The 41,708-nt window shown below is 75.9% G+C and carries 37 protein-coding genes; 17 read left to right on the top strand and 20 right to left on the bottom strand.

Going from position 1 to position 41,708, the window contains the following annotated elements:
* Together ACR80Q_RS16270 and ACR80Q_RS16265 are read left to right on the top strand one after the other, a co-directional pair.
* Window positions 1-712: hypothetical protein (locus ACR80Q_RS16270; RefSeq protein WP_435378699.1), on the top strand; the 712-nt coding region annotated here is incomplete at its 5' end.
* A gap of 109 nt (window positions 713-821) precedes the next feature.
* Complete coding sequence (locus ACR80Q_RS16265) at window positions 822-1,826, top strand: sugar phosphate isomerase/epimerase family protein (RefSeq protein ID WP_435378698.1); 1,005 nt, start codon at window positions 822-824, stop codon at window positions 1,824-1,826.
* Window positions 1,827-1,919: 93 nt separating this feature from the next.
* Here ACR80Q_RS16265 and ACR80Q_RS16260 read toward each other — a convergent pair whose 3' ends face one another.
* Together ACR80Q_RS16260 and ACR80Q_RS16255 are read right to left on the bottom strand one after the other, a co-directional pair.
* Window positions 1,920-3,806: a DEAD/DEAH box helicase gene (locus ACR80Q_RS16260; protein WP_435378697.1), complete on the bottom strand. Its 1,887-nt coding sequence runs from the start codon at window positions 3,804-3,806 to the stop codon at window positions 1,920-1,922.
* 4 nt (window positions 3,807-3,810) lie between these two features.
* Window positions 3,811-5,517, bottom strand: a complete 1,707-nt coding sequence (locus tag ACR80Q_RS16255; RefSeq protein WP_435378696.1) for a class I adenylate-forming enzyme family protein — start codon at window positions 5,515-5,517, stop codon at window positions 3,811-3,813.
* A gap of 70 nt (window positions 5,518-5,587) precedes the next feature.
* Here ACR80Q_RS16255 and ACR80Q_RS16250 point away from each other — a divergent pair, with 70 nt between their 5' ends.
* Window positions 5,588-7,063 (top strand): putative bifunctional diguanylate cyclase/phosphodiesterase, encoded by a 1,476-nt coding sequence (locus ACR80Q_RS16250; RefSeq protein ID WP_435378695.1) that lies wholly within the window; start codon window positions 5,588-5,590, stop codon window positions 7,061-7,063.
* A gap of 10 nt (window positions 7,064-7,073) precedes the next feature.
* Window positions 7,074-7,937 carry a PPK2 family polyphosphate kinase gene (locus tag ACR80Q_RS16245; RefSeq protein ID WP_435378694.1) on the top strand — a complete coding sequence of 288 codons (864 nt, stop codon included), beginning with the start codon at window positions 7,074-7,076 and terminating at the stop codon, window positions 7,935-7,937.
* Between the two features lie 177 nt (window positions 7,938-8,114).
* Here the strand turns inward: ACR80Q_RS16245 and ACR80Q_RS16240 are convergent, their stop codons facing one another.
* The gene (locus ACR80Q_RS16240; RefSeq protein ID WP_435378693.1) at window positions 8,115-8,819 is read right to left on the bottom strand and encodes a fasciclin domain-containing protein; all 705 of its coding nucleotides are present in this window, start codon (window positions 8,817-8,819) and stop codon (window positions 8,115-8,117) included.
* Window positions 8,820-8,968: 149 nt separating this feature from the next.
* Window positions 8,969-10,549 (bottom strand): molybdopterin-dependent oxidoreductase, encoded by a 1,581-nt coding sequence (locus ACR80Q_RS16235; protein WP_435378692.1) that lies wholly within the window; start codon window positions 10,547-10,549, stop codon window positions 8,969-8,971.
* 69 nt (window positions 10,550-10,618) lie between these two features.
* Here ACR80Q_RS16235 and ACR80Q_RS16230 point away from each other — a divergent pair, with 69 nt between their 5' ends.
* The 4 genes from ACR80Q_RS16230 to ACR80Q_RS16215 all read left to right on the top strand — a co-directional run bounded on the left by ACR80Q_RS16230 (window position 10,619) and on the right by ACR80Q_RS16215 (window position 16,453).
* The gene (locus tag ACR80Q_RS16230; protein WP_435378691.1) at window positions 10,619-11,596 is read left to right on the top strand and encodes a 2-hydroxyacid dehydrogenase; all 978 of its coding nucleotides are present in this window, start codon (window positions 10,619-10,621) and stop codon (window positions 11,594-11,596) included.
* A 45-nt stretch (window positions 11,597-11,641) separates the two neighbouring features.
* Window positions 11,642-14,608, top strand: coding sequence for a bifunctional diguanylate cyclase/phosphodiesterase (locus ACR80Q_RS16225; protein WP_435378690.1), 2,967 nt, complete (start codon window positions 11,642-11,644; stop codon window positions 14,606-14,608).
* A 185-nt stretch (window positions 14,609-14,793) separates the two neighbouring features.
* Complete coding sequence (gene sigK, locus ACR80Q_RS16220) at window positions 14,794-15,537, top strand: ECF RNA polymerase sigma factor SigK (RefSeq protein ID WP_435378689.1); 744 nt, start codon at window positions 14,794-14,796, stop codon at window positions 15,535-15,537.
* A 109-nt stretch (window positions 15,538-15,646) separates the two neighbouring features.
* A complete protein-coding gene (locus ACR80Q_RS16215; RefSeq protein WP_435378688.1) occupies window positions 15,647-16,453 on the top strand; it encodes an anti-sigma factor in 807 nt (268 codons plus the stop codon).
* Here the strand turns inward: ACR80Q_RS16215 and ACR80Q_RS16210 are convergent.
* Entirely contained in the window at window positions 16,383-17,627 is a 1,245-nt protein-coding gene (locus tag ACR80Q_RS16210; protein ID WP_435378687.1) for a hypothetical protein, read from the bottom strand. The two genes, ACR80Q_RS16215 and ACR80Q_RS16210, sit on opposite strands and share 71 nt — an antisense overlap.
* Entirely contained in the window at window positions 17,624-17,956 is a 333-nt protein-coding gene (locus ACR80Q_RS16205; RefSeq protein ID WP_435378686.1) for a hypothetical protein, read from the bottom strand. Before ACR80Q_RS16205 ends, ACR80Q_RS16210 begins: the two co-directional genes overlap by 4 nt.
* A 157-nt stretch (window positions 17,957-18,113) precedes the next feature.
* Between ACR80Q_RS16205 and ACR80Q_RS16200 the strand changes: the two genes are divergently transcribed.
* Window positions 18,114-19,358 (top strand): ROK family transcriptional regulator, encoded by a 1,245-nt coding sequence (locus tag ACR80Q_RS16200; protein WP_435378685.1) that lies wholly within the window; start codon window positions 18,114-18,116, stop codon window positions 19,356-19,358.
* Window positions 19,359-19,400: 42 nt separating this feature from the next.
* Here ACR80Q_RS16200 and ACR80Q_RS16195 read toward each other — a convergent pair whose 3' ends face one another.
* From ACR80Q_RS16195 to ACR80Q_RS16180, 4 genes are all read right to left on the bottom strand, one after another.
* The gene (locus ACR80Q_RS16195; RefSeq protein ID WP_435378684.1) at window positions 19,401-19,718 is read right to left on the bottom strand and encodes a hypothetical protein; all 318 of its coding nucleotides are present in this window, start codon (window positions 19,716-19,718) and stop codon (window positions 19,401-19,403) included.
* A 68-nt stretch (window positions 19,719-19,786) separates the two neighbouring features.
* On the bottom strand, window positions 19,787-20,899 hold the full coding sequence (locus ACR80Q_RS16190) for an NAD(P)/FAD-dependent oxidoreductase (protein ID WP_435378683.1): 1,113 nt from the start codon (window positions 20,897-20,899) through the stop codon (window positions 19,787-19,789).
* The gene (locus tag ACR80Q_RS16185; RefSeq protein ID WP_435378682.1) at window positions 20,896-21,450 is read right to left on the bottom strand and encodes an isoprenylcysteine carboxyl methyltransferase family protein; all 555 of its coding nucleotides are present in this window, start codon (window positions 21,448-21,450) and stop codon (window positions 20,896-20,898) included. The genes ACR80Q_RS16190 and ACR80Q_RS16185 overlap by 4 nt, the downstream gene beginning before the upstream one ends.
* A 4-nt stretch (window positions 21,451-21,454) precedes the next feature.
* Window positions 21,455-22,546: a type III polyketide synthase gene (locus ACR80Q_RS16180; RefSeq protein WP_435378681.1), complete on the bottom strand. Its 1,092-nt coding sequence runs from the start codon at window positions 22,544-22,546 to the stop codon at window positions 21,455-21,457.
* Between the two features lie 62 nt (window positions 22,547-22,608).
* Between ACR80Q_RS16180 and ACR80Q_RS16175 the strand changes: the two genes are divergently transcribed.
* From ACR80Q_RS16175 to ACR80Q_RS16165, 3 genes are all read left to right on the top strand, one after another.
* Window positions 22,609-23,469: a UbiA family prenyltransferase gene (locus ACR80Q_RS16175; RefSeq protein WP_435378680.1), complete on the top strand. Its 861-nt coding sequence runs from the start codon at window positions 22,609-22,611 to the stop codon at window positions 23,467-23,469.
* Window positions 23,470-23,541: 72 nt separating this feature from the next.
* Window positions 23,542-25,125: a diguanylate cyclase domain-containing protein gene (locus ACR80Q_RS16170; protein ID WP_435378679.1), complete on the top strand. Its 1,584-nt coding sequence runs from the start codon at window positions 23,542-23,544 to the stop codon at window positions 25,123-25,125.
* A gap of 54 nt (window positions 25,126-25,179) precedes the next feature.
* Window positions 25,180-26,073, top strand: coding sequence for a DNA-3-methyladenine glycosylase family protein (locus ACR80Q_RS16165; protein ID WP_435378678.1), 894 nt, complete (start codon window positions 25,180-25,182; stop codon window positions 26,071-26,073).
* Between the two features lie 31 nt (window positions 26,074-26,104).
* Here ACR80Q_RS16165 and ACR80Q_RS16160 read toward each other — a convergent pair whose 3' ends face one another.
* A complete protein-coding gene (locus ACR80Q_RS16160; protein WP_435378677.1) occupies window positions 26,105-26,833 on the bottom strand; it encodes a GPP34 family phosphoprotein in 729 nt (242 codons plus the stop codon).
* A 97-nt stretch (window positions 26,834-26,930) separates the two neighbouring features.
* The gene (locus ACR80Q_RS16155) at window positions 26,931-27,206 is read right to left on the bottom strand and encodes a hypothetical protein (protein WP_435378676.1); all 276 of its coding nucleotides are present in this window, start codon (window positions 27,204-27,206) and stop codon (window positions 26,931-26,933) included.
* A 154-nt stretch (window positions 27,207-27,360) separates the two neighbouring features.
* Between ACR80Q_RS16155 and ACR80Q_RS16150 the strand changes: the two genes are divergently transcribed.
* Window positions 27,361-28,257 carry a LysR family transcriptional regulator gene (locus ACR80Q_RS16150; RefSeq protein WP_435378675.1) on the top strand — a complete coding sequence of 299 codons (897 nt, stop codon included), beginning with the start codon at window positions 27,361-27,363 and terminating at the stop codon, window positions 28,255-28,257.
* Window positions 28,258-28,328: 71 nt separating this feature from the next.
* The gene (locus tag ACR80Q_RS16145; RefSeq protein ID WP_435378674.1) at window positions 28,329-28,979 is read left to right on the top strand and encodes a uracil-DNA glycosylase family protein; all 651 of its coding nucleotides are present in this window, start codon (window positions 28,329-28,331) and stop codon (window positions 28,977-28,979) included.
* A gap of 24 nt (window positions 28,980-29,003) precedes the next feature.
* Here ACR80Q_RS16145 and ACR80Q_RS16140 read toward each other — a convergent pair whose 3' ends face one another.
* Complete coding sequence (locus tag ACR80Q_RS16140) at window positions 29,004-29,771, bottom strand: SDR family NAD(P)-dependent oxidoreductase (protein WP_435378673.1); 768 nt, start codon at window positions 29,769-29,771, stop codon at window positions 29,004-29,006.
* A 144-nt stretch (window positions 29,772-29,915) separates the two neighbouring features.
* Between ACR80Q_RS16140 and ACR80Q_RS16135 the strand changes: the two genes are divergently transcribed.
* Window positions 29,916-30,947, top strand: coding sequence for a DNA polymerase IV (locus tag ACR80Q_RS16135; protein WP_435378672.1), 1,032 nt, complete (start codon window positions 29,916-29,918; stop codon window positions 30,945-30,947).
* A 41-nt stretch (window positions 30,948-30,988) separates the two neighbouring features.
* Here the strand turns inward: ACR80Q_RS16135 and ACR80Q_RS16130 are convergent, their stop codons facing one another.
* The 5 genes from ACR80Q_RS16130 to amaB form a co-directional block, all read right to left on the bottom strand.
* A complete protein-coding gene (locus ACR80Q_RS16130) occupies window positions 30,989-31,642 on the bottom strand; it encodes a TetR family transcriptional regulator (protein ID WP_435378671.1) in 654 nt (217 codons plus the stop codon).
* Between the two features lie 298 nt (window positions 31,643-31,940).
* Entirely contained in the window at window positions 31,941-33,497 is a 1,557-nt protein-coding gene (locus ACR80Q_RS16125; RefSeq protein WP_435378670.1) for an ATP-dependent DNA ligase, read from the bottom strand.
* Window positions 33,498-33,507: 10 nt separating this feature from the next.
* The gene (locus ACR80Q_RS16120) at window positions 33,508-34,320 is read right to left on the bottom strand and encodes an LmeA family phospholipid-binding protein (protein WP_435378669.1); all 813 of its coding nucleotides are present in this window, start codon (window positions 34,318-34,320) and stop codon (window positions 33,508-33,510) included.
* Between the two features lie 4 nt (window positions 34,321-34,324).
* Window positions 34,325-34,795, bottom strand: coding sequence for a type II toxin-antitoxin system PemK/MazF family toxin (locus tag ACR80Q_RS16115; protein WP_435378668.1), 471 nt, complete (start codon window positions 34,793-34,795; stop codon window positions 34,325-34,327).
* A complete protein-coding gene (amaB, locus tag ACR80Q_RS16110) occupies window positions 34,792-36,324 on the bottom strand; it encodes an L-piperidine-6-carboxylate dehydrogenase (protein ID WP_435378667.1) in 1,533 nt (510 codons plus the stop codon). Before amaB ends, ACR80Q_RS16115 begins: the two co-directional genes overlap by 4 nt.
* 66 nt (window positions 36,325-36,390) lie before the next feature.
* Between amaB and ACR80Q_RS16105 the strand changes: the two genes are divergently transcribed.
* Entirely contained in the window at window positions 36,391-36,936 is a 546-nt protein-coding gene (locus ACR80Q_RS16105) for an ASCH domain-containing protein (RefSeq protein WP_435378666.1), read from the top strand.
* A 51-nt stretch (window positions 36,937-36,987) separates the two neighbouring features.
* Here the strand turns inward: ACR80Q_RS16105 and hglS are convergent, their stop codons facing one another.
* Both hglS and ACR80Q_RS16095 read right to left on the bottom strand, forming a co-directional pair.
* Complete coding sequence (hglS, locus tag ACR80Q_RS16100) at window positions 36,988-38,352, bottom strand: 2-oxoadipate dioxygenase/decarboxylase (RefSeq protein ID WP_435378665.1); 1,365 nt, start codon at window positions 38,350-38,352, stop codon at window positions 36,988-36,990.
* Window positions 38,349-40,139, bottom strand: a complete 1,791-nt coding sequence (locus tag ACR80Q_RS16095) for a SpoIIE family protein phosphatase (RefSeq protein WP_435378664.1) — start codon at window positions 40,137-40,139, stop codon at window positions 38,349-38,351. The genes hglS and ACR80Q_RS16095 overlap by 4 nt, the downstream gene beginning before the upstream one ends.
* Window positions 40,140-40,229: 90 nt before the next feature.
* Here ACR80Q_RS16095 and ACR80Q_RS16090 point away from each other — a divergent pair, with 90 nt between their 5' ends.
* Window positions 40,230-41,450, top strand: coding sequence for a pyridoxal phosphate-dependent aminotransferase (locus ACR80Q_RS16090; protein ID WP_435378663.1), 1,221 nt, complete (start codon window positions 40,230-40,232; stop codon window positions 41,448-41,450).
* Window positions 41,451-41,708: the final 258 nt, after the last annotated feature.

Raw genomic sequence — 41,708 nt, 5'->3', positions numbered from 1 at the left:
GGGCACCGACCCCGCGGCCGGTCGAGGCCGTCGCTGGGTGCTGCTCGTGGTGGGTGTCGTGGTCGGCGTCCAGCTGGGGCTGCTGGCCGGGTTCCTGCTGCCGTCCTCGGACGAGGCAGAACCCACCGGGCCCGGCGTGGTCGGCGCGGACGGCACGCCCCTGGACCCCGACGACCCCCTGGCCGAACGCGTCGCCGAGCTGCAGGCCGAGGAGGCCGCGAGGGACGCCGAGGCCGTCGTCGTGCTCACCGAGCAGACCGAGGACGTCCTGGACGTCCTGTCCCCGGTGGTCGTCGCCGCAGGCGAGCACGCCCCCGGGTCCCCGCCGCCCGCGGCCGAGACCGTCGAAGAGTGGCGCAGCGCCGTCACCCTCGCGCAGGAGACCTTCGGCGACGCACCCAGCGGTGGCACCGACGTCAACGTCGCCCGCGCGGCCCTGGTGGCCTCGCTGGGCAACCTGGAGACCATGGTCGGCGCCTACGACCTCGTCGCCGACGCCGTGCCGGCCGACGGTGCCGGCCTGGTCGACGTGGACGGGGCACTGGAGGTCGCGGCGTCCGCCCGCCGTTCCGCCGCCCTGGCGTGGTCGGTGGGCGCGACCCAGCTCGACGCCGTCAACGTCGCCGCCGACCGCGGCCACGTCCACCTGTACCTGCCGCCCGTGCCCGACAGCGGTGCCCTCACCGCCGACCCGGAGCCGGTGTCGCCGTGAGCGCGACCCCGCCCGCCACCCACCTCCGCGTGCGATGCCCTCGGGCGCGCAACGGATGCACCAGGACCGAGACAGCACCGAACCGACACCGATCGAGGAGTCTCCTGAGATGACACGTCCCGTCACCCTGTTCACCGGCCAGTGGGCCGACCTGCCGCTGGAGGAGGTGGCGCGCCTCGCGGGGGAGTGGGGCTACGACGGCCTCGAGCTCGCCTGCTGGGGCGACCACCTGGACCCCTCGCGCTGGGACGACGACGCCTACGTCCAGGGCAAGCTCGACCTGCTCGAGCGTCACGGCCTCAAGGTGTGGGCGATCTCCAACCACCTCAAGGGCCAGGCCGTCTGCGACGACCCGATCGACCAGCGCCACAAGGACATGCTGCCGGCCGCCATCTGGGGCGACGGCGAGCCCGAGGGCGTCCGCCAGCGCGCCGCGGAGGAGATGAAGAACACCGCCCGCCTGGCCGCGAAGCTCGGCGTGGACACCGTGATCGGCTTCACCGGCTCGAGCATCTGGAAGTACGTCGCGATGTTCCCGCCGGTCAGCCAGGAGCTGATCGACGCCGGGTACCAGGACTTCGCGGACCGCTGGAACCCGATCCTCGACGTGTTCGACGAGGTCGGCGTCCGCTTCGCCCACGAGGTCCACCCGAGCGAGATCGCCTACGACTACTGGACCACCCACGCGACGCTGGAGGCCATCGGCCACCGCGAGGCGTTCGGGCTGAACTGGGACCCCAGCCACTTCGTCTGGCAGGACCTGGACCCGGTCGGGTTCATCTGGGACTTCAAGGACCGGATCTACCACGTGGACTGCAAGGACACCCGCAAGCGGATGGGCAACGGCCGCAACGGCCGCCTCGGCAGCCACCTGCCCTGGGCCGACGGCCGCCGCGGCTGGGACTTCGTGTCCACCGGCCACGGCGACGTGCCGTGGGAGGACTCGTTCCGGATGCTCAACCAGATCGGCTACGACGGCCCGATCAGCGTGGAGTGGGAGGACGCCGGCATGGACCGCCTGGTCGGCGCGGAGGAGGCGCTGGCCTTCGTCCGCCGCCTGGCCTTCGACGCCCCCGACGCCGCCTTCGACGCGGCCTTCGCCACCAAGGACTGACGCCCGGCCCGCCCCGACCCCGCCTCGTCGAGATCGCGACGGCGCGGGGTCAGGGCGGCGGAGGACCGCGCAGCAGCGCGGCCTCGACGTTCCTCAGTAGCGGGGCGGGGCCTTGCGGGCGGGGCGGGGGCGACGCTCGCGGTCGGCGCCGGCGCCGGCCTCCTCGCCCCCGGTGGCGAAGCCGCGGTCCCGGCGGACCTGGACCTTGCGACCCTTCACCCGGGTCTGCTGCAGGGCGTGGATGACGTCGGTGGCCGCCTCGTCGGGCACGTCCACCAGCGAGAACCGCTCGGTGATGACGATGGGGCCGATGTCCTTGCCGCTCAGCTCGGACTCGTTGGCGATGGCACCCACCAGGTCCTGCGGACGCATGCCACCCACCCGGCCCGAGCTGACGAACAGCCGGGTGCGGCCGGGGCCGGGGCCCGCGTCGCGCGCGCCGTCACGCGGGGGACCGGAGCGACCGCCGCCGTCGGCCCCGCCGCCGTAGCCACCGCCCGTGCCACCGCCGTAGCCGCCACCGGGCGGGCGCCCGCCCTCGCGGCCGCCGCCGGACCCGGCCCGGACCAGGGGGATGTCCTGCTCGTCGACCGCGCCCGTCCTGGCCTGGTGGGCCAGGGCGATCGCGGCCAGCATGATCGTCTCCCGGTCGGTGCCGGCGGGGGCCTCGGCCAGCACCAGCCCCTCGACGGACGCGAAGTCGGCCAGGTCGTCCCGGCCCATCGCCTCGCGCAGCGCCTCCACGGTGCTCTCGAGCCGGATGGCCCGCAGGTCGGCGACGCTGGGCAGCGGCTCGATCGAGATCTTCCGGCCCGTGATGCGCTCCACCGACTGCAGCAGCCGCTGCTCCCGGGGGCCGGCCAGCGTGATGGCGACGCCCTCCCGGTCGCCGCGGCCGACCCGGCCGATGCGGTGCACGTAGGACTCCGCCGCGGACGGCACGTCGAAGTTGACGACGTGGGTCAGGTGGTCGATGTCCAGGCCGCGCGCGGCCACGTCGGTGGCCACGAGAAGCTCGGCCGCCTGCGAGCGGAGCCGGTTCATCACCCGGTCGCGCTGGTCCTGGGTCATGCCGCCGTGCAGCGCCTCGGCGCGGTAGCCACGACCGGACAGCGTCTCGGTGAGGGTCTCGACCTCGGCGCGGGTGCGGCAGAACACGATGGTCGCCACCGGCTGCTCGACGTCCAGCACCCGGCCCAGGGCCGCGGTCTTGTGGGCACGGTCCACCAGGTAGGCGACCTGACGGACCTGCGGCGCCTCACCGGCCACCTGCTGGGCGCGGGCGATGGTGATGCGGACGGGGTCGACCAGGTGCTTGCGGGTGATGGAGTCCAGGCGCCGCGGCATGGTCGCGGAGAACAGGACCGTCTGCCGGTCGGTGCCGCAGGCGTCGAGGATCGTCTCGAGCTCCTCGGCGAAGCCCATGTCGAGCATCTCGTCGGCCTCGTCCAGGACGACGACCTCGACGCCGGCCAGCTTGAGGCTGCGGCGCTGGATCAGGTCGACGGCCCGGCCGGGGGTGGCCACGACCACGTCGACGCCGCGCTCCAGCTCGCGGACCTGCCGGATGACCGGCTGGCCGCCGTACACCGGCAGCGTGCGCACGCCGAGCTGCTTGCCGTACTTGTGCAGCGCTTCGGACACCTGCATGCAGAGCTCGCGCGTCGGCACCAGGATCAGCCCGGCCGGGGCGCCGGAGCGGCTGCCGGTGCGGCCACCCTCACGGATCCGCTGCAGCAGGGGCAGCGCGAACGCGGCCGTCTTGCCGGTGCCGGTGGCGGCCTGCCCCAGCAGGTCGGTGCCGGTGAGCAGGTGGGGGATGGCCTCGGACTGGATCGGGGTGGGCTCCTCGTAGCCGAGGGCCTCGAGGGCGTCGAGCAGCTCGTCGCGCAGGCCGAGCTCGGCGAAACCGGTCGCCGCGGGGATGGTGTCGGTGGGGCCGTCCGGCGTGCCGGTGGAGCCGTCTTCAGAGGTCGTCACGGCCCTAGTGTCCCGCGACTCGGGGGTCCGGGGGAACGGCGAGCCGCGCGCGCAGGTCGAGCTTGTCGGTCTTGCCCGTCCCGCCGCGGGGCAGCGCGTCCACCCAGCGCAACGCGCTGGGCACCGCCGCGGTCCCCAGCCGCTCCCTCACCCAGGCCCTGACCTGGGCGTCCGTGGGTCGCTCGTGGCCCTCGGCGAGGACGAGGAACACCGCGACCGTCTCGCCGCTGCGGGGGTCCGGCGCCGCCACGCAGGCCGCCTCGGCCAGCGCCGGGTGCTCGTCGAGGACCCGTTCGACCTCGGCGGAGTACACCTTGGTGCCCGCCCGGTTGACCAAGTCCTTGACCCGGTCCAGGAGCCGCAGCACCGGGCCGTCGGGCCCACCGGGCTCCAGCACGCCGACGTCGCCGGTCCGCAGCGCACCGGCGACGACGGCGGCCGTCGTGGCGTCGGGGTCACCGGCGTACCCGGTCGTCACCAGCGCCGAGCGCAGCCACACCTCGCCGGGCTCGCCGTCGGGCCGTAGCGCCTGCTGCGCGTCGCGGACCTCGACCTCGACGACCTCCAGCGCCCGGCCCGCGGTGCCGGCGTGGGTCCACAGGTCCGCCCCGCGCAGCACGGTGGCGGGGGAGTGGGTCTCCGACAGCCCGTACACGTTGAGCAGCTCGGTGCCCGGCAGCCGCTGCGCCAGGCCGTCACGCAGGGCGTCGGGGAACGGGGACCCCCCGGCCCCGGCCAGGCGCAGCCGGGGCAGGGCCGCGGCGCGCAGTCCCGGCTCCCGCAGCGCCAGCAGCCACCAGGACGGGACCGCGTAGGCCCACGCCACGTCGAACGCCGCCAGCTGCTCGACCCAGGTCCGCGGGCTGCCGGTGGGCAGCATCACCAGCCGGACCCCGGACAGCAGGGCCGGGATCACGTGGGCGTGCATGGCGCTGATGTAGCCCAGGGAGAACAGCACGCCCGACGACTCGCCCGGCTGCAGCCGCAGCAGGCGGTCGTAGGCGATCCCGGAGCTCACGCTCGCGCCGTGCACCACCTGGCTGGCCTTGGGGTGCCCGGTCGAGCCCGACGTGTGGACGACCTGGTAGGCGGTCGTCGCCGGGACCGGGGCGCGGGTGGCGCGCCAGCGGGCCCAGGCCCCGGGCCCGCCGCCCGCGGCGTCGTCGGCCCCGGCCCCGGCCCCGGCCCCGGTCCCGGCCCCGGTCGCGGCCCGACGGCCGGGCGACCCGACCGACCGCAGGTCCGCGAGGCCGTCGGCGGCGCGCGCCGCCTGCTCGGCGTGCGCGTCGTCGTGCAGCAGCAGCCGGCAGCCGGAGTGCTCGAGCTGGTAGCGCCACTGGGGGACGGCGAGGCGGGACGACAGCCCGACGGCCACGGCGCCGGCGGCCGCGCAGGCCAGCAGGGCGACGAGGTGGTCGCCGGAGTTGCCGGCCGCGATGCCGACCCCGTCACCGGGTCGCAGACCCTCCGCCTGCCACCGCCGGGCCGTGGCGGCGACGTCGTCGGCCAGCTCGGTGGTGGTCCGGCTCGCGCCGGTGGCCGCGTCGAGGACGGCGACCGCGCTCGGGTGCCGGTGCACAGCGAGGTCGAGCACGTCGAGGACGTCGTGGGGGCGCGGGTCGCCGTAGGACAGGACGTCGCCGCCCAGCCACGGTCGCCGCACCACCGTGAGCCGGTCCCGGTCGTAGCCCAGGTGCTCCCCGCTGCTCATCGGGTGATCGTGGCACCCGGCCGGGCGAACGTGCTCACGGGTGGGTCAAGCCGGCGGCTCCCCTGCCGACATGACCTGGGTGGACAGGCACGTGTCCCGCACCGGGACAGGTGCGGCCGAGCGGGCCCCGGACCTCCCGCGTGCGGGGATGGACCTGGGTGGGCTCGTCGTGCGCCCGCGCGAGCCGCAGCGCCGGGCCGACACCGACGCCCTGACGGGGCTGCCCGGTCGCCGGTCGCTCGAGCAGGCCATGGCCGACACCCTGCTGCGGGCCAGGCCCGACAAGCACGGCGTCGGTCTGGTGGTGTGCGGCGTGGACCGGTTCAGCACCATCAACTACCGGCTGGGTCGCGACGGCGGGGACGAGGTGCTGCGGCAGACCGCCCGGCGGATCTCCGCCGCGGTCACGGGGCGTGGCGTCGTGCACCGGCTGGGCGGCGACGAGTTCGCCGTGCTGATCCCCGAGCTGCGGCACCCGGGCGACCTGCGGGCCGTGGCGGCCACCATGCTGCGCGAGGCCCGGCGGCCGTTGACGGTGGCCTGCACCCGGGCGGCGCTGCTCGACCGGGGGCCGGCGGTCCCGGTCGGGGGTGGTGGCCCCGCCGAGCCGCTGGAGCAGGAGACGGTCGCGGCCACGCTCAGCATCGGGGTGGCGTCGGTCGGCTGGGACGGGGCCAGCCGTGACCTGATGCGGGAGGCCGACCTGGCCCTGCACCGCGCCAAGGACAACGGTCGCGACCGGGTGGTCGTGTTCGACGAGAGGATCCGAGCCGGCGCCGACGCCGCGGTGGAGTCCGAACGACGGCTGCGTCGCGCGCTCGCCGAGGGCAGGCTGCGGCTGTACCTGCAGCCCGTGGTCGACCTCGGCACCGGTGAGCAGGTGAGCAGCGAGGGCCTGATGCGCCTGGTGGACGGACGCGGCAGCGTGCGGCTGCCCGGCAGCTTCATGGACGTGGCGGAGGACCGGGGGCTGGTCTCGGAGATCGACCGGTGGGGGATCGCCCGGGCCACGGAGCTGCTGGCGCTCGACGCCGCCCCGGCGATCGCGGTCAACCTGTCGGCCCGCAGCTTCGACCGGATCGACGTCGCCGGCCGGGTGGCCGCGGCGCTGGAGGAGCGCGGCCTGGACCCGGCCCGGCTGCACCTGGAGGTCACCGAGAGCAGCCTCGCGCTGTCGCAGTCGGCCGCCGTGGCCGCCCTCACCTCGCTGCGGGAGTACGGCTGCCACGTGTCAATCGACGACTTCGGGACGGGGTACTCCTCCTTGGCGTACCTGTCGACCTACCCCGCGGACGCGCTCAAGATCGACCGGGGCTTCGTCGCGGGTCTGGGGCGCACGTCGCGGGAGGACGCCGTCGTGCAGGCCGTCATCACGCTGGGCCACGCGCACGGCATGACCGTGGTGGCCGAGGGCGTCGAACGTCAGGAGCAGGCGCGGATGCTCCTGCAGATGGGCTGCGACCAGGCCCAGGGCTGGTACTTCGGTCGGCCGCAGGACCCCGCCGCCGGTCGGGTGCTGCCGCCGCCGGGGACGCCCACGGCCTAGGCTGCGGGCGATGACGACGTCGTCCGACCTGCACGAGGCCCTCCGCGTCCCGCCCGGCACCCGACCGGACCTGGCGGGCCTGGATCCCCGCGCCACCCCCTGCTTCGACGGCGGCAAGGCCGACGGCAGGTCGGCCCTGTCCGACCGGGCCGAGGACCTGCGCGAGCTGCAGGAACGGCTGTACGCCGAGGCCCGGGCGGGGACGGGGCAGCGGGCCGTGCTGCTCGTCCTGCAGGGGATGGACACCTCGGGCAAGGGTGGCATCGTCCGCCACGTGGTCGGGGAGGTCGGGGCCCAGGGGGCCACCGTCACCGGGTTCGGCGTGCCCACCGAGGCCGAGCGGGGACAGCACTACCTGCAGCGCATCCGCGAGGCGCTGCCCCGGCCCGGGATGATCGGGGTGTTCGACCGGTCCCACTACGAGGACGTGGTGGTCGTGCGGGTGGAGGAGCTCGTCACCCCCGAGGTCTGGACGCCGCGCTTCGCCGAGATCGTCGACTTCGAGGCGGAGGTCGCCGCCGCCGGGACCAGCGTGGTCAAGGTGTTCCTGCACATCGGTCACGACGAGCAGGGCGAGCGGCTCTCGGAGCGGCTCGACCGCCCCGAGAAGCACTGGAAGTACGACCCGGCCGACGTGGACGCCCGGCTGCGCTGGGACGACTACCAGCACGCCTGGGCGGACGCGATCGAGCGCACCGGTACCGACGAGGCGCCCTGGTTCGTCGTCCCCGCCGACCGCAAGTGGTACGCGCGCTGGGCGGTGGCTCACCTGCTCCTGGGGACCCTGCAGGAGCTGGACCCGAGCTGGCCGACGGCGGACTTCGACGTGGCGCACGAGCGGGCCCGGCTGGTGGCCACGAGCCGGGACGACTGAGGGTCAGCGCACGGGGCCCATCGGAGACAGCAGAGGACCCGCCGCACCGGGTGGGTGCGACGGGTCCTGCCGCGCAGAACTCCGCTGGCTCTCTGCGAGGAGCCTGCCCCATGTCCGTGGGGCCCGGTCGAGGCTGCGGCATCCCTCCGCCGCCCCGACCGGTGATCAGGAGCCGACTCAGCTGGTCGGCATCAGGACGCCGTCGATCAGGTAGACCGTGGCGTTGGCGGTGGTGACGCCGCCGCAGATCACGTTGGCGCCGTTGACGGTCAGCATCTCGGGCTCGCCGGCGATCTCGACGGTGCCGCCCTGGACGGTGGTCTGGGTGGTGCCGGCGAGGTCGGCGGGAGCGATCTGGCCGGGGACCACGTGGTAGGTCAGGATCGAGCTGAGCAGCTCGGCGTCGGTGCCCAGGGTCTCCAGGGTGGCCGCGTCGACGTCGGCCGCGAAGGCCTCGTCGACCGGGGCGAAGACCGTGAACTCGTCACCGTTGAGCGTGTCGACCAGGTCGACCTCCGGGTTGAGCTGGCCGGAGACCGCAGCGGTCAGGGTGGTGAGGATCGGGTTGTTGCTGGCGGCCACCGCGACCGGGTCGTCGCTCATGCCCTCGACGGAGCCCTCGCCGTCCGGCACCGCGGTGGCGAAGTCGGCGCAGCCGGGGCCGACGGGGCCGGCCATGGCCATGTCGTCGGTGGACTCGGCGTCCATGGGCTCCTCGGAGTCCATCGGCTCCTCGGACTCCATGGGCTCCATGGCCTCCTCGGTGGCGGTGTCGGCCGCCGCGCCGGCGTCGTCGGTGGTCTCCTCGGCGGCACCGCCGCAGGCGGCGAGGACGAGGGCTGCGGTGATGGCGACGGGGGCGAGGCGCAGGTGACGCTTCATGGTGATCTCCTCGGGTTCGTGCCCCGGGATCTCCGGGGCGGTGTCTCTGGGTGGTGCGGTCTGGGTCTGCTTCCGCAGCTGCTCGTGGTTCCCGAGCTGCTGGGGGTTCGGAGCGGTGGTGCGGGTGGATGGGTGGGGATCGGGGTGGCCTATGTGACGGTCACCACAACGGAGTGCCAGCCGGAGGAGCCGTCGGGCGCGATCTCGGCCCGCTCGTCGGTCTGGACCTCGCCGTCGGCGTCCGTGGCCCGCACGCGCAGGGTGTGCTGACCGGGCTCGGCGGCCCACTCGTAGCGCCACTGCCGCCACGTCGTGGGGCCGGGCACCTCACCCAGCTCGGCGGGCTGCCAGTCGCCGTCGTCGACCTGGACCTCCACGACGTCGATCCCGACGCCGGGGTGCCAGGCGGTGCCGGCGACGACGACCGGCCCGGTGGCCAGCTGCTCGAACGACGCCGGGAGCTCGATGCGGGACGCGACCTTGACCGGCGCCTCGGCCGCGTAGCCCCGCGGGGTCCAGTAGGCCTCGTCCTCGGTGAACGTCGTCACCTCGAGGTCCACGACCCACTTGGTGGCCGACACGTAGCCGTACAGGCCGGGGACGACCATCCGGACCGGGAAGCCGTGCTCGAACGGGAGCGGCTCGCCGTTCATGGCGAACGCGAGCAGCGGGTCGTCGGTGTCGAGCAGGGCGGCCAGCGGGGTGGAGGCGGTCCAGCCGTCGACCGACGTGGACAGCAGCATGTCGGCCCTCGGGTCGACCCCGGCCTCGGCCAGCACGTCGGCGAGGCGGATGCCGCGCCAGACGGCGTTGCCGGCCAGGTCGCCGCCGACGGGGTTGGACACGCAGACCAGGGTGATCTCGCGGTCGACGACCTCGAAGCGGGTCGTCAGCGCGGCCCAGTCCAGCTCCAGCGGCCGCTCGACCAGGCCGTGGACGCGCACCACCCAGTCCTCGGCCGGGACCTGCGGGACCGTCAGCGCGGTGTCCACGCGGTAGAAGTCGGCGTTGGGGGTCCGGAAGGGCGCGCCGTCGACCAGCTGCGCCCCCGTGGGGGCGTCCGGCAGCGTGTTGGACGCGGCCGGCAGCGCCAGCCCGTCCCGGGAGGCGGTGGCGTCGCGCAGCGTGCCGCCGACGACGCGGCCCACGGCCACCAGCCCGGCCGAGGCGGCCGCGCCGGCGCCGACGAGACCGAGGAACAGCCGACGCGACGCCGCGGGGCGGGGCCGGGCCGCGGGGGCCACACCGTCGCCCTGCTCGCTCGCTCGGTCCTCGGTCGCGCCCGGGCTGCGGGTGCCGCTCAGGCCGACCAGGCGGACGAAGACGACGGCGCCGACCACGGTGCCGACCAGCAGCGGCAGCAGGTCGACCACGGACGACCCCGGCGAGGCCAGGACCGCGGCGGCGGCCGCCAGGACCAGCAGCACCGGTGCCGCCACGCCGACGGCGAGGCGTCGGGTGGCCAGCACGCCCGAGACCGCCGCGACGACCGCCAGGACGACGCCGATCCCGACGAACAGGACCAGCTTGTCGTAGCTGCCGAAGGTCTCGATCGCGAACGAGGTCAGCACCGGCGGGGACAACCGGACGACGGTGTCCCCGACGGCGAGGAACGGCTCCGAGCCGCGACCGACCACTGCGGACAGCGCCGAGGCGGTCCCGAGCAGCAGGGCGGCGGAGACGACTCCGGCGAGGGCGCCCCGGGACGCGGTGTGGGAGGTGGTGGTCACGAACCAGGTCCGTCGCCACGGGGACGGCGGATTGGTGGGGGGTTGCGGCCGGCTGGCAGTCTCACCCGCATGGCGGACCTGCACCTGCTCGTCACGCGGCCCGATGTGCCCGGCGCCGACGACGTGCGCCGGGCGGCCGCCGGGCTGGGTGCCCGGACCACCTGGCTGCCGAGGGCCCCCGGCCGTCAGGAGCCCGATCCGGCGGCCCTGCGTGCGGCGCTGGTCGACGCGGACGCGGTCCTGGCCCAAGGCGCTGACCCGCTGGACGCCGAGGCGCTGGCCGGGGCCCCGCGGCTGCGGGTGGCGGCCCTGGCGGCGGTCGGGGTGGACCAGGTCGACCTGGCCGCGGCCCGTCGTCACGGCGTGCGCGTCACCAACACCCCCGGCGTGCTGGCCGAGACCACGGCCGACACGGCGTTCTCGCTCGTCCTGATGGCCCGGCGCGGCCTGGTCCAGGCCTCCGACACCATGCGCGCGGGCGGCTGGACGGGGTTCTCGCCCACGGCCTTCCTCGGTCACGACGTGGCCGGGGCGAGCCTCGGGGTGGTCGGCTACGGCGAGATCGGCCGGGCGGTGGCCCGACGGGCGCACGGGTTCGGGATGACGGTGCGGCACCTGCGGCGCGGTTCCGCCCCGGCCGACGGGCTTTCGCAACCGGTGGGCTGGGAGGAGCTGCTGCGCGCCAGCGACGTGGTCGTGCTGGCCGTGCCCCTCACCGCGCAGACCCGGCACATGGTCGACGCCGAGGCACTGGCCCTGATGCGGCCCGACGCGACGCTGGTCAACATCGGCCGCGGTCCGCTCGTGGTCGAGGCCGACCTGCTCGCGGCCCTGCGGGAGGGGCGGCTGCACTCGGCGGGCCTCGACGTCTTCGACGGCGAGCCCCGCAGCGACCCCGACGACGAGGTCATGCGCACGCCGGGCCTGGTGGTGCTGCCCCACGTCGGGTCGGCCAGCCACGCGACCCGTCGGGCCATGACGCGGCTGGCGCTGCGCAACCTCGTCGCGGTGCTCCGCGGCGAGGAGCCGCCGACCCCCGTGCTCTGACGTGGACCGGTCAAGGCGAGGGCGTCGCGTGCCGATGGGACGCAGGTGAGCACGTCGTCCTGCGCGCCAGGCCCCGCGAGCCGGGCGGACGCCGTCGCCGCGGCCGCCGCGGACGTCCTGCGCGAGACCGCGGGGGACGACCTCCTGACCCAGCTGTGCCGCCAGGCCTGGCGGCTGGCGGGCGGGGACCGCGCCGTCGTCGCGGTGCCCGACGGGGGCGAGTTCGTCGTGGCCGCCGCGGACGGGTCGCGGCCCATCCCGCGCGGGGCCCGGGGGGCCGGCTCGCGGGTCCCCGTGGCGGGGACGGTGGCCGGGGTGGTGCTCCGCTCCGGCGAGCCCGCGCTGGTGCCCGACACCGCCGGCCACCCGTTGGGCGCCCTGCCGATCAACGGGGCCGAGGGGATCAGGGGGTCCCTGGTCGTGCCGTTGCGCGACAGCCGCGACCGCGTCATCGGGGTGCTGTCGGTCTTCGCGTCGGCGCCCGGTGCGGTGGACGAGCACGGCCTCGCCCGGCTGCAGGAGCTGGTCCGGCTGCTGTCGGTCGACGGGTTCCGCCTCCCCCTCGCGCTGTCGGAGGCCGCGGCCCGCACCAGCGCCGACGGCGAGCAGCTGTACCGGGCGGTGCTGGAGTCGCTGGGCGAGGGGGTCGTCGTCCACGGCCGGGAGGGGCAGGTGCTGCTGCACAACCAGGTGGCCGCCGACGTCCTCGGCCTGACGCCGGCGGAGCTCGCCGGTCGGGCGCTGCTGGACCCGCGCTGGCACATGCTCGAGGTGGACGGGACCCGGCTGGCGGCGGAGGACTACCCGGCCGCCCGAGCCCTGCGCGCCGGCGTCGGCGAGCGCGGTCGGCTGCTGCTGCTGCGCCGGCCCGACGGGCAGGAGCGGGTCGTGTCGGTGACGAGCCTGCCCCGCAAGGACGCGGCCGGTCGGACCTTCTCCGCGGTGGTGTCGTTCTCCGACGTCACCGACCAGCACCGGCTCGCCGAACGCTCGCACGAGCAGGCCCGGCGGCTGGCCGCGGCGATGCAGCTGGCCGACCTGGCGACGTGGGAGACGACCCTGGGCACGGACGACTGGGAGTTCTCCGACGCCCTGCGCGCCGTGTTCGGGCTGCCCGCGTCGACGCACCTGGACGAGTCGGTGCTCCGGCGGTGCTTCGGCGAGGCCACCTGGGCGCACCTGTACGAGGTGTGGGCCCAGGTCCTCGGCGACCGGCAGCCCCGGCAGGTGACCGCCGAGGTGGTGATGCCCGACGGCAGCGCCCGCCGCACGGTCGTGGTGTGGCTCGACCTGACCTGCGACGACGAGGGCGTCCCGGTCAAGCAGTGGGGTGTCGTCCAGGACGTGACCGAGCGGGTGGAGGCGGTCCGGACCCTGGCGGAGAACGAGGAGGTGTTCCGGCTCACCTTCGACCGGGCCCCGATCGGCATGCTCATGCTGGACCTCGTCGACCCCGGCCGGGTGCTCCGCTCCAACGGCAGCTTCCGCGCGATGACGCGCCGCCCCGGTCGGGACGACACCGACGACCCGCTGACGATGGCCGACTGGACGGCCCAGTCCGACCTGCCCCGGTGCCTGGACCTGATGCGCGCGTTCCAGCGGGGCGAGGTCGAGCAGGACGGGTTCGAGATGACCTGCGTCCGTCCCGACGGGAGCACCTTCGAGGCCCTGGTCACGATGGCGATGGCCCGGGACGGCCAGGGTCGCCCGCTGCACGTCGTGGCTCACGTGCTGGACGTCAGCGAACGCCTGGCCCAGGGGCGCGAGCTGGAGCGGCTGGCCCTGACCGACGGTCTCACCGGCCTGGCGAACCGTCGCGCCATGGAGCAGCGCCTGACGCAGGCGCTGGCCGAGCAGCCCGCCCGCGGCGGACTGGTGGGCCTGGTGCTGCTGGACCTGGACCACTTCAAGGTCGTCAACGACAGCCTGGGCCACGCCACCGGGGACGCGCTGCTGGTGGAGGTCGCCGGACGGCTGCGCTCGACGGTGCGGGCCTGCACCACCGTCGCCCGGCTCGGTGGCGACGAGTTCGTGGCCGTCGTCGACGACGCCCGCTCCTTCGCCGACGTCGAGGCGGTGGCGGAACGGCTGCTGGCCTGCCTGCGCGAGCCGTTCCGGGTGGGTTCGGGCCGGATGGTGGCCACGGCGAGCCTGGGGCTGGCCGTCAGCGACGGCGGCGGCTCGCCCGCGGAGCTGCTGCGGGAGGCGGACCTGGCCCTGTACCGGGCCAAGGCCACGGGGCGCGACCGGCTGGTCCGCTTCGACGCCGAGCTGCGCACCCGCGCCGACGCCCGGCTGCAGACCGAGTCGATGCTGCGCCAGGCGCTGGCGGAGGACCGGCTGGAGCTGCACCTGCAGCCCGTCGTCGACCTCGCCGACGGGCGCCCCGCCGGGGCCGAGGCGCTGGTCCGCATCCGCCACCCCGGGCGGGGGCTGGTGCCGCCGGGCGAGTTCATCTCCGTCGCGGAGGAGTGCGGCCTCATCACCGAGGTCGACACCTGGGTGCTCCGGCGAGCGGTCGAGCTCCTGGCGGTCTCGCCCGGGCTGCAGCTGTCGATCAACGCCTCGGCCCGCACGCTGGAGAGCGGCACGCTGCCGCAGCGGGTGGCGGACCTGCTGGCCCGGCACGACGTGGCCCCGGGCCGGCTGCACCTGGAGATCACCGAGACCAGCCTGCTGGGCGAGGGCACGGTCGTCGCGGACGTCATCCGGCGGCTGCGCGCCACCGGCTGCCAGGTGGGCCTGGACGACTTCGGCACCGGCTACTCGGCGCTGTCGTACCTGCAGGCGCTGGAGCTGGACTTCCTCAAGATCGACCGCTCGTTCATCGGCCACCTGGGGGAGGGGCCCCGGCACGACGCCGTCGTCAAGGCGGTGGTCGACCTGGCGCACGCCCACCGCCTGGACGTGGTCGCCGAGGGGGTCGAGACGGAGCAGCAGCGGCAGCTGCTGCGCGCCATGGGCTGCGACCGCGCCCAGGGCTGGCTGTTCGGTCGACCGGCCGCGCCGTGACGGGCCCACCGCGGCGCCAGGACGTCCCCCGCACCTCCGCCGGGGGCGGGAAGAGGTGCGGGGGACGACAGGGGTCCGTCGTCCGGGTGGCGGCGGATTGGGCGTACGGGATGATCACCCCCGTGACGAGCAGACCTCGCGTCCCCGCCGGGACGTCCAATCCGTCGCAGGGGTGGTGACGAACCATGGTGGAACCCCCTCTCGGCAGCAGCCGGCAGACCGGCGACGAGCACCCCGACCGTGAGCGGGGCGAGCAGGACGGAGACCTCGTGCAGCCTGTGCCGCAGCCCGACGGCCGTCCGCTCCGTGTCGCCGACCCCGAGGAGCAGGCCCGCCTGCGCGCCCTGGTCCAGCAGGTCGCCCGGGGTGACGAGGCGGCCTACGAGGAGCTCTACGACCGGTTGTCGGCCACCGTCTACGGCGTCTGCCGCCGGGTGCTCCGTGACCCCTCGGAGTCCGAGGAGGTCGCCCAGGAGGTGCTCCTGGAGATCTGGCGGACAGCCTCGCGCTACGACCCGGCCCGGGCCGGGGTCCGTTCGTGGGCCGTGATGATCGCCCACTCCCGGGCCGTGGACCGGGTCCGCTCCAGCGAGCGACGTCGGGCCCGGGAGGAGGCCACGGCGCTGCCGGAGCCGCCCGCGGTCGACGAGGTGTCCGACGCCGCGGTCTCCGCGTTCGAGGTCCGCCGGGTCCGCCGCGCGATGACCGGCCTCACCGACGTGCAGCGCGAGTCGGTCCGCCTGGCGTTCTACGGCGGTCACACCCACCGCGAGGTGGCGGCCCTGCTCGGGGTCCCCCTGGGGACCGTCAAGACCCGGATCCGCGACGGTCTGACCCGGCTCAGGTCCCAGCTGGGGCCGGAGCTCGACCCGGCCCTGGACGACCTGCCCGGGGTCGTGGACCCCGGGCGGCGGGGCGGGTCACCATGACCCGGGCGACGGGCCCACGCCCGGCACCGGCAGCACGCAGCGCACCAGCACGGATCGACGCAACGACCACAACGACGGAGCCGGGGGCGGCAGGACGGAGGAAAGTCCCATGAGACCTGACGCCCACACCCTGGTGGCCGCGTACGCCGCCGGCGCCCTGGAGGAGTCCGAGCGCGCCGACGTGCAGTCGCACCTGGCGGACTGCGAGGTGTGCCGCGACGACCTGCGCGGCTTCCGCGAGACCCTCGCGGTGCTCGCCGAGGCCACGGCGGAGGCGCCACCCGCCCGGATGCGCGAGGCCGTGCTGGCCCGGGCCCGGCTGACCCCGCAGCTCCCGCCGCTGGCCCCGGCCGCGACCGAGCACCCGCGTGCCGCCGGGGAGACCGGCGACCCCGGGGAGCGCCCCGACGCGGGCGCCCCCGGCACGGCCCCGTCGGGGCGTCGTCCCACCACGACGACGCTGTTCGCCCTGGCGGCGAGCGCGCTGACCGTGGTCGCGCTGGCGGCCGGTGCCTGGGGCATCAGCTCGGCCGACCGGCTCGGCGAGGTCCGGGCCCAGCAGGAGTCGGTGCAGCGGGTGCTGGCCGCCGGCGACGTGGAGACGGTGAGCGGCAGGCCGCAGCTGGCGGGCGGTGTGCAGGGCGACGACGTGACCGTGCTGGCCAGCCGGTCCGCCGACGCCGCCCTGCTGCTGCCGGCGGGTCTGCCCGTCGCCCCCGAGGGCTCCACCTGGCAGGCGTGGACGGTCTCGGGCGAGGACGCCGTGTCGGCCGGGGTCTTCGTCGTCGCCGACGGCGACCCCGTGGCGCTGACGGGTGGGGTGAGCGGGGTCGACGCCGTGGCCGTCACCCTGGAGCCGGCCGGCGGGTCGGAGACCCCGACGACCGACCCGGTCCTGGTGGTCCCGCTGGTGTGACGGGTCCGGGGCGGGCGAGCGCCGACAGCGGCACCGTGACCACGGCGACCCCCGCGTAGTAGTTGTCCGCCCCCGGTACGAGGGAGCCGGTCCCGGTCTGCCACGGCTCGGCCACGTCCACGACGGTGAGGTCGCTCCGCCCGCCCGCACCCAGGTCCACCGTCGCCGACCAGCGGGCGCCGGTGCGCTCGTCGGGCAGCCAGGCCGCGGCCTCCGCCCCGAACCCCGCCCCCGTCGCCGCGTCGCCCGCCCACAGCCCCGCGTCCGTGGCCCGCGGGCTGCCGGTGACGGGCTCGACCCACCGCACCGCGGGCCCCGCGACGGAGATCCCCGTCAGCGCCGTCGCCGTGGCGGCCGAGCCGAAGGCGTCGGTGGAGCCGTCCGCGCCCACCGTCAGCACGGCCCGGGTCACCGTCGACCCGCCGGCCAGGGCGAGCGACAGCGGGGTGGCGACGGGGGCGGAGGGCGGGACGACCGTCGCCGCCGCCCCGACCACCGTGGACGCGGTCCCGCTGACCCGCGCCTGCAGCTCCAGCAGCGGGGCGCTGCCCCGGACCACGAGGGACGCGACGTCGTGGGCGTGGTCCCAGCCGCCTCGCCAGGCGGACGTGGCGCCGCGCGGCGGGGCGGCGGTGTCGAGGTCGGCGGCGTGCCCGCGAGAGCGGGCCAGCCAGCGCAGGTGCAGGTCGTCCGCGCGCTCCTGCACCCGTCGCAGGTCGGCCTCGACCTGCTCCCGGCGCAGCGCCTCGCCGCCGTCCAGCCCCGCGACCGGGTCCATCGCCAGCGCGCGGGCGGTGACGGCGTGCTCGTCGCGGCGGCGTCGCAGCCCGAGCGCCTCCCGGTCCAGGGCGTCGGCCTCGGCCTGCAGGCCCGACAGCGTCCCCGCCCAGCCCTCGAGGGCGTCGCCCGCCTGCTCCAGCGACCGTCCCAGCTCCCCGGCCCCGGCCACGACCCGCCCTACGTGACCGGCGACGGCGTGCGCCACCGCGTCGCGCCAGGCCACCGGCTCCCACCCGGCCGCCGCCACCGCCCCGCCGGCGCAACCCGTCGCCAGCTCGCGCAGCCCGCCCACGAGGGCCCGCAGCCGGGGCACGTCCCCGGGGCAGGGGTCCCGCTCCAGCGCCAGCATGCGGCGCTCCGCCGTGGCCTGCACGGGCCGGTCACCGGCGCTCACGAGGCGTCTCCCGCGGGCCCGCGGACGCAGACCAGGCCGCTCACCCGTCCCTCGCAGGACTCGTAGGCGGTGCGGGCCTGCTGCACCGCCAGCCCCAGGCCGACGGCGTCGTCACCCAGCACCGAGGCCGTCGCACCCCACTGGCGCACCAGGTCCGACAGCGCGTCCAGCACGGCGTCGGCCCCGACGGCGAGCCCTCCCAGCCCGGCCAGGGCGTGCACGCCCCGGCCGGCGTCCTGCACGGCGTCCGCGGTCCGGCGCAACCGCTCGCACAGCTCGTCCAGCTCCGCGGTGTCGACCGCGAGCACCCCACCCGGTCCCGTCCCCACCCCTGTCCTCCGCCCCGCGGTCCGCCCCGCCGACCGCTGTCCCTGGCCCCGACGGTAGGCCGGTCCGGCCTCGCCCGTCCGGCGTCGTCCACAGGCCTGCCCGGCCGGACTAGGATTCGATCGGGTGCTCCTACCAACTACCGAGGGGAAGACGACGATGTCATCCCGACCGACCGCCGCACCGGCCGACCAGCTCACCGTGCGCCGCTCCAACCTGAGCCTGGTCCTCAGCCACCTGCGAGACGCCGGTCCCCGCTCCCGCGCCCGGATCGCCTCCGACACGGGCCTGAACAAGGCGACGGTGTCCAGCCTGGTCGCCGAGCTCATCGAGCGCGGTCTGGTGGGCGAGGGCGAGGTGCAACGGGTCGGCAGCGTCGGCCGGCCGGGGCAGACCGTCGAGCTCGCCCCCGCGGGGGTCGTGGGTGTCGGGGTCGAGGTCAACGCCGACTTCGTGGACGTCACGGCCCTCGACCTGACCCACCAGGTGGTGCTGTCGCGACGCACCCCGGCCGACATCCGCGCCCTGGGCGAGGAACGGTCCATCGGGCTGGTGGTGCGTTGCCTGGACGAGGCGCTCGTGGCGCTGGAGGCGACCGGCTGCACCGTGGTGGGGGTGACCGTGGCCGTGCCGGCCCTGGTGGACTCCCTGCGGGGCCGGATCGCGCTCGCCCCCAACCTGGGCTGGACCGACCTGGCGCTCGCCGCCCAGCTGGACGCGGCGCTGGCGTCCCACGACGTGCACGTCGCGGTCGACAACGACGCCAACCTGGGGGCCATCGCCGAGCACGCCGTCGGTGTCGGGCGCGACGTCGACGACCTGGTCTACCTGGCGGGCGAGGTCGGTGTCGGCTGCGGCGTCATCGTCGGCGGGCAGCTCGTGCGCGGTGCCAGCGGGTTCACCGGGGAGATCGGCCACGCGCCCCTCAACCACCGGCTCGAGGTCTGCGGCTGCGGCCGGACGGGCTGCTGGGAGACCCAGGTGGGTCTGGAGGTGCTCCTGACCGGCTGCTCCACGGGTCCGGACGACCCGGTGCTGGACTCCGACGCCGACATCGACGCGCGGCTGGAGGTCATCCTCGCCCGGGCCGCCGACGGTGACGTGGCGACCCTGGCCACGCTGGAACGGGTCGGCATCGCGCTGGGGCTGGGGGCCAGCGTCCTGGTCAACATCGTCAACCCGCGGGCGCTGGTGCTGGGGGGCTACTTCGCGGTGCTGGCCCAGCACCTGCGGCCCTACGTCGTGCGCACGCTGCTGGAGCGGGTCGTCGCCCCGGACGCCGGTGGGGTGGAGGTCCGCGCATCGCAGCTGGGCTTCACCGCGGCCAGTCGCGGGGGCGCCGTCGTCGCCCTGCAGGGGGTCTTCGCCGACCCGACCCGGGTCCCCGTCCAGGTCGGGGCCTGAGCGGCCTCAGCGGCCTCAGCGGCCTCAGCGGCCTCAGCGGCCTCAGCGGTCCGTCAGGACCCGGCCGACCAGCGCGTCCACCGGCACCACGCCGACCACCCGGCCGCGGGGGTCGGTGACGACCACCGGGTCGTAGCGGGTCCCGGGCTCCCGGCCCATGGCCCGGTGCAGCACCTCGGTGACCGTCTCGCTCGGGCGGGCCCGCAGCGACACCGGTGACACCCGGCGGGCCTCCGGCCCGGTGCGGGGGTCGGCCTGGACGAGGGACAGCGGGCGGCCGTCGGGCGGCGTCGTCGCCCCCAGGTGATCGGCGCGCGCCCCCGCCCCGCCGGATAGCCCGTCCGGGTGACCGCGTCGCACGGGCCGGCCCGTGCGACCCGACCGGCCCCGGCCCCCGGGGCCGGCGCCCGGGGCCGTGTCGGGTCGGGTCAGGCGGCCAGGCGGTCGACGACGGCCCGGAAGGCCCAGGGCAGCCGCTCGGCCGCCGGGACCAGGGCGCGGCGCAGGACCGGGTTCGCGGAGGCGCGCAGCAGGCCCTCGGTGAGCACGCGGTAGTCCCGGCTGGCGGCCTGCCACCGGCGGTCGTAGCCGGCCGCGTCGTCGGCGAGGACGCAGGCGACGGCCTCCCGGGCCGTGGCCAGGCCCACCGCGATGCCCTCGCCCGTGAGGGCGTCGACGTAGCCGGCCGCGTCCCCGGCCAGCAGGACCCGCCCGGCCCGGGCGCGTGCGGCGGCCTGCCGCAGCGGGCCGGCGCCACGGGTGCTGGAGGCGTGCTCGACGCCGTCCAGGCGGTCCAGCAGCCCGGGGAACGCCCGCAGGTGCTCGTCCAGCCCGCCCGGTCGCGACGTCAGGACGGCCACCCCCACCACGTCGGGCGCGACCGGGGTGACGTAGGCCTCGGCGTCGCGGGCCCAGAGCACGTCCACGTGCTCGCTCCAGGGGGCGGTCCGGTAGTGCCGACGCAGGCCGAACCGGGTGCCCCCGGGACCCGTCCGTCGGGGGGCGTCCAGGCCGAGGGCGCGTCGGGCGGGGGAGTGCAGGCCGTCCGCGGCGATGCACCAGCGGGCCCGCACCCCGGCCACGTCGACGCCCTCGTCGTCCTGGCGCGGAGCCCCGGCCCGGACGTGGACACGTCGGACCCCGACGGCCTCGGCGCGGGCCGTGAGGGCCTGGGCCAGCGTGGTGCGGCGCACACCCAGGCCGGGTCCGGCGGCGAAGTCGGCCGTGACGCAGTGCCCCGGTGACAGGTAGCGGATCCCTCGGAACGGCATGGCGTCCACGCCGGGCGTCAGGCCGACGCCGAGCCGTTCCAGGGACCGTCGGGCGCCCGGCATCAGGCCCTCCCCGCAGGCCTTGTCGGCCGGACCGGACCGCGGGTCGGCCACCAGCACCGACAACCCGGCTGCGGCCGCCTCGACGGCGGCGGCCAGACCCACCGGCCCCGCACCGAGGACGACGAGGTCCACGTCGGGCCTGCGCGCGGCGGGCCTGCGCGCGGCGGGCCTGCGCGCGGCGGGCCGGCCCATCGCGTGGCGGCTCACGGTCGCGGTCGGCGATCCGGCGCGGGCGGGCCCGCGAGCTCCGCCATCGCCTGCTCCTCGACCCGGATCCGCCACCGCAGCAGGGCCAGGTTCGCCACCGTGAACAACGTGGCCGTCACCCAGGCGCCGTGGACCAGGGGCAGCGCGAACCCCTCGACGACGACGGCCACGTAGTTGGGGTGCCGCAGCCAGCGGTACGGCCCACGGGTCACCAGCGGCAGGCCCGGGACCACCACGACCCGGGTGTTCCACTGCGGCCCGAGCGAGGTGATGCACCACCAGCGCAGCACGTGCGCCAGCACCAGCAGGACGAGCATGGAGGCCGCCAGCGCCGGGACGAGCGGGCGGTCGGCGAGCCAGACCTCCAGCGGGGCCCCCACCAGCAGGGCGCTGTGCAGCGCGACCATGACCGGGTAGTGGCCCGCCCCACGCTCCACGCCGCCCCGCTCGCGGGCCCACCGCAGGTGCCGGGCGGCGACGGACAGCTCGACCAGGCGTGCGAGCGCGACCACGACGACCAGGCCGACGAAGGTCCACTGCGAGACGGTCACGCGCTCACCAGCGCAGCAGCACGAGCTCGGCGCAGAACCCCGGCCCCATGGCCAGCAGCAGGCCGGGGCTGCCCGGCTCGGGGTCGCGCTCCCGGGTGGTCGCCCGCAGCACCTGCAGCACCGACGCGCTGGACAGGTTGCCGACGTCGGCGAGGGAGTCCCAGGTCAGCGACAGCGCCCCCTCGGGCAGCTCGAGGCAGCGCTGCATGGCCTGGAGCACCTTGGGCCCGCCGGGGTGGGCGACCCAGGTGCCGATGTCGGCGACCGTCAGGCCGTGGTCGGCGAGGAACTTCTCGACGTCGTCGCGCAGGAACTTCTCGATGACGTCGGGGACGGTGGCGTCCAGGACGATGCGGAACCCGCTGCTGCCGATGTCCCAGCCCATCACCCGTTCGGTGTCGGGGTACATCCGGCTGCGGGTGTCGACCACGGTGGGCGTGCGGAAGGGCACCGAGGCCCCGGACGACCCCGCGGCGGCCGGGGTCCGGGCGGCGCCGGTCATGACGACCGCCGCGGCGCCGTCGCCGAACAGGCCGCTGGCGACCAGGTTGGCCATCGACGTGTCGTCCCGCTGGACCGTCAGCGAGCAGAGCTCGACCGCGACCAGGACGGCGACCTCGTCGGGGTGGCCCAGCAGGTAGTCGTGCAGGCGGGCGATCCCGGCCGCCCCGGCGACGCAGCCCAGCCCGAACATGGGGACGCGCTTGACGTCGGGGCGCAGGCCGAGCCGACCGACCAGGCGGGCGTCCAAGCTGGGCGCGGCCACCCCGGTGACCGACGTGCTGACGATGAGGTCCACGTCGCCGGGGTCCAGGCCGGCGTCGTCGAGCGCCTGCCGGATCGCCCGCTCCGCCAGGATGAGCCCGACCTCGACGAAGGCGTCGTTGGCGGCCGTGAACCCCGCGAGCGACCAGTAGTCCTCCAGCGGCAGGGCCAGGTGACGGGTGCGGACCTGCGCGGACGCGTGCAGCCGGCGCAGCACGGGCAACCGGTCGCTCTGCTCCCCGAGGACCACCCGGGCGAAGGCCTCGGTGATCTGCTCCTGGGGGTATCGGTGCTCCGGGACGGCGCCACCGACGGCGGCGATGACCGACATGGCCCGACCGTACGGCAGGCGGCGCCCGCCCGCGCGGTCTGCCGCGGGCATACGGTGCCCCGATGAGAGCGGACGGCGGCCTGGACCCGCCCCTGTCGGCCCTGGTCAGGGCCGCGCACGCCGGACCGACCCTGGCCGTCACGACGTTCGCGCTGGCCTGGGGCGTGCTCGGGGCCGACCTGCCCCTGGCGACGCTGGTCCTGCTGGTCGGGGCCGTGCTGACCGGTCAGCTGACCATCGGCTGGCTGAACGACTGGGCCGACGCCGGCCGCGACACCGCGGCCGGGCGGCTGGACAAGCCCGTGGCCGCCGGGCAGGTCGGGCGCGGGGTCGTCGGGGCCGCGGCCCTGCTGGCCGGGTTCGCGTGCGGGTTCCTGTCCCTGCTGCTCGGGCCGGCCGCCGGGGTGGTGCACCTGGTGGCGGTCGCGTCCGGCCTGGCCTACGACCTCGGGGTCAAGTCCACCCTCGCCAGCCCGGCGCCGTACGCGGTCTCCTTCGGGCTGCTCCCGGCGGTGGCGACGCTGGCGGCCACGCCCGCCGCCTGGCCCGAGGCGCCCGTCCTGGTCGCCGCGGCCCTGCTCGGCGTGGCCGCCCACCTGGCCAACACGATCCCCGACGCCGAGGACGACGCCCGGACCGGGGTGCGGGGCCTGCCCCAGCGGCTGGGACCGACGGCGTCGGCGCTGGGGGCCGGGCTCGTCGTCGCGGTGGCCGCCCTGGTGCTGCTGCCCGGCGCGCTGGCCGCCGAGGGCGTGCGGGCGGCGGTGGCCGCGACCCTGCTGGGTGCGGGTGCGCTGCTGGGCGGGCTGGCCGCGTGGCGGGTCCTGGCGGGCGGGCGGGGCGGGCGCGACGTCGGCCGCGGGGCCTTCTGGCTGGTGGTCGCCGCCGCCGGGGTCGTGGTCCTCGGCTTCCTGGCGGGCTGAGCGGGCGCACGCGCACGCGCCGGGCGCAGGGCAGGGCTCAGGGCCGGGCTCGGGCGTGCCGATACCTCAGGGGTGCACCGCACCGACGAGACCGAGCGACGGTCAGGCCTGCGCTGGACGACGGCCGCGACCGGTGCCGTCGTCCTGGGCGTGGTGTTCGCCGTGGCCGTCCACCTGCTGCCCGACGGTGCGTTCGTCACGACCGCGGTCGACAACCTGGTCCAGCTCGCCGCGCCGGCCCTGGCCGCCGTGCTGGCCCTGGCGGCGGCCCGCCGCTGCGACGGCCGCGACCGACGGCTGTGGGGTTGGCTGGCCGCCGCCTGCGCCTCCTGGGCCGCCGGGCAGGCCGTCTGGAGCTGGTACGAGCTGCTGCGCCGCGTCGAGCCGCCGTTCCCGAGCCTGGCCGACGCCGGCTTCCTGGGCTTCCCGCTGCTGGCCGTGGTCGGCCTGCTCCGCTGGCGCGGCGGCCCGCAACCCTCCGCCGGGGCCCGGGACCTGATCGACGGGGCGCTGCTGGCCGGGGCGCTGCTGATGCTGTCGTGGAAGACCGTGCTGGGGACGGTGCTGGACGAGGGCGGGGCGACGTCCCTGGGGTTCGCGCTCGCGCTCGCCTACCCGTTCGGCGGCCTGGTCTCCGCGACCGTCGTCCTGCTGCTGGTGGCCCGCACCGGGGTGGGGGCCCGGCCGTACGTCCTGCTCGTCGCCGCAGGCATGCTGAGCCTGGCGGTGGCGGACTCCGCCTACGTGTACCTGCTCTCGGTCGGGGCCTACGCCACGGGCAACGTGATCAGCGCGGGCTGGGTCACCGGGTTCCTGCTGGTCGCGGCCGCCGCCGTGGTGGCCCGCGGGGGACCGGCCACCGTCGCCGACCGCCGCCTCCCGGCCCACGGGCTGTTCGCCCTGCCCTACGTGGCCGTGGCCATCGCCCTCGGGGCCGTGATCGTCTCCGCCCTCGCCGGGGTGGTCCCGCCCGCGATCGAGATCCTGCTCGCCGCGGTGCTCATCGGGCTGCTGCTGGTGCGGCAGTACCTGGTCGTGCGCGACAACGACCGGCTCCTCGTGCAGCTGCAGGTCCGCGAGGCCGCGCTCGCCCACGAGGTCATGCACGACGGCCTGACCGGGCTGTCCAACCGGGCCATGGTGCTGGCGCGGCTGGACCAGGTGCTCGCCCGGCACGCCCGGGACGGCCGCGGGCTGGTGGTGCTCTACTGCGACCTCGACGGGTTCAAGGCCGTGAACGACACGCTCGGTCACCTGGCGGGCGACGCCGTGCTGCGCGAGGTGGCCGACCGGCTGCGGGCCTGCCTGCGCAGCTCGGACACCGTGGCCCGGCTCAGCGGCGACGAGTTCGCCGTGCTGCTCGAGCCGCCCCACGACGAACCGATGCGGGTGGCCGGCCGCCTCGTCGACGCGGTCGCGGCGCCGTTCGAGGTGCCCGGAGCCGCGGGGACCGTGGCCGTCGGGGTGAGCGTCGGGGTGGCCGTGCTGCTGCCCGGCCCCGGCCAGGTCGTGCAGGCCGAGACCATGATCGCCGCCGCCGACGGGGCCATGTACGCCGCCAAGTCCGGGGGTCGCAACCGCGCCGTCATGGTCGAGGTCGGCTGCGGCGACGGGCACGACCGTGTGCGGGAGGACCTGAGCCGCGCTCCGGGCTGAGCCCGGGACGTACCAGCCCGGGCGGACCGCGCGGCGAGGCGGCAGGCTGTGCCGGTGGGGACCTCGCCGACCGTCGTCGAGCTGTCCCTGCCCCACCCCGTCCCGCTGGCGGTGGAGCCGCTGCTGGCGTTCCTGGCCGCCCACGCCGTCCCCGGCGTCGAGCGGCACGACGGCCGGGCCAGGGTGCACACCCGGCTGGTGCCGGCCCCCCACGGTCCGGCGCTGGTGCGGGTGGGCTTCCCCGGTCCGGGCGGGGACCACGTGGACCTGAGCTGCGAGCCGGCCCACCCGGACGACGTCCCGCACGTGGTGGCCCGGGTCCGGTCCTGGCTGGACCTGGGGACCGACACCACGACGGGTGAGCGGCTGCTCGCCCAGGACCCGCTGCTGGCGCCCTCGGTGGCCGCCCGCCCCGGGCTGCGGGTGCCCGGCTCGGTCGACGGGACCGAGACCGCCCTGCTGGCGGTGCTGGGGCAGCAGGTGTCGCTCGCCGCCGCCCGGACCTTCGCGGCCCGGCTGCTGGACGAGTTCGGGACCGTCGGCCCGGGTGGGCTCCGCTGGCTGCCCGACCCGGCGGTGCTCGCGACGGCCGGGCCGGAGCGGCTGCAGCGGGCCACCGGGGTCACGCACGCCCGGGCCCGCACCCTGCACGTGGTCGCGGCCGCCGCGGCCGAGGGCCTGGTCCTGGACCCCTGTCCCGACGACGCCGACGCGAGGGCCGCCACCCGCAGCGCCCTGCTGGCGCTGCCGGGCATCGGGCCGTGGACGGCGGACTACGTCGGGCTGCGCTGCCTGCGCGACCCGGACGCCTGGTTGCCCGGCGACCTCGTCCTGCGGCGCGCGCTCGGCGTGCGGACGCCCCGCGAGGCCGACCGGCGCGCCGAGGACTGGCGGCCCTACCGCGGGTACGCCCTGCTGCACCTGTGGACGGCCGCCGTGTTCGTGTGAGGCCTGTCGTCCCCGCCCGGCCGGGCCCGCGTCACTCCCCGCCCCCGCCGCCTCCGCCGTCGCCGCCGTCCCCGCCACCGTCGGCGCTGCCGTCCCCGCCCCGGTCGCCGAAACCGTCACGGTCCGAGCCGGGCACGAACACCACGGCCGTGTCGTCGGCGTCCTTGCGGCGGTAGGCCCGCCGCAGACCCCGGACGACCTCGACCAGGTCGGCGCCCCGCTGGTCGGCGCCCATCCGGTCGGCGAGCGCGTTGACGTGCGCCCGCATCGCGTCCCGTTCGTCGCGCGAGCGCAGCGGCACCAGCGGTCGCGCGAGCCCGCTGACCGAGGCCAGCGCGGCCAGGACCGCATCACGGGTCGCGACGTGCCGGCCCGGTACCAGGGCGGCGGTGACGTGCTGGGTGACGTGGGCCCGCGCCCCGGGGTCGGTGACGGCGAAGCCCTCCCGGGGGAACAGCCCCAGCACGCGGTGCGCGTGCGGTCGCAGGCGGCCCGCACGCACCAGCGCGGCGGCGGCGGCCTGGAACGCGGCCTCCGCCTCGGGGCCCCGCAGGTGGGCGTGCAGACGGTCGGGCCCGGGGACGACCGACCCGAGAGGGCGACCGGTGAGGACGTCGTCGGCCAGGGTCGCCGCCGCGACCAGCGGACGGACGTCGCCGGCGGTGGTGAAGCGGGCGCGCTCGCCCACGGCGAGCAGGAGCAGCTGGGCGGCGAGGCCGTCGGGCGAGGCGGGTCGCGGGGACGGGGCGTGGTCGACCATGTCGGGAACGTAGCCCGGGACGCACGACGACCCGCCGACGACCGTGAGGTCGTCGACGGGTCGTCGAGAGGGGGCGGCCGAGGGCCGCCCCGGTGGGTCAGGCGGCGACGGCGACCGGCGCGACCGGACGGCGGGCGGCCAGCCGGCTGCGCACGCCACGGTTGGCTACGGCGCCGCTCATCAGGGTGAAGGCGCGGACCCGGGCCACGTAGGGCTCGTCGGTGTCGAGCATGACCTGCCGGAGGACCTGGCTCACCCCGATGTCGGAGGCCTGCTCCGCCAGGGCGAAGAGGGTGTCGGCGTGACGGTCGAGGCCGTCGCGGTCGACGGCCTCCGCGAGGTCGATGACGGCCTTGGTGTCGAAGCGGTTCATGAGCTGGACTCCTCTCGGGGTTTCGGGTCCGGCAACGCTGGCGGACGTCGTGCTGGGGTTGTGCGGACGGGTTGTCCTGAGGTAACGGTACGGACTGAGGCTCATAAGGTCCAACGATGCCTACTCATCATTGTCATCCCTTACGCTTATGGACATGGCTCCCGTCAGCGACATCGAGATCCGGCACCTCGTAGCCCTGTCGGCGGTCGCGGAGGAGGGCTCGTTCGGCCGGGCCGGCGACGTGCTGGGCTTCAGCCAGTCCGCCATCAGCCAGCAGATCGCCGGTCTGGAGAAGGCGGTGGGCACGCCGGTGTTCGACCGCCCGGGCGGGCCCCGCTCCCCGTCGCTGACCCCGGCGGGGCGCCTGCTGCTGCGTCACGCCACCGCGGTGCTCGACCGGCTGTCGCTGGCCTCCGACGAGCTGGAGGAGCTCAAGGCGGGCACCAGCGGCCGTCTGGTGATCGGCACGTTCCAGTCGGTGTCGGTGCAGCTGCTGCCCACCCTGCTCGGACGCCTCCGTGAGGAGTCGCCCCGGTTGGAGGTGCGGCTGTTCGAGGAGGAGATCGGCGACCTCGTCGACCGGGTCCTCGCCGACGACTGCGAGATCGCGTTCGCCGTCGGTCCGGTCACCGACGACCGCGTGGAGTCGGTGCTGATCCGCCAGGACCCGATGATGGTGGTCGTCCCGCTGTCGTGGGCCGCGGACGGTGACGAGTCGTACCCCCTCACCGAGCTCAACGGCCGACCGATGATCGGGCAGAGCCACCTGGACAGCTGCCAGCGCGGCATCGACGCCGGGCTGCACGCCGCCGGGGTCGAGCCCACGTACGTGTTCCGCACCAACGACAACGGCGCCGTGCAGGCCATGGTCCGGGCGGGGATCGGTGCGTCGGTCATGCCGCTGCTGGCGGTGGACGTGGACGACCCGGGGGTGCGGGTGCTGACGCCGTCACCGGGGCTGCCGATGCGCGACGTGGAGCTCGTCTGGCGGCGCGGACGGACCCGGACGGCGGCCGCGAGACGCTTCGTCGAGCTGGCGGCGGCGGGCTGAGAAGCGTGGTAGCGACGTCCGTTCTGTGCCCTGGTTAGCGGTCAGGGCCCTGGAGCGGCCAAGGTGTACCCATGCCTGAACTGGACGACGGCCTCCTACGCGGCCTCATCGGCGACGAACCCTTCGAGCGCGCCCGCAGCCACGACGCCCCCGAGGTGCTCCAGCGCAAGCGCGACGCCGTGGCCGCCGAGCACGTCAAGCCCTTCGAGTCCGCCCGCAACGACATGCTCGGCGCGATGTCGCGGGCCGGGGTCAAGGAGCCCGAGGCGCACCTGCCCCGGGTCGACCCGGCCTCCGGCGGGGTGCACGCCCGCCTCGTGGTGCTCACCGAGGCACCCAGCGCCTCGGCGCTGGAGTCCGCGGGCGGCAGCGGGTTCGCCTCCACCGACAACGACGACCCGATCTCGGAGCGGATGTGGCGCCTGTGCGGCGACGCCGGCCTCGAGCGCTACGAGGTCGTGCACTGGAACTGCATCGCCTGGGACAAGTCGCTCAAGCTGGAGCGGGCCCTGGTGCGCGCGTTCCTGCGTCGCTGGCTGCAGGTCATGGAGGGCCCGAGCCGGGTCGTGCTGCTCAGCACGGCGGCCAAGGGCTTCCGGACCGACGTCCGCGCGGGTCTGCCCGAGGCGGAGATCACCGACGTGCTGAGCAGCTCCAGCCGGGTGGCGCTCAGCGACCCCCGGGTCGACGCCGGCATCGTCGCGGCCCTGCGCGGCTGGTGAGCGGCGGGTGAGGCCCGCTCGCCCTCACCGGGCGGGCGGCCGCAGCACCTGGCCGACGACGGCGCCCCCGTCGACGGCGATCTCCGCGCCGGTGCAGTACGTCGCCGGACCCAGCAGCATGAGCACCACGGACGCCACCTCGGCCGGCTCGCCCATCCGCGGGATCGGCTGGGCGGCGGTCGTGCCCTCGTCCAGCCCGGCGGTCATGGGTGTGCGGATGGGCCCCGGGTGCACCGAGTTGACCCGGATGTGGTCGACGCCGAGCTCCAGCGCCGCCGCCTTCGTCAGGCCCCGGACCCCCCACTTGCTGGCGACGTAGGCGGGGATGGACGAGTAGCCCATCAGCCCGGCGGTCGAGGAGATGTTGACGATCGACCCCCCGCCCTCACGGCGCAGGGCGGGGATGACGGCCTGCATCCCCAGGAACACGCCCGTGAGGTTGATCTGCAGCGTCCGGTCCCAGTCGGCCAGGGACAGCTGGTCCAGCGGGCCCCAGGTGACGATCCCGGCGTTGTTCACCAGCCCGGTGACGGGACCGAGCAGGTGCTCGGCCGTGGCCACCGCCTGGGCCCACTCGTCGGGGTCGACGACGTCGAGGTGGACGTAGCGGGCCGCCTCGCCCAGCTCGGCCGCCAGCGCGGTCCCCTCCTCGTCCAGGAGGTCACCCACCAGGACCCGGCCGCCGGCCGCCACGACCGCGCGGGCGATGGCCTCGCCGATCCCGCGGGCCCCCCCCGTGACCAGGACCACCTGTCCGTCCATCTGACCTGCCTCGCCGCCGGTGCCGACCATGACGCGCCTCCTTCGGGTGCCGGGTCCGCGGTCGCGGACCGCCACCACGACCCTGGCAGCGGCGCGGGCCGGGATCGCGGGACGTTCGTCCCGGACCGGCCGGACCGCTGGGCCACCGGGCGGCGTCCGGAGCAGACTGACCGGGTGCCGTCCCGCTGGGTGCTCCACGTCGACCTCGACCAGTTCATCGCGGCCGTGGAGGTGCTCCGGCGCCCGGAGCTGGCCGGGCGGCCCGTGGTGGTGGGTGGCGACGGCGACCCGACCCGACCCCGGCAGGTGGTGGCGACCGCGTCGTACGAGGCCCGCGAGCACGGCGTGCACTCCGGGGTGCCGATGACGAGGGCGCTCAGGCTGTGCCCGGAGGCGGTGTTCCTGCCCCACGACGCCGAGGCCTACGACGAGGCGTCGGCGCAGGTGATGGCCGTGCTGCGCGAGCTGCCGGTCCTGGTGCAGGTGCTGGGGTGGGACGAGGCGTTCCTGGGGACGGACACCGACGACCCGCAGGCCCTGGCGCACCAGGTGCGGGAGGCGGTGCTGGCGCGGACCCGGCTGTCGTGCGCGGTGGGGATCGGCGACAACACGCTGCGGGCCAAGACGGCGACGGGCTTCGCCAAACCCGGGGGAGTGGCCAGCCTGACCGAGGCGGACTGGCTGCCGGTCATGGGCGGGCGGCCGACGCGGGCCCTGTGGGGGGTCGGACCCCGCACCTCGGCCCGGCTGGAGGCGATGGGGATCACCACGGTCGAGCAGCTGGCCCGCGCCGACCACGTCGCGCTCGCCGGGGAGCTCGGGCCCAGCACCGGTCCGTGGCTGGTGCTGCTCGGTCGTGGCCGCAGCACCGCCGAGGTGGACCCGACGCCGTGGGTGCCGCGCTCGATCAGCCGGGAGACGACCTACCCCGAGGACCTGACCCGGCCCGAGCAGCTGCGCGAGGCGGTCGCAGGGTTGGTCGAGCAGGTCGCGGACGACGTCGCCCGCGACGGCCGGGCGGTCCAGCGGGTGGTCGTCAAGGCGCGGTTCCGGCCGTTCGTGACCCGCAGCCGCGGTGTCGTCGTGCGTCCGCCGTCCCTCGACCGGCAGGTGCTGGCGGACGCCGCGCTGGTGGCCCTGGGGCGTCTCGACCAGGACCGTCCCGTCCGGTTGCTCGGTGTGCGCGCGGAGCTCCTGGCCCCGTAGGTCCTCCTGCCCCGTTACCTTCCCCCCGGGGCTGCTACCCCCTAGGCCGCGTGGCGCGCCGGAGCGGGCTGCAGGACCGAGGCCACGACGGCGTCCAGGGCCAGGTCCCGGTCGACGAGGTGGTGCAGCAGCAAGCCGTCCACCACGGCGACCAGCAGGACCGCGGTGCCCCAGGCGTGCTCGGCGGGCACCCCCGTGGTCTCCAGCCACGGCACGAGCTGGGCCCGTACGTCGTTCAGCGCCAGCCGCAGCTGGTCGCGGACGAGGACGTCCCCGTGCGCTGCCGCCACCAGCTGGGCGATGACCACCTGCCGGTGGACGTCGACCTGGGCGTACCCGACCAGGTCGTCGGCCGAGGGCCCGTCGTCCGGTCCGTAGGGGCCGGTCTCCTCCTCCTGCAGGGTCCGGACCACCGCGACCAGCCCCTGCTGCCAGGTCGGCTGACGCCACAGGTCGTCCAGCACCGAGGAGAACAGCTCCTCCAGGGCGGCGTCGACGACCGCGTGCCTGAGCCGCCAGATGCTGTCGAAGTGGTAGCCGATCGACGAGGGCTGGGCCTGTGCCCGCGCGGCCACGGCCCGCACGGTCAGCGCCGCCCAGCCGCGCTCCACCAGCAGGTCCACCCCGGCGGCGACCAACGCCTCCCGGGTGCGCTCGCCCCGGTCCGGTGACGTCCACCCGTCCGCTCGTCCCACCCTCAGGAGCGTAGGTCGCCGAACCGCCTCCGGACCGTCGTCCACAGGCCGATCGCCGCATCGCCGGGTCGGCGGGGCGAAACGGCCTCGGTCCGCTTCGCGCTGGAGCGTGCCGTCTTGTTCTAGGACGCTTGTCCGAGTCGGACGTGCGATCAAGTTCCGATGCCCGCGCTGCACTGGCCTGCGCTGCACTGGCCTGCGCTGCACTGGCCTGGCCTGCGCTGCGCTGCGCTGGCCCGCTGCACCGGCGCTGAACCGGCCGGGGGCCCGGTCGGGCGCGGCGGCGGCGCGGACCAGGTCAGTCTTGGGGCTGACCTGCCAGCAGCGTCCGGATCGCGTCCAGCGTGTCGGCCTCGGCGGGGCTCTTGTCCGGCCGGTAGCGCAGGACCCGGGCGAACCGGAGCGCGACGCCACCGGGGTAGCGGACGCTGCGCTGGGCGCCGTCGACCGCGACCTCCACGACGAGCTCGGGCCGCATCATCACGACCGGTCCGTCGGCGGCGGGCTCGAGGGCGAGGTCGGGGAACGTGGTCGTCTGCCAGGCCAGCAGCTCGTCTGTCATCCCCTTGAACGTCTTGCCCACCATGACCGGGGCGCCGCCGTCGGGGTCCAGGGCGCCCAGGTGGATGTTGGACAGCGACCCGGTGCGGCGGCCGTAGCCCCACTCGGCCCCCAGCACCACCAGGTCCAGGGTGTGCACGGGCTTCACCTTCTGCCACGCCTTGCCCCGTCGACCGGCGGCGTAGGACGCGGTGAGGTCCTTGACCACGACGCCCTCGTGGCCCGCGGACAGGGCGTCGTCGAGCACGGCGGCGGCCTGCTCCGGGGTGGGGCGGCGGGTGCCGGGCATCCGCAGCGGGGCGTGCTCGTCGTCAGCCAGCAACCCCGCGAGGGCTTCGAGGCGCACGTGGAGGGGCTCGTCGAGCAGGTCCCGGCCGTCCAGGTGCAGCACGTCGAACAGGAACGGGCTCAGGACGGTGGCGGCCTCGCCCGGGCCCGGCCCGGCGCTGCCGAAGCGGCTCATGGTGTCCTGGAAGGCGCGCGGTCGGCCGTCGTCGTCCAGGGCCAGCGTCTCGCCGTCGAGGATGGCTGTGCGGCACGGCAGCGCCCGCACCCGGTCCGTGACGTCGGGTACGGCGTCGGTGACCTCGCGCAGGGTCCGGGTCCACACCCGCACCTCTTCCCCGTCGCGATGGACCTGGATCCGGGCGCCGTCGAGCTTGAACTCGACCGTCACGTCCTCGCCCGTCGAGGCCAGCGCCGCGTCCAGCGACGACCCGGGGCTGGCGAGCATCGGCCGGACGGGGCGACCCACCTCCAGGGTGACGGCCTGCAGGCCCTCGACGCCCTCGGTGAGGGCGAGCACCGCGGTGCGGGGCAGGCGGCCCGACAGCATGAACGCCCGGCGCACGACCGCAGCCGGCAGGTCCGCGGCCTTGGCCACGGCGTCGAGCATCAGGCCCTCGAGGGCCCCCTGGCGCAGCTCACCGGTCAGCAGCCGCACCAGGAACGTCTGCTCCGCCGCGGTCGCGGCACCGAGCAGCCCGGTGAGGATCTCGTCGCGGCGCGAGGTGGAGCCCGGCCCGGTGGTCCGGGCCAGCTCGTCGAGCGTCGCGTCGACGGCGGGCACGGTGAGCGTCGCCTCGGGGGCCGCGTCGACCGTGGCCGCCGACAGGGTGCGCCAGCCCACGCCCACCCGCCCCTGGAGGGTCTCACCGGACAGCCACGCGGTCAGCGGCTCGACCTCGGCGGGCTCGGCGCGGCGCAGGACGTCGGCCAGGGCGGCCGCCTTGGCCGTGCGGGACCGGGTCGCGCCGACGGCGGCGGACGTGGTGACGACCTCGGCGAGCAGCACCGGCCCAGTGTCACCCGATCCGGACGTCCTCGCCGTCCAGCGCGACTCGGAAGCCGTCGTCGAGGACCACGACGTCCTGCAGCACCAGACCCTCGGGGAGGCCCTCGACCTCCTGCTCGATCGTCACCAGCTCACGGGCGGCCGCGGCCACCACCTCGGCCAGGAACGGCGGCCCCCCGATGTCGACGGCGGTCGGTTCGACCACGATCAGGCCGCGCGCGACCGCGACGGTCCCGGTGGCGACCACCGTGAACGTGCGGTCGGCGACCTCGACGTCCCGGGTGACGGACGCCTGCCCGTCCTCGGCCGCCGCCACGGTGCTGCCCTCGCCCAGCTCGGCGGCCACGACCTCGAACGGCACCGTGGCCTCGACCGCGAGCCGGCCGACCACGGAGCCGTCGGCCCCGTTCCGGACGTCCTGGGCCACGGCCTCGACGTCGCGCAGCGTGGCGTCGGTGGTGAGCACGGTGCCGGCGTCCAGGACCAGGTCGCCGAGCCAGGTCTCACCCGGGCCGAGGTCCGACGGCGGCGTGGCCGCGCCGGTCGCGCCGTCGGTGACCACGCCGTCCGTCGTCCCGGGGAGGGGGGAGGCGCCGTCGTCGGCCGGGTCGCTCACCCACCAGGCGAACGCGACGACGGCCACGACGACGACCAGGGCGACGCCGAGGAGGGCGATCGCCGCCCCGACGAGGCGGTCGCGGGTGCGCCCGGCCGACGGGGCGGCCGCGTCGTCGGTCCGGCCCGCCGCGTCGTCGGTCCGGCCTGACGCGTCGTCGGTCCGGCGTGACGCCGCGTCGGTCCGGTCGTCCTGCGCCTCGCTCATGGGTTCACCCCTTCCCGACCTGGGCCCAGGTGCGCGGCGGGCACGGCCCCGCGAGCCGACGGAACGCGCCCGGCTCGAGCGCCACCCGTCGGTCCAGCCGCAGCCAGCTGGTGCCGTCCTCGTGGCCCCAGCCGCGACGGTCGACCTCGACGTAACCGGGTCGACCGGTCTTGTCCGAGCTGGTGATGGTCAGCACCTGACGGCGGAGCCCGTGGCTGTCCACGACCAGGCACGGCCGGTCCTTGCTGCCGGTGCCGTCCTCGAACGGCACCTCCGCCCACCAGATCTCACCGACCTGCGGCCGGCCCGCGCGTGTCCCTGCGGGGCGGCCGCCCGGGCCGCTGCGACGACGGACCGGCCCGATCCGCAGCCGCCGCCACAGCGAGAACAGCAGGAACACCCCCGCCAGAGCCAGGAACAACCAGCCTGTGCCCAGGCCGTCGCCGGAGGGCGCGAGCAGCGTCGGCACGCTCACCCGAAGTTCACCCCCTGCGCCAGCGGCAGCTCGTCGGAGTAGTTGACGGTGTTGGTGGCCCGGCGCATGTAGGCCCGCCAGGCGTCCGAGCCGGACTCCCGCCCGCCGCCCGTCGTCTTCTCGCCGCCGAACGCACCGCCGATCTCCGCCCCGGAGGTCCCGATGTTGACGTTGACGATGCCGCAGTCCGACCCGGCCTCGGACATGAACCGCTCGGCCTCGCGGACGTCGGAGGTGAAGATCGACGACGACAGGCCCTGCGGCACCGCGTTGTGCACCGCGATGGCCTCGTCCAGGTCCTCGTACGTCATCACCCAGAGGATCGGCGCGAAGGTCTCCTCGGTGACGACGTCGCTCTGACGCGGCATCCGGACCAGGGCCGGCTGCACGTACGCGGCGCCCTCGGCCCCGTCGACCGTCACGGCTGCGCCGCCGACGACGACCTCGCCGCCGTCGGCCACGGCGCGCTCCAGCGACGCGGTCATCCGCTGCCGCGCCTGCACCGACACCAGGGGCCCGACCAGGGTGCCCGGGGCCCGCGGGTCCCCGATCGGCAGCGCCTCGTACGCGGTGCGGAGCCGGTCGAGGACCTGCTCGGCGACGCTGGAGTGCACCAGCAGCCGGCGCATCGACGTGCAGCGCTGCCCGGCCGTGCCGACCGCGGCGAACACGATGCCCCGCACCGCGATGTCGAGGTCGGCGGACGGGGTCACGATCGCGGCGTTGTTGCCGCCGAGCTCGAGCAGCGTCCGACCGAACCGGGCCGCGACGACGGGCGCGACCTGCGCGCCCATCCGCTCCGAACCGGTGGCCGACAGCAGCGCGACCCGACGGTCGGCGACCAGGGCCTCGCCCACCTCGCGGCCGCCCAGGACGAGGCGGTGCACGTCGGGGGAGTACCCGCCCTCGACCAGGGCCCGGTCCAGCAGGGCGCTGCAGCCGACGGCCGTCAGCGTGGTGAGCTCCGACGGCTTCCACACCACGGGGTCGCCGCAGACCAGGGCCACGGCGGTGTTCCACGACCAGACGGCGGCGGGGAAGTTGAACGCGCTGATGACGCCGACCACGCCGATCGGGTGCCAGGTCTCCATCAGGCGGTGCCCGGGACGCTCCGAGGGCATGGTGCGCCCGCCGACCTGACGGCTGAGGCCGACGGCCAGGTCGCAGATGTCGATCATCTCCTGCACCTCGCCGAGCGCCTCCGAGGTGACCTTGCCGGCCTCGACCGTGACCAGGGTGGCCAGGTCGGCCTTGTGCTCGCTCAGCAGCTCGCCGAAGCGCTTGACGACCGCGCCACGGGCGGGCGCCGGCACCGAGCGCCAGGTCAGGAACGCGTCGTGGGCGGCGGCCACGGCCCGCTCGACCCCCGCGGCGTCGTCGGCGGGCAGGTCCAGCAGCGCCTCACCCGACAGCGGGGACCGGGCGGTCAGCGTCGCCCCGCCGTCGACCGGGTGCGGGACCTCGGCGCCGATGCGCTGCAGGGCGGCCAGGGCGGTGTCGCGCAGCTCGGTCGTCAGGGGCGTGCTCATGCGGTGGACTCCTGGGGGGTAGGGGGCGTGCGGTCAGTCTGGCCTGCGCTGCGGCAGGCTGGGGTCATGACGCTCGACCCGGCCGCCGCTGCCCCCGGACCTGCCGACGAGCCGCCGCGGGCTCCGGTGGCCGACCACGACACCACCGCTGCCCACGCGATGTGGCAGGAGTACCTGGTGGCGCACCCGGGCCAGGCCTGGGACACCCCCGTGGTCGAGCACTTCGGCGACTCCGCGGCCCTGGCGGACGAGCTGCTCGGCCTGGTGCTGGGCGGCGGCAAGCGGGCCACGGCCGCCCTGCTGCGGGACTTCGCCGACCTGGGTGAGCTGCCGCCGCGCATCGGGTCGCACTGGGTGGCGTGCGACGGCTCCGGTCGACCGCGGGTGGTCCTGCGCTCGGTCGAGCTGCGGGTCGGGCCGGCCGACAGCGTCGACGACCGGTTCGCCCGCGACGAGGGCGAGGGCGACGAGGACCGGCAGGAGTGGCTGGTCGGCCACGGCCGCTACTGGACGCGGCAGCTGGTCGCGCTGGGCGAGGCGTGGGACCCCGCCCGCGAGCTCGTGGTCTTCGAGCGGTTCCAGGTGGTGTGGCCGCCCGAGCACGCGGACTGAGCGACGGGCGAGCGCCGGGCCGTCCCGCGCTCGGGCAGCGCGTACTGGTGGTCACCCGCCGGTCGCCGCCGCTGAGGGAGCGACGGTCTCCGGGGCCACCCCCAGCTGGGCGGCCACCCGCTCGCGGGACGCCGTCGACTGCGCGGCGTACAGCGCGAACGGGTCGTGCAGGTCGCGCTGCAGCGCCCCCGCCAGCCAGTCCGCGTCGCGCTCGACGCCGGCCTGGTCCTCGTCCCGGACGCCGTCGTGGCTCAGGTTGGACGCGAAGATCCCGGCCGCGGACTGGGGCAGGAAGTCCTCGTACACCACCGGTTCACGCACGACGACGCCGTCGACGAGACGGTAGGTGAAGTAGGCCAGGCCCCGCTCGGCCAGGCCGGCCTCGGAGTCGGGGAGGTCCCGTCGCCACACCTCGACCTTCGCCTCGTGCCGTTGCTGCGACGTGCCCAGCCCGCGCCCGGCCACCTCGGCGACGGCCCGGTCGTACACCTCGCGCCCCGCGGGCGTCAGGGCGATGCCGCGCGCCTCGACCTCGCCGAACCGGACCCGCAACGCGTCGTGGCGGACGGCGCCGTCGGGCCCGCGGAACGCGCGCGGCTCGTCGAGGGCGCGGAACGACGTCTGCCGCAGCAGCACGTCGGGGCCCTCCCAGGCGGGTGGGCCCTGGATGTCGTCGATCATCGTGACGCCGCGGTCGGTCATCCGGGCGTACAGGTCGTCGATGTCCAGCACGCGGGGCGTCAGGTGGTTGACGTGGGTGCTCCCGACCCCGCCGATGTCGGCCGCCACGGCGCTGACCGCCTCGAGCTCGTCGTACCAGGCGCGGTCCACGGGCTCGGCGGACAGCTGGAACGCGGCCACCGCCAGCGCCAGGAACCGCTCGGCGTCGCCGTCGCCCAGACCGCCGTCGGCCTCGGCCCGTCCGGCCAGGGCCACCAGGTCCGGGGAGAAGACCTCGCGCGCGCCCAGGAACGCCTCCAACCGGGCCTGCAGGTCGGCGGAGAAGAACCGGCGGTCCGCGGTGGTCAGCATGGACGTGAACACCCGGAACGGGTTGCGGGCCAGCTCGTCGGCGTCGACGGGTCGGAACGCCGTGGAGATGACGGGCACGGCGCTCGCGGTCTCGCGCAGGTCGTAGAAGCCGACCGGGTGCATCCCCATCGCGCCGAAGATGCTCGCCACCTGAGCCATCTCGCGCGGGGTGCCGAGCCGGATCGCGCCGTGCCGCTCGGCCGTGACCCGGTCGATGCGGCCCAGCCGCTCGGCGTCGGCCCCCCGGGCCGCGACGACGTCGGCGTTGACGGCGTGGCTGACCTGCAGCAGCGTCGTGTACGCGGGCACCTCGGCGCCGTACATGTCCGACAGCCGGCGGGCGAACGCCGCGCGCAGCTGCCAGGGGGCGACGACGCCCGTCACGCCTGGTCGACCACCAGCGAGCCGGGCAGCCGCTCCGGTCCGGCCTCGGGCGGCCGCGGCTCTCCGCTGGGGTGGGCCCTCACGGCCATCAGGACGACGTCGTCCTCGGCGTCGGCCGCGAGCTCGCTGAGCAGCGCGTCCGTGAAGTCCTCCAGCGCGAGCCCCCGCAGCCGGCAGGCCGCGGTGCCGAGCCGCTGCAGACCCTGGTCGAGGTCGATGTCCCGCCGCTCGACCAGGCCGTCGGTGTACAGCAGCAGCGTGACGCCCGGGGGCAGCGGGTGGACGTGGTCGAAGCGCTCCGTGGTGGCGTCCATGCCGAGCAGCAGGTCGGTCGGTCGCAGCAGCAGCTCGGTGGTGCCGTCGTCGTGCACCAGCATCGGGGGTGGGTGGCCGGCGTTGGACCAGCGCAGGATCCGGGCCTGGTCCTCGTCCGCGCCCCGGCCGGGGTCGATCTCCACGCGGGCCAGGACCGCGGTCGCGAGACCCCGGACGTCCAGGTTCTGCATCGCCACGTCGAGCGAGGCCAGCACGGCGGCGGGCGGCTCCACCAGGGCGTGGCCGATCCCCCGCAGGACGTTGCGAACCTGGGCCATGCTGGCCGCCGCGTCGCGGTCGTGACCCGACACGTCACCCACCACCAGCGACGTGGAGCCGTCCCGGGTCAGGAACGCGTCGTACCAGTCCCCGCCGACCTGGGCCTCCTGGACCGCGGCCTGGTAGCGCACGGCGATCTGCAGGTGGTCCGGCTGGATCGGGTCGGTGAGCAGGCTGCGTTGCAGGGCCTCCGCGAACCGGGCCGTGGCGGCGGCGATCTCGCGCTCCTGCTGCTGGGCCAGCAGACGGTCCAGGGCCTGGGCGCACTGCGAGGCGAAGGCCTGCATCAGGTCGGTGTCGGCCTTGCTGAACTCCTGCGGGCCGTCCCAGCTGATCGTGATCGACCCGAGCACGTGGTGCCCGACCAAGAGCGGGAACGCCGCCCAGGCCTCCCGGCCGGCGGTCGCGTACACCTCGGCCATGGTGGGGGAGAAGGCCAGGCCGGCCTCGCGGTCCCCCAGGAGCACCGGGGTCCGGGTCCGCGCGGCGACCGCGGCCGGCAGCGGCCCGTCCAGCCGGATCTCGCGGTAGGTCATCCGGGTCTGCGGCCCCAGCGACTCCGTCGTGGTCAGCCGCATCGTGCCCGTGCCGGGCTCGCTGACCCCCACCGCCCCGCCGTCCGCGCCCAGCACCGACAGGCCGTGGCCCACGACGGCGTCGGTGAGGTCGTCGACCGTCTCGGCGGAGGCGAGCTGGATGCCCACCTCGACCAGGCCGGCGAGGCGCCGCGACGTGCGGTGCTCGGCCTCGGACACCACCGAGAGCGCCGTCTCGTTCCGGTCGCGCTCCTCGACCGCCGTCGTGACGTCCTGGACGGTGTTGAGCAGGCCGGTGACCGACCCGTCGGGACCGTGGACGGGCGTGTTGACGATGCGCCACCAGCGCCGGGTCCAGACCCCCGACCCGGGCTCGGTCTCGACGCCGTACTCCAGCAGCGGCAGCTCGTCGGCTCGCCCGCTGGTCAGGACCTGACGCATCGACGAGGCGAGCGCCTCGCCGCTCAGGGGGTGCGGTCCGTCGGGGAACGCCTCGAAGACGGGGCGGCCGAGGAGGGCCGCCCGGTCGCGGCGCAGCTCACGCAGGTACGCGTCGTTGGCGTCGACGATCGTGAGGTTCACGTCGACCAGCAGGCTGGGAGCGGGGATCGCCTGGAACACGGGCCGGTAGTCCACGTGCTCCAGCGGCAGCGACACGTGACCCTCCTCGTCCTCTCGGCGACCTCCCCCGGTCGCCGAGACTGCCACACGGGCCCCGCGACGGCGGACCTGCGTAGGCTCGCCCCCATGCCTGTCGCGGAGCCGTCGACGCCGCTCGTGGCCCGGATGCGGGGGTTCGGGACGACGATCTTCGCCGAGATGTCGGCGTTGGCCGCCGCCACCGGTGCGGTCAACCTGGGTCAGGGCTTCCCGGACTTCGACGGCCCGGCCGAGATGCTGGACGCAGCCGCCCGGGCCATCCACGCCGGGGTGAACCAGTACCCGCCGGGGCCGGGCACGCCGCAGCTGCGCGAGGCCGTCGCGACGCACCAGCAGCGCTTCTACGGCCTGACCTACGACCCGGCGACCGAGGTGGTCGTCACGGCCGGGGCGACCGAGGCGGTCACCGCCGCGGTGCTCGCGCTGTGCGAGGCCGGGGACGAGGTCGTCGTCCTCGACCCGCACTACGACTCCTACGCGGCGGCCGTCGCCCTGGCCGGGGCGGTCGTGCGACCCGTCACCCTGCGCCCGGGCGCGGACGGCCGGTTCTGCTTCGACCCCGACGAGCTGCGGGCGGCGTTCGGGCCGCGGACCCGGCTCCTGCTGCTCAACTCCCCGCACAACCCCACGGGCACCGTCCTGACCCGGGCCGAGCTGGAGCGGTTCGCGGAGCTCTGCCGCACCCACGACGTGGTGGCGGTCACCGACGAGGTCTACGAGCACCTGGTCCTCGACTCCTCCGACGGCCAGGGCCACGTGCCGCTCTGCTCGTTGCCCGGGATGCGGGAGCGGACGCTGCAGATCAGCTCGGCGGGCAAGTCGTTCTCGTGCACCGGGTGGAAGATCGGCTGGGTCTGCGGGCCGGAGCCGCTGGTGCAGGCCCTGATGCGGGTCAAGCAGTACCTGACGTACACGAACGGAGCCCCGTTCCAGCCGGCCGTCGCGGTGGCGCTGGGCCTGAACGACGACTACTTCGAGGCGTTCACGGCGAGCATGCGGTCCAAGCGCGACCGGCTGCGGGCCGGGCTCGCGGCCGCCGGGCTCGGCGTCGAGGTGTCGCAGGGCACGTACTTCGTGGCCGCCGACATCCGGCCGCTGTTCGGCGGGACGCTGCCGGACGGGGTCGACGGGCTGTCCTTCTGCCGGTCGCTGCCCGAGCGCTGCGGCGTGGTGGCCGTGCCGATGCAGGTGTTCTACGCCACGCCGGGGGAGGGCCGGCACCTGGTGCGCTTCACCTTCGGCAAGCGCGACGAGGTGCTGGACGAGGGCATCCGTCGCCTGGCGCGCCTCGCGCGCCTCGAGGGCTGACTGTGAGGCGGCAGCCGCGCTGAGCGGGGCAAGGTCGCGCCGAGCCGCGCCGCGCCGAGCGAGCCGCGCCGCGCCGAGCGAGCCGCGCCGCGCCGAGCCGCGCCGCGCCGAGCCGGGCTGCGCGAGGGCCGTGCAGGGCTGCGCGAGGGCCGTGCAGGCCGTGCAGAGCGAGGCTGCTCGAGGTGCGCGCCGAGCCCGTAGCGAACACCCATCGCGATTCGGTCAGTTGTTCAAGTCGAGTGAGTCCCCTGGAGTGGT

The sequence above is a fragment of the Aquipuribacter aurantiacus genome, from assembly GCF_051216895.1.
Lineage (GTDB): Bacteria > Actinomycetota > Actinomycetes > Actinomycetales > JBBAYJ01 > Aquipuribacter.
This window is presented reverse-complemented; position numbering and strand designations above follow the sequence as displayed.

Excerpts from the sequence above, each read along its gene's own strand:
- ACR80Q_RS16140 (WP_435378673.1), bottom strand. The coding sequence starts at position 29,771 with ATGGTCGGCACCGGCGGCGAGGCAGGTCAGATGGACGGACAGGTGGTC.
- ACR80Q_RS16150 (WP_435378675.1), top strand. The coding sequence starts at position 27,361 with ATGGCTCCCGTCAGCGACATCGAGATCCGGCACCTCGTAGCCCTGTCG.
- ACR80Q_RS16145 (WP_435378674.1), top strand. The coding sequence starts at position 28,329 with ATGCCTGAACTGGACGACGGCCTCCTACGCGGCCTCATCGGCGACGAA.
- amaB (WP_435378667.1), bottom strand. The coding sequence starts at position 36,324 with ATGAGCACGCCCCTGACGACCGAGCTGCGCGACACCGCCCTGGCCGCC.
- ACR80Q_RS16230 (WP_435378691.1), top strand. The coding sequence starts at position 10,619 with ATGGCGGACCTGCACCTGCTCGTCACGCGGCCCGATGTGCCCGGCGCC.
- ACR80Q_RS16255 (WP_435378696.1), bottom strand. The coding sequence starts at position 5,517 with ATGAGCAGCGGGGAGCACCTGGGCTACGACCGGGACCGGCTCACGGTG.
- ACR80Q_RS16175 (WP_435378680.1), top strand. The coding sequence starts at position 22,609 with ATGAGAGCGGACGGCGGCCTGGACCCGCCCCTGTCGGCCCTGGTCAGG.
- ACR80Q_RS16090 (WP_435378663.1), top strand. The coding sequence starts at position 40,230 with ATGCCTGTCGCGGAGCCGTCGACGCCGCTCGTGGCCCGGATGCGGGGG.
- ACR80Q_RS16160 (WP_435378677.1), bottom strand. The coding sequence starts at position 26,833 with ATGGTCGACCACGCCCCGTCCCCGCGACCCGCCTCGCCCGACGGCCTC.
- ACR80Q_RS16245 (WP_435378694.1), top strand. The coding sequence starts at position 7,074 with ATGACGACGTCGTCCGACCTGCACGAGGCCCTCCGCGTCCCGCCCGGC.
- ACR80Q_RS16200 (WP_435378685.1), top strand. The coding sequence starts at position 18,114 with ATGTCATCCCGACCGACCGCCGCACCGGCCGACCAGCTCACCGTGCGC.
- ACR80Q_RS16250 (WP_435378695.1), top strand. The coding sequence starts at position 5,588 with ATGACCTGGGTGGACAGGCACGTGTCCCGCACCGGGACAGGTGCGGCC.
- ACR80Q_RS16105 (WP_435378666.1), top strand. The coding sequence starts at position 36,391 with ATGACGCTCGACCCGGCCGCCGCTGCCCCCGGACCTGCCGACGAGCCG.
- ACR80Q_RS16155 (WP_435378676.1), bottom strand. The coding sequence starts at position 27,206 with ATGAACCGCTTCGACACCAAGGCCGTCATCGACCTCGCGGAGGCCGTC.
- ACR80Q_RS16180 (WP_435378681.1), bottom strand. The coding sequence starts at position 22,546 with ATGTCGGTCATCGCCGCCGTCGGTGGCGCCGTCCCGGAGCACCGATAC.
- sigK (WP_435378689.1), top strand. The coding sequence starts at position 14,794 with ATGGTGGAACCCCCTCTCGGCAGCAGCCGGCAGACCGGCGACGAGCAC.
- ACR80Q_RS16120 (WP_435378669.1), bottom strand. The coding sequence starts at position 34,320 with ATGAGCGAGGCGCAGGACGACCGGACCGACGCGGCGTCACGCCGGACC.
- ACR80Q_RS16215 (WP_435378688.1), top strand. The coding sequence starts at position 15,647 with ATGAGACCTGACGCCCACACCCTGGTGGCCGCGTACGCCGCCGGCGCC.
- ACR80Q_RS16265 (WP_435378698.1), top strand. The coding sequence starts at position 822 with ATGACACGTCCCGTCACCCTGTTCACCGGCCAGTGGGCCGACCTGCCG.
- ACR80Q_RS16240 (WP_435378693.1), bottom strand. The coding sequence starts at position 8,819 with ATGAAGCGTCACCTGCGCCTCGCCCCCGTCGCCATCACCGCAGCCCTC.